Below are 48,158 nucleotides of genomic sequence, written 5' to 3' on the forward strand. Positions count from 1 at the left end.
ATAAGGTAGCAGTAAGATATGGGGATTAAGCGTCAGGCATGGACAGATGATAAAAATAGTCGTGCAACTGAAACAACATCTGGGCTAAACCGTCGGCAGTTTCTACGTCGAATCGGTGTGAGTGCAGGCACAGCGGTATTAGCGAGCCAAGGTATTTCTCAAGCGCTGGCAGCCAGTCACATCGAGTCTGGCAATAACTCGCAACTGACCAAGGATGATCTGCCAACTTCGTTATTGGATAATCGCTCATTAGCACAAACGTCACAGGAATCACTGACGCAGGCAGGTTGTATCACGCCCACGATTGAGACGCGACTTTTTGCTAGCTCTAACGTTGGTGGTAGTGATGAGCGTAATCAGTTGGCATTAGATCGTGTGGCTTGTGCTGGGTTTAAAGTAGAGAATCCTGCTATTACCAATCGTCAGTATTTACGCTTTGCGGGAACGGACTCACAGCGTGCTAGCGATTTTCAAAATCTTGCCACTGGAGCAATAGCCACGCCCAAGCTTCTGTTAGGTGTGCGCGGTGGTTACGGTGCCATGCGTATATTGTCTATGGTGGACTGGGCGACGCTAGGACGGGTTATGAAGGAGCGCGGCACGATACTCGCAGGCTTTAGTGATGTGACAGCTATCCAATGTGCGCTATTGGCAAAAGGGTCAATGAGCTCGCTTGCCGCACCGATGCTCTATAGTGAGTTTGGCAAAACTGCGCCTGATAAAGTCAGCTGTCAGCAGTTTGTTGAAGTGCTGACCAATCCCAATCTAACTATCAGTATACAAGATGCTTCGTTAACCAGTCAGCAGCTACCTGCCATACTGACAAAGGGTGAGCCAAAACTGTTAACTGGTACGATTTGGGGTGGTAACTTAAGTGTCGTATCAGCGATGGCAGGTAGTGAGTATTTACCGCGTATCGATGGCGGTATTGTGTTTTTAGAAGATGTCGGCGAGCAGGCGTATCGTATTGAGCGCATGTTATATGACTTATATCTCGCAGGCGTCTTTAAAAATCAGCAAGCGATTGTATTTGGAGCATTGTCTGGTACGGGCGAGGACAGCTATGACAAACGTTATGATGTCGCCACAGTCATTCGTCAGCTGCATGAATTGACAGGATTGCCGATATATAGTGGTATGCCTTTTGGTCATATCGGCAAAAAATACAGTTTTCCGCTAGGAGTAACTTGCCAGATGAGTCCTGATGTAAATGGTGGCTATCAGTTGGTATTTACCGACTACCCAACCATTAAGGCTGATGCCATCCAAGTGGAAGGCTTGTGGCAGACTGCTTAAACGCTAATCACTGTCCTTTTTAAATAGCCAACCGCGAAAACTTATCTTGATACTCTTTTGGTGTCAGCTCTGTCGCACGTTTAAATAGACGCGTGAATGAAGAGATATCATCATAACCTACTTGATCGGCAAGCGATTTTATTGATACATCGCCTAATTCAAGTAAGCGTTTGGCTTGTTCAATTCTGACGGCCTGAATATATTCAATCGGTCGCATTGCTACGCAGGACTGAAAGCGCCTGTTTAAAGTGCGCGGGGTAATATTTACCATAGCGGCTAAACTACTGACCTGCAAAGAATGTTGAAAGTTCTCTTCGATATATTCTTGGACTTGTTTAATCAAATGGTCGGAATGCGGCTTGTGCAGGGTCACATTGGTATAGCTGTTTTGACTACCTCTTTTGCTATCAATAATTTGGGTTTTTGCCACTTGCGTAGAGATCTCACGTCCGCAGTAGCGCTCAATCAATAATAGCCCTAAATCATAAAAGGCGCTGCCGCCAGCTGCACAAAATATATTGCCCGACTGGTTTGTCGACTCGCTTCTTGAATGGGTCACAAACTGATTCTCTTGTAGGTCCACTAATGGAAAATCTGCCTTAAATTTATTGGCATAGCCCCAGTGTGTGGTGGCTATCTTATGATCTAACAATCCTGCCTTTGCCAAAAAAAATGCTCCGCTACAATTGCTTGCTATATCAGCCTTGGTATTCGCAAGCCGTACTAAATGTGGCAGCAGCTCACTATTTTGCTTTAATACCTTATCAATAGAATCGCCAATAGTGGGCACAAGCAATAAATCGCACTCTGTTACGTCTCGAATATCACAGTGGGCTTGCATGATTAACCGATTGCTACACCTGATATCGCCACCACCTAAGCTTGCAATCTGTACATTAAATCGTGGCTCTACAGACTCATTCGAGAAGCGCTGCCAGCTGACCCCCGTGAATGAAAACAAGTCCAATGCGCCAGATAGTACACTACCGAGCACACCATCGAAGCCAAGAATAATCATTTTAAAAGGTTTGAAATAGGGCATAAGTCACTCGTTTCCTTTGCTGTGCTTACCAAAATAGCCATTATTTGGCTGATTTTAACCGGTTAGACACTCTGTTTATGTCTTGTTTGACCATAATTATGTCATAAATGACAATACGGACAGGTATCAAATTAGACTAATATCAATTGATAACCACATTTAATTAGTTAATGAGAATACTATGGCCGCAGATACCCTCCTAAACGATTTCGAATTACCTTTCCAGTTGTATGATGTACTAGGCACAGAATCACTCACCGAGCACGCAAAGTTCTCAGAACATAGCCGTGAGACATTTGATGCTGTGCTAGAGACGGCAAACAAGATTGCGACAGATTTATTTTTACCGCACAACCATATCGCAGATAAGAACGAGCCGCAGTTCGATGGTAAAAAAGTCAGCATGATAAACGATGTAAAAGTCGCTTTTGATGCGTTCCGTGATTCTGGCTTTATCGCAGGTCGTTATAGCTTCGAAGACGGCGGCATGCAGTTACCTGAGACAGTGATGACAGCTGTGGCAGGCTACTTTATGGCAGCCAATCCATCAACGACTGCCTATCCATTTCTGACCACTGCGGCAATCAACGTCATCTCGCATTTTGCTAGTGATGATATCAAAGCAGCCTTTATGCCGCGTATGCTGACAGGTGAATTCACCGGCACCATGGCATTGACTGAGCCGCATGCAGGTTCGTCGCTTGCCGATATCAAAACCATCGCTGTAAAACAGGATGATGGCTCGTACCGCGTTAAAGGCAGCAAGATTTATATCTCAGCAGGTGATCATGAGTTGTCTGACAATATCGTGCATTTGGTATTGGCCAAAGTGCCAGGTGGTCCAGGCGGCGTCAAAGGTATCTCTTTATTTGCCGTGCCTAAGTATCGCTTGAACGATGACTTGTCTGTTGGCGAGCGCAACGATGTACATCTGACTGGACTGATTCATAAGCTTGGTTATAGAGGTGCAACTTCTACGGCATTGAGCTTCGGTGATGAAGGTGATTGTCATGGTTATTTAATTGGCGAAGAGCATTTTGGCTTGCGTTATATGTTCAAAATGATGAATGAGGCACGTATCGCTGTCGGTTTTGGCGCTTCTATGATTGGTTATCGTGGCTATCAGTATTCGCTAGATTATGCCAAAAACCGTACACAAGGTCGCATTGCGCCAAACAATAAGCCTGAAGACGATGCAACGGCCATTATTCAGCATGGTGATGTAAAGCGAATGCTATTGGCACAAAAAGCTTACTCTGAAGGCGGCATCTCATTGTGCTTATATGGCTCAAACCTAATTGACCGTATCAATACCTGTGAAGACGAAACGCTAAAAAATGAGCTAACCGAACTATTAGATTTGCTAACGCCAGTGCTAAAAGCATGGCCATCTGAGTATGGTCCAAAAGCCAATGATTTGGGTATTCAAGTATTGGGCGGCGCAGGCTATACGCGCGAATATCAAGCTGAGCAGTTTTGGCGTGACAATCGTCTAAATCCTATCCATGAAGGCACAAATGGTGTGCAGGCGCTAGATTTGTCATTCCGCAAGTTATGGCAAAAAGGTGGGTTAGGCATTCAAATCCTAAAACGTGAAATTACACAAGATTTGGAAAGCATCACTACGCCTGAGAGTGCGCAACTTGCAGGCAAGCTGATGCCTTATATGGGTCAGTTGCATGAAGTGCTCGTGCATTTGGGCAAAGTGTTGCAGACAGAAGAAGCGCTGACATTGACTGGTAATGCTCAAGCACTAATGAATATTTTTGCCTCAATTGTACTGAGCTGGATTTGGATTCGCCAAGCCAGTAAAGCTGAGCAGCTACTAAGTACGACGCAAGATGTCGAGCAGCAAAACTTCTACAAAGGCAAGATACAAGCGGCCAAATACTTCATCGATTGGGAACTACCATTAGTTAAACGCGACATCGAATTATTAACCAACACCAACTCGGTTTGCACTGATATGCAAGCGGACTGGTTCTAAGGACAACTCTAAGGAAAGAGACATGACAACGATAAACAAACAATGGCGCCTAAAAGCAAGACCAGTAGGCGAGCCAAGCGCTGAAACTTGGAATTATACCGAGACAGAAATACCGACGATTACCGATGGTCAGCTGCTGATTAAGGTTGAATACATCTCTATCGATCCGGCGATGCGTGGTTGGTTGAACGATGCCAAATCTTATATCGCGCCAGTACAAATTGGTGAAGTTATGCGCGCCGGTACTGTGGGTGAAGTGATTGAAAGTAAGCATGAAAAATTTGCAGTAGGTGACTATGTCGCAGGTCACGACGGCGTACAGTCGTATGCGGTCAGTGATGGCACAGGTCTACATAAAGTTGATCCAAGTCTAGCGCCGCTGTCTTACTACTTAGGCGTACTCGGTATGCCGGGTATGACAGGGTATTTTGGTCTGCTAAAAACGGGTCAGCCAAAAGCAGGCGAGACGGTAGTGGTATCAGGAGCTGCTGGTGCCGTTGGTAGCTTGGTCGGTCAAATTGCTAAAATTAAAGGTTGCCGTGTCGTTGGTATTGCAGGCGGTGCTGAGAAATGCAAGTTCTTGGTCGATGAGCTTGGGTTTGATGCGACGATTGATTACAAAAACGAAGATGTGAAAAAAGCCCTAAAGAAAACCTGTCCAGACGGCGTCGATGTGTACTTTGACAACGTAGGCGGTGATATCTTAAATGACGTGCTTACCCAGATTAATCTACATGCGCGTATCGTTATTTGCGGGGCTATCAGCCAATATAACAACACCACAGCAGTAAAAGGCCCATCGAACTATTTATCATTATTGGTCAATCGTGCTCGCATGGAAGGCATCGTGGTGTTCGATAATATCAAAGAATACCCAATCGCAATGAAAGAGATTGCTGGCTGGATTCAGTCAGGTGATATGAAAGTAAAAGACCATATCGTTGAAGGTATCGAGACGTTCCCTGATACTTTGATGATGCTCTTTAATGGTGAAAATTTTGGCAAACTAGTACTTAAGGTAGAGGGATAGATCATGACACTGAATACAAATGGAATTGCATCAGATGTAGCTGGCAAACGAATTTTGATCACGGGCGGTGCATCAGGCATCGGTGCAGCAAGTGCGTTGTTGCTAGCCAGTCGCGGCGCAAAAGTCGTCATTGGTGATATGGCAGAAGAGATGGGTGAAGCGGTTGCCAAGCAAGGCCAAGATGCTGGCAACAGTATCGTCTTTAAAAAAGTAGACGTGACCAGTGGTGATGAAGTGCGTGCGTTGTTTGACTTTGCAGTAGAAACGCTTGGTGGCCTAGATGTTGTGGTGAATAACGCTGGTATCGACCACAAGCCTTCACCAATGCATGAGCTAAGCGATGATGATTTTGATCGTAATATCGCCGTGAATTTAAAAGGTGTGTGGCACTGTATGCGTGCTGCGGTCAATTGTATGCTGCCTAATGGCGGTGGTCATGTGATCAACGTCGCATCTATTGCTGGTCTGCGTTCAGCACCTATGATTTCAGCCTACAGTGCGGCTAAACATGGCGTTATGGGTCTGACCAAATCTGCTGCCCATGAGTATGCTCGTGCCAATATCCGTTTTAACGCGGTATGCCCAAGCTTCATTGATACGCCAATGGTACGCAATACCATGGCAACGATGGATGAACGTACGCAGCAAGCAACGATTAAGGCTAGTCCACTGCGCCGCCTAGGAAACGTCAGTGAAATCTCTAGTGCGATTGCGTGGCTTGCCAGCGATGAAAGCAGCTTTATGAATGGTCATGCCTTCACCTTAGATGGTGGTATGCTAGCGTAACTGTGATCGTTGAGCGCTCTTTGTTTAGTTCATTAGTGCTCGATAATCGCTGTTAGTTATGACAGCGATTATCTGCGTTTAGCAACATAGTGACAGCGTTCAAGAATGAATGTTTGAGAATATAAAGTTTATAAAAATATAAGGAATAATGATGAAAGATTTATTTGATTTAACCGGTAAGGTTGCTCTAGTAACTGGTGCTAGCCGTGGTATTGGTGAGTCTATTGCTCGTTTATTGGCATCAAGAGGCGCACATGTGATTGTCTCAAGCCGCAAAATCGATGCTTGCCAAGCAGTCGCTGATAGCATCAAAGCTGACGGTCATAAGGCCAGTGCTTTTGCTTGTCATGTAGGAGATATGGAACAAATTGACGCAATTTTTGAGCATATCAAAAGTGAATTTGGTCAAATCGATATCTTGGTCAATAACGCAGCAGCCAACCCTTACTATGGCCATATCTTAGATACAGATTTAGCCGCTTTTGATAAAACGGTTGAAGTTAATATCCGTGGTTACTTCTTTATGTCGACGGCTGCTGGCAAAATGATGAAAGAGCAGGGTGGCGGTGTCATCTTGAATACCGCATCGGTCAATGGCTTAGTAGCAGGCGATAAGCAAGGTATCTACTCAATTACTAAAGCGGCAGTCATCAGCATGACCAAAGCATTTGCTAAAGAATGTGGTCCACTTAATATCCGTGTTAATGCTCTATTGCCAGGTTTGACGGATACTAAGTTTGCCTCTGCATTGACTACTAACGATAAAGTCTTAAAAATGGCGCTACACTCGATTCCGCTAGGACGTGTGGCTGAGCCTGATGAAATGGCTGGTACCGTATTGTATCTAGTATCTGATGCCTCAAGTTATACGACAGGCGCGACTATCGTTGTCGATGGTGGTATGCTGGCTTAATTAGACAATCTATAAGACATAGGTTAGATAAGAAAGTAATTGTTTAAAACTGCATGAGATTCAAGAACCGCATGAGATAAATTTTCATGCGGTTTTTTTGATTTGGTTTTGCACTATCGAATAAACTGCTAATTTTAAATGAGTTCAGCTGTATAGTGGCATAATAAATATGCTAATAGCTACTTGGACGATATAGGAGTTAAGCATGGATTCAGTTATCAAAAATAGAATAAAAACGATTTCTCAAAATACAACATGGCTGTTTGTGCCAGCGACTCGCATTGATAGAGTAGCGAAAGCATTTGCTAGTGGTGCAGATGCGGTTATTGTCGATTTAGAGGATGCTGTTGCGCCAGAAGATAAAGCGTCCGCACGCGAAGCATTACAGCAATATCACGACAGTGCAGGTTATCAGCCGATTTGGCTACGTATTAATAAGGCTGGTAGCGAAGAATTCTTTAAAGACATAGTGCTCTGTCAGAAAACGCCTAATTTGGCTGGCGTGTTATTGGCCAAAGCTGAGCAAGTAGATGATATAGAAAGCGTACATCAGCTTACCAATTTACCTGTGATTGCATTGATTGAGAGTGCGATGGGGTTGTATCAAATCGATAGTATAGCAAAAGCAGTCGGCTTGGCTGCGTTTAGTTATGGGTTTTTAGATCTGTGCAACGATTTGCAAGTACAAGTAGGAACACCTGCTGCTGATATCATTGCCAATCAAATCCGCTATCAACTAATCCTGACGTCAAAATTGCACCAATTATCGCCGCCCATCGATACTATTTATCCTGATTTCAATAATGAAGTTGGGCTGAATGACCGAGTACAGCTATGGTCACAAATGGGCATGTCAGGAATGCTGTGTATTCATCCCAAACAAGTGGCAGTTGTCCAACAAGCATTGCAACCAACAAATGAGACTTTGTTATTTGCACAGCGTGTGGTCGAGGAGTACGAGCGGAGCGGCCAGGCAGTATTTAAAGTAGATGGAGAGATGGTCGATGCTCCAGTGATTGAACGTTGTCGTCAACTGTTGGCAAAGTAGCAGACCAATCCATATTTAGTTAAATATAGGCAGTCGGTTCAATATAATTCAGATACTAGGGCGTGTCCTCAATTCAATCTATAGTTATCTAAATGGGTTAAAAATGGCTAAATCTTGCCAAATGGCGTCAAATAGCTGACTAATATCTCGATATTATCTGCGCTATTTTCCTTGTTTGACTGCGATTTATCTCATTTTTATCACCATTTTTAAAATGAGGACACGCCCTAGAAAGCCAAGTGAAAGTATTACAAGCAGTATACTAAGCGAGACTGACACCGTACCTAATTTATAGAGGGTTGACTATATAATGCTTTATCACAAACCATATCCATTCACATTCGATAAAAGCAAACTATGATTTTCATTAACAACAATATTAGCCTCAACGATAATGAGATAGAGATCAGCGCCATACGAGCGCAAGGCGCAGGTGGGCAGAATGTCAACAAAGTATCTTCTGCCATTCACCTGCGTTTTGATATTAACAACTCAAGTCTGAGTGATGAATACAAGCAGCGATTGCTAAATAGCAAAGATAGCCGAATAACAAAGGAAGGCGTGCTAATTATCAAGGCGCAGCAGTTTCGAACCCAAGAGCGCAATAAAATAGATGCGCTTGAGCGTTTGCAAGGCTTTATCACCAAAGCCACTTACGTCAATAAAACCAGAAAGCCCACCAAACCAAGCAGAAATGCCAAACGTAAACGGGTAGATAAAAAGACCCAGCGCGGTAAGACAAAGGCTTTGCGCGGTAAAGTAGATTTTTAGAGAGTTTGTGATAGTAGGTTTTGTCGTTGAAAGGTTTTACGAGAGGAAAGGTTAGAGAACAAAAACCGTAGTAGGTTATGGCAACTTTTGAATTTAGAATGGTATAGGCGATTAACTATCACCTATACCATTATTCTGTATTAACGACTTATTTAGAATGCACCATTAAGTCCAATGAATAGGCTGGTTGAGTCGTCGTCATTACCTTGTGAATGTGTGACACCAGCGTTGGCATTCAATAGGCCAAAGCTTCTAGATAGGCCAAGTGTCATAGCAACGTTATCATCATCAGTTTCGACCATAGGCGTTTCAAAGCTGATATTTGGTAGAGTATTCAAACGTGCGGTTACCGCTTCGCGATTGTCACTTAGCTGCTTTTGGTAATGAATGTCACCAAATAAGTTGAGGTTGTTCATCAAGCTATGATTAGCCTTAAGACCAAGCTTGCCATATGTCGTAGAGTATTTCTGCTCATCGAACTGCATGGCAATGCCAGACAGCTCTTTTTCTTTGAGTCCGTCAATTTTTACGCGGCTCGCTGTTGCACCGATATAAGGCGTGACGGCAATATTGCTCACTTGCATCGGATAGCCTGCCTGCAAGTTGGCATAAAAGCGTTTGCCATCAGCATTTGACTTAAACTGTTGTTGGTTACTACCAAGTGTGACAGCACGTGTGACATCGACATCCATGTTGCCAAATCCTGCAGCACCATTAATCTGTAAACCGCCAAACTTGTTGCTATGATAGACACCAAAACCAACTTCTCCCAGATCAATATCACTCAAACCTGTGCCAACGTCTGAGTTTTCAAAGTCTTTTTGGGTGATATTGCCATACAAGCCTGTCACTGCATTTGCTGAGTTAGGATGAGCAAAATCTACACCCAGCAATACTTGAGTATTATTATCACCATCAAACCCTGCAATTTCTTGATTAGCCACTTCACCGATGGCCCATAGTGTACGGGCAGGTTTTTGCTCACTGCTTTGAATTTGGTTGACGTGTGACTGTAAGCGCTCATTGGTTGCAAGTCCCGTTGTCGTTGCAATATGTGGCAGTACACCGATTAAGCTAGGCGCTGTGACTACAGCATTTGCATAGTCAGCAATCAGTTGATGGGTAGCGCCTGTTGGATGTATGCCATCAGCGAAAAAGTAGGTTTCGTTGGCATTTGCTTCTACAAGAGTATCAGGTCCACAAGTTAGAGAGCTATTGTTGTCACCGCAAGCTTCATCGGTGACATTAGTGAAACCATACTGAGCAGGCGACGCAATGATCTCCTGAGTTAAGCTAAACATATCTAGCGGTATGATATTAGCCCCAGTACCCGCCACGCCGCTGAGCATAAATTGATTGTATAGACTAGTAGCACCAGTGCTTTGCGCTTGAATAGTTTGATTTGGAATGTTAGCAATAACATCAGCACTTTCACCATCTTCAATAGCTTTTTTGACAGCTGCATCGGCAGCTGCCTGTGCTGCGATAATTCTTGGAGTTAAACCAATATCAGGAATATTGGGTACTAAAATATATTTGGCGCCTTTATCTTTTAGTGCATTAATCGTTTTGGTTTGGCTAGCTACTGCTCCAAGTATGGTAGCTTGGGCATTGTTAGTAGGGTCCGCTGCTGCAAGCAAGTCGTTTGCCCCTGCCCATACCACATATAATCCATTAGAATCTACTATGTTATTGGCGAGATAACTATTTACTTGACTGTTGGTAGATGCAACGTCAACAGTGATTGCACTAGTTGAACTAGTAGGAAAAACTTGTACTGTGTTATCGCCTGCTCTTGCACCACCAATAGCATAGTTATTGCTATTTTGAGGACTACCTAAAGTATTAGCAACGGCAGTGGTACCCAGTTGTTTAGCGAATGATGTTGCCCATGTATTATCAGGATTGGTAGTGAACTGACCTGATTCTGCAAGTCCATAAATATCTTGAGTTATGGGACTAAAATATCCACCATCGGTCAGGCTATCACCGAAAAAGGTGACACTGTCATAAGCATTTGCGTGAGAAATACCAGCGATAGATAGGCTGATAGCAAGCATGCTTTTAGTAAAATTTTTGAGAGTGGTATGGCTAATTTTAGAACGTGAAGTATTACGAGGCATAGCGACTTCCTTGTCATCAATGTAATAGTTTGTCAACCGAGTGTAACCACTTTTTAAAAAGCTAGCAATCGTTTTGATTGCAAAACTGCAAGGATATTGCCTTGTATGAGTAAGTTTTTAGAGTATGCTGCTGCGGTATCAAGTATTAAAAAACCATACTATCTCGCTCACATAATATTTTGTTCCCTTCTATATAATTATGCTGTAAGCAACTGATTTTTATTGAAAAGTATAAGGCTTATCTATCGATATTGCTTGTTTAACCTAAGCAACTGCCCAATCATAAATAGTATCAAAGCAGCACTCCACAATAAGATAATTAGGTCGGATGAGCATATAGATGTCTACTGCCAGCAATAGCAAAGTATAGCTAGCAGTATCAATACTATGGAAACTGAAATTAAGCTTGTTTTTGTGGACGCAATAATAAGGCAAGCCCAAGCGCTACAAAAGCGGCGATACCAGATATCATATAACTGATACTAAAGTCTCCAGTGATTTCTGCAAGATAGCCTGCGGCCACTGGCCCAAGAGCTTGCCCACCTGAAAAAGCAAAAGTCAGTGCCGCAAGTGCACTCGCTGCTGCCGCAGGCCCGAAATAATCGCCTGCAGAAGCTGCCATAATGACAGGCACACTCCAAACCACTAGGCCAAACAGGATAATTGATAAATACAGTCCTAAATGCCAATCAGTGAGTCCGACCAACAGATAAGCGATGGCAAGGAAGAAAAAAGCCAACGCTAGACCAAGGCGTCTACCAATATGGTCAGAAATCCAGCCAAACAACATCCCTGAAAACATGCTAAGCAGTCCAATCCATGCCCAAACACCACCAGCAGTCGCTTCACTCAGTTGATACGAGCCAACCATACTGGTGACGATAAAGGTGACGTAAACCATATAAGTAGCGCCATAAATGGCAAAGATGACACCTAAATGTACGAGTAGCTTAATATTGTTACGTTCTAGCTTCTTCTTATTTTTAACAGGCAAGATAGGTGCGCGCCCAAAAGGGCTTTGGCTGACATCATCTGGATGATTGCGAATCAAAGTGAAAGTAAGCCAAGCTACCGCAATATTAATCACGGCAAAAATCAGCCAACCTGTCTGCCAAGACAGTAGAGTAGAGATAGGTAAGAGTTTGGGTACGACAAAGCCCGATAAAATGATACCAAATCCAGGACCCGCCATGACCAGTCCTAAAGCAAGCCCGCGGTGTGAAGGAAAAAACCAATGCGACATGACGCTCATCATCGGTAAGACCACGCCGCCGCTACCGATACCTGTCAGTACATAGAGTGCGCAAAGTATTGGAAAGCTAGTGGTAAAAGCCATACCAAACATAGAGACAGCAATGAGGAGGAGGCTTGCCGTCGCAGTCGTTCGAGTACCCAACCGAGGTAGAATAAAAGGGCTTAGAAGCACTGCAACCAGATATCCTATCAGGTTGGTGAATCCCAAGATTCCGCTTTGAGTATAATTTAATCCTAAAGAAGATGACATGGATGGCAGTAACATGCCAAATGCGAATCGTCCTAACCCAAGTCCGCAGAACATTGCTATAGAACCTGTCGCAGCAACGATCCAAGCATAATGTAACCTGCCTAGCTTAAGAGGAGCGGTACTACCCTGATTTCCTTGATCTGGATTGTCTTGTTGAGTCATTCCATCAGGCATCACGAATCTCCAACAAGTTGAAAATTCGCAATATATATCGTCACTAAATTTAAATTGTAGGTAATGACTTCCTTGTTTTGAATAGTATCCATTTCACACTCATCCTTTTGTGCTCAATCCCTATCAGTCCTTTATTAAATACACTTATAGCCTAAGTATACTTATGTCCAATAAAATTAGTATAACCGCACCTGAACGTTCGTTCAATCGGTGTCTAAGAAATCCTTGAAATGATTTGTAGGCTATATCGTTGTATTCACACATAAAGAAAATGCCAGCCCATTTATATGGCTGGCATTCTGCTTGTTATTTTCTGACGGTTACTTACTGTCTGCTGTTTTTTGGATACTATCTAATATCAGTTTATTAGCTAGCCAAGTCGCTTACTCAACTCAGGAAAGCGCTTGATCATAAATAGCATTAAGAGTAATGCCACAACTGCGATAGCCGCACCTGTGTATCCTACGCTAGATAGTGAAAGATGCGTCACGGCATAACCACCGAATAGTGCACCCGTACCAATCCCCAAATTAATAATACCTGAAAACATCGACATCAGCATGTCTTGCGCATTGACATCGACCATGATGACTTTGGCTTGCATCGAGATAATCAGTAGCATGAGTGCCGTGCCCCAAAGCAAGGCGATAAAGCTGAGCGCCCATACAGAGGCCACTGCTAGCAATAGTGCAAGCATAGACACGAGCATCAGTATGGTCGATATCAGCATCAATCTGGTATTGAACCGATCACCCCACCGACTGAAAATAACACTGCCTACAATTCCAGCTGCACCGAATAATAACAGTACAAAAGTCGCAGCGTTTTCACTGATATTACCGACTTGGCGCATGAATGGTTCTATATAAGAATAAGCTGTGTAGTGCGCTGTAAAGACCAATAAGATAAGCAGGTATAGACAGACCAATAAAGGGTTTTTAAGGAGTTCTGGAATCTTTCTAAAAGACCCTTCAAACATACTAGGTAGCGTTGGTAAGAGTCTCGCTTGTAGAATAAATACAATTAAGGCGATGACGCCAATACCGCCAAATGTAGCCCGCCAGCCGAACCATTGCCCAATTAAGCGTCCTAGCGGCACACCCAGTACCATTGCTAACGACGTACCCGTCGCCAGTACGCTAAGCGCCATGGCTTTTTTGCCTTCAGGTGCGACGCGTATCGCGATAGCAGCTGTGATCGACCAAAATATCGCATGCGATAAAGCAATCCCAACTCGGCTAATGAGCAGCACATTAAAGCTCCACGCAAATACGGACAGCACATGACTGGCAATGAATACGGCAAAAAGACCCAAGAGTAAACGTTTGCGCTCAAATCGACTGGTTAATAGCATTAGTGGCAATGACATCGCTGCGACAATCCAAGCATAGAGTGTCAACATCCAGCCGGTCTCTGCCGTCGTAATAGAGAAGTCTTGGGCAATGTCGCTCAACAGCGCCACCGGGACAAATTCTGTGGTGTTCATAATAAAGGCACTAACGCCCATCAAAAATACTTGAAAATACTGAGTTCGGCGAGCGTTTGAGCTGGCCTCAAGGTTATGTGTCATAAAATCCAATACAGATGCGAATACTACGTGTGATAGGTCAAAGTGGGGTAGGCTTAATTAGAATACAAGGGTTGCGCGGCAAGATAGCAAACTCACGTTGATCTTAAAAGGTGTTTTTTGATAAGGATTGTTAATTGGACGTTTATTGAGGATACTTGAGTAATATGAAACTGTCGCTAATTATACTTAATGCGTTGGGATACTTGCTAACGACTAAACTACAATTCATTTAAAAAGAAGCGACACCAGTTGTCGTAGAAAGTTTTAAACAGCTTTATTTTTATGTGAGCTTATACTATAGTTATTAGGTCAGGCAAAATGATATGAGATAAAAACCAGTTAACCCTCGGGGCGCAATGCTTCACTTCTTAACTGAGTTTTTAAATGCTATCTTAGCGAAGTCTTTCTAGTAGTGTTATTTACGTTTAATCCTAAACTTCTGCGTCTGTACAAATTATACAAACCATCATTATTAATAAACAAAAAAAACTAAACAGAAAAAATGCTCGTTTGCGTTGCAAAAATATAAGCAATGCAACAGCGAAAAACTGTGGCTAAAAAGTCTATCAGAATTAAAAACTACCACCTTACCAAGTCGATTAATTTACTTAACTTTATAGATAATGACGTCATTTAAACAATGGCGAATAGGCTCGGCTGGCTTGAAATCGGCACTCAGAATATAACAACAACGAAAAACTGCAGCGAAAAAACCAAAATCAAAATAATAAGGATATAACGATGACTAAATTAGCGTATCAGTTTGAACAAAAACGGTTAGACAATATGCAATGGTCGGATGGCTCAAAGCTATCTGGTATAACGGCATTAACAAATGATGAGAAAGGCCGAGTACGAAAACAGCCATTGTTTTACCTCGAAACGGTTTCTATAGACAGTTATGAAGATGATATTTATTTCGTGAACAATACTAATGAGACGCTTAGTTGGGTAGCGCCATTTAAACCCTATCGAAACATAACTGAAGCACGAGCAAAGCTAGGCGATGTCAGTGATGAAAACTTACGTAAAGTGACCCTCTATAGTGATGACATGGATCGTTTATACACGAACGTACTGCCCAATCAGGGGGTGCGGATTGGTAGTACTCATATCATGTATGACAGTGATGCGATGATGCAGTGGTTCATACATGTGCCCTATAAAGGGCCAGATACTCCTTATGCGATTTGGCAATTTAATGTAGTGGAAAAAGGCGGAATTCGCGGAATTTATCCACTGCTGTGGGATGATTTTAGTCAACCCTCGCACATGGTGAGTTGTGATTGTCTGTTTGAGCAAGCTGATATGCCGATAGAGGTCAGTATTTATGAAGAGCGCTGTGCAATGCTTGACAGGCTTATCGGTTCATTTGGGGTGTCCAATGCCATATTCATATTGGCAATCAATGATGTGCTCTATCGTTATGGCGTGGGCTGGAGCGCGCCCTATAGCGAGTCGGATATACAAGCGCAAGACATTGCGATGAAACTAACAGAACAAAAGCCAGAAAATGCGGAAGCGGTGAAAGCCATTGTCCAAGCAGTTTATGACTTTTGGTTTAATGAAGGTTTTGCAAAAAATATTTCAATGCAGGCTTGTGAGGAGATTTTGAGCTTGTATCAAGCGCAGGTTGCTAGCCAAAAACCAGTTTGATTTATAAAACAAATTATCAAGAAGAAACCTAAGTAATAATTAAAAAAGGAGAACCTTATGATGTTTCCTATTGAAAACAATGATACGCTTTTATTGTTTTTTCATGGTCTTGATTCAAGCAATGAGACCAGTAAATATACGTGTATCACGCGTGAGCCAAAATACTGTCAAACGGTTAATTATCGAGACAATTTTGCAGAAATATTTGAGATTTACGATGCATTGATTCGCGATAAAATCGCACAGTACCCGCGAGTGGTGTTGGCAGGGCATTCGCTTGGTGGTTGGTTTGCCAATCATTTTGCCCATAAATATAACTTGCGCGCGCTATTGATTGCGCCTTGTATCTATCCAAATGAGGTATTGGCTGACCGTATCCCAGTAGTGGCTGATATGAAGCTGTCTTTTCCCACGACCAATACCGAGATGGTGAGGGTGATGGTAGAAGTCGATGATGAAAGTCTTGATGTGGCAGTGGCTAGACGAACCTTGGTAAATCTACCTGATAGCTGGGACGTCGATTATTTTGCAGGTGGTCATCACCGTATCGCTCGTAGTAGTGATATCTGGTATCACGTAACTCATCTGTGCGAAGATGCCGTCGTTTGGATGGATGAGGCAACATATCATGGTGAGGACTGATAGCAAGGATAGTCAAAAAACTGTCGCGACTGACGGATAAATAGACCGCTAAAAATAATTGATTGACATTAAAGACGATCGGTCATAATATTTGTGCATGACGATTACTAAGCCAAAAGCCCGTCGAGGGCGTCCACCTAATGTTGAACGAGAGTTTACGGATACCCGTGAAGCTCTTTTGAGATCTGGGATGGAGATGCTGACAGAGCAAGGCTTTGCGACCACTGGTATCGATGCGATACTCAAACGCATCAATGTGCCTAAAGGCTCTTTCTACAATTATTTCAAAAACAAAGAAGCGTTTGGACAGGAAGTGTTGCGGCAGTACGCGTTGTATTTTGCTCGCAAGCTAGACCATTGTTTTTTAAACGAGCAAGTATCTCCCATGCAGCGTATCCGTGACTTCGTTGAAGATGCAAAGTCAGGAATGATTAAGCATGAATTTCGACGCGGCTGTTTGGTAGGTAACTTGGGTCAAGAGATTGTCGTGTTGCCTGAGAGTTTTCGTTGTGAGTTAGAAAACATACTGCTTGATTGGCAAAAGCGTTTAGCGGCTTGCTTACGGCTTGCAGTACAACAAGGGCAAGTACATCCTAATAGTGATTGTGATGAGCTTGCTGCTTTCTTTTGGATCGGTTGGGAAGGTGCGGTTCTGCGTGCTAAGTTAACGCAAGATGTCAGTCCATTAGATACTTTTTTCCGAGGTTTTGTAGCAGGAATACAGAAGTAATTTTTTTATCTATATTTTTAGACGACCGGTCTAAATTATTTTTTACTCATTTATAGACGATTGGTCTAAATAGGAGCTACTATGTTTAAAGCAATATTAATTGAAAAAAATGATGATGTTTATCAGTCTAATCTGACTGAGATACAGGACGCGCAATTGCCAGAAGGGGATGTCACGGTCCGTGTGGCATATAGCACACTCAACTATAAAGATGGATTGGCTATTACGGGTCGTAGCCCTGTGGTACGCACATTTCCCATGGTTCCAGGTATTGATTTAGCAGGAACTGTAGAAACAAGCAGCCATCCCCGCTATACAGCTGGTGACAAGGTGTTGTTAAATGGGTGGAGTGTGGGTGAGAAGTATTGGGGCGGTCTATCACAAAAAGCACGATTAAACGGTGACTGGCTTATCCCGCTCCCTGAGTCGATGACTGAACGTCAGGCGATGTCAATTGGCACAGCAGGATACACAGCGATGCTTTGTCTAATCGCATTGGAGCGTCATGGACTGACACCAGAGCGTGGCGAAGTATTGGTGACGGGTGCTAATGGCGGTGTTGGTAGCTTTGCCATCGCACTTTTAGCAAACCAAGGTTACTCTGTCACAGCCTCTACGGGACGTCTAGAAGAAGCGGAATACTTAAAAAGCCTCGGTGCAACGACGATCATTGACCGAGCTGAATTAAGTAGTCCGGGACGCGCACTTGGTAAAGAGAAATGGGCCGCTGCAATCGATTCTGTTGGTAGTCATACGCTGGCCAATGTCTGTGCCACTACCTGTGAAGATGGTATCGTCGCTACCTGTGGATTGGCTCAAGGCATGGATTTCCCTGCTACTGTCGCGCCATTTATTTTACGCGGTGTCAGTTTGCTTGGTATCAATAGTGTGACACGACCTTATGATGAGCGTGTAGAAGCGTGGCAACGTTTGAGTAAAAGTTTGGATATGACACAATTGGATGCAATCACTAGAGAGATTGGACTAAGCGAAGTCATTCCGACAGCAAGCGAGTTGTTGGATGGTAAGGTTCGTGGTCGAATAGTCGTTGATGTCAATCGTTAAGCGTTAATTTCTAATACTTCAACACTAATGTTTCGATGTTAAGCCTTTTTTTAATACATGAATAAATGATGCATAGAAACGTCTAAGATTGAATGCGCAAAATGAAAAAGAATTATTCACAAACGGTCACAAATATCGGTATTTATTTTTTGTCATCTGATGTGCTATCATCGTTGAACGAACTATCGTGGGTTTAACAGTTTTGTTATTGCCGACCATGACAATAGTCTAATGGCGGCGTGACAAACCTTGCAACTTCCAGCACGATATAAAACAACTCTGGTAAAGCGCATGAGCCTGTACTCCGACAACCTCATTTGTGCCTGATTTTTTGCCTATTTGGGCGTATATCATACTTTTTCGTCGGAGTTACAGGAGTCTAAGGTGTTCAATATCATGAGCCACATTGCTAACCCATCTAAATATACCCGTCGTTATCACCCACGCCATTCTCTAGCGCAATATATTATCAATCAAATAGAGTCGCTTGAGCTGCGCCCGCAAGATATCGTCAAGCAAATGGGCTATCCTCTTAAATATACCATACCTGCCTATGACCGCCTGCGCCATGTACTGTCGAGCAAATTCCTTGGGCTTGATGGTAGCTATATGGACAAACACTTTACCGCTGATGAGTTTTTGGCAAAACTGTTTGCCGTACTTGAGATACCGTATCAGCCATTCGCAGAAGATATTGCTCAAATTAAATATGACTTGGCAAATTACTCTAATACGCTACCCAGATATAGCTTACGAGCGGAAGTAGATTCCACATTTACGAGTGCTGATAACTGGATGTCTCGTGGCGCGGCTTCACGTTTTGCGCAAGTACATCTGCCTAGCGGTTTTGCCAAACTAGACGATGCTACGCGCGAATCAGTGATTCAAGACAGCATCTGCGAGCATTATCAGCAGTATGAGGGCAGTTTGCCATACGACGGTATCATCAAAGGCTATCGACTGACTATTGAACAAAATAACCATGTGGTCGACCATGCAAAGTATGGATTGCCAAAATCTAGCAGTATCTAAAAAGCTTTAAGTGTATAAGCAGCACGAGCTGTTAATTACATTGATTGAATAATCACATTGACCGAAAAAAATATAAAAAAGCCTCACTTTATCGTGGGGCTTTTTGGTTTTTTAATTATGGTTCGTGTGCTAAGTGCTAAGTGCTGAAGCACAAGGGTTGTCATATAAGTAGCATACTAAGCCTCAGGTTTAGAGATAGCGCGCCACAAAATAGTGAATAGTGCATCAAACTCTGCATTTATCGGTGTTTCTGTTTGACGAATGGTATGCATCAGTCCAAGACGACTGATAAACCCCATAAACACATCGAACAGTATGTGCAGTGGGACAGTGTCATTGAGCACCCCACGATTTTGCCCATCTTCTAATACCGCTAAAAACGCGCCAATTAACTCTTTGTTTTCATAGATTGCGATATTACGTATCCGCGAGGCTGAGACAGAAGATAGCACCATCACCGCATCTGGATGCGCATCGACAAAATCAAAGCAGACCCACAGCGTCTTGCGTAGACGATCTTGTACGCTATCAATCCCTTGCAGATGATCCATAATCCGAGCCGCTAATCTGCCGAGCACAATATCCATAATGGTATAAAACAGCGTCTGCTTATCTCCAAAATACTTGTAGAGTGTTTGCAAAGAGACGTTTGCAGACTTTGCAATCTGCGCCATCGTCACCTCGTTAGCGTCAAATCCTGCAAAGACTTTGCGAACGGCCTGTTCAATTTTATCCAAAGTTGCGGGCCGCATATCGGATAGGGGTGCTAGCGATCGAGTTTGCATGAGGCTATCTGACTGACTAAAGGTTTTCATATTTATTGCTTCTTAAAGTATTGGTTATTTGATACGTCCTACCAGTTAAATGATTTACTCGATAATTTAACATGATTAAATTAATAAGTAATATAAATTACCATTTTTATTTAATTGATTGCGAAGTGGTTTTTCGTAGCCTAGTATAAGACTCATATATTAACAAATACAAAGAATTTATAGGATATCTATAACGGTAATACAAATTACCATAATTTACAAAATGGCTTAGATATGGTCAGTTCAATATAATTTCGATACAAGGAAACCGAGTGCAAGTTATACATTAGTATGCTTAGCGAGGATGACGATGTAGCGGACTTATATAGACTTGACTATATAGTTGTTATTCACTCCACCTTGTCAAGGATAGACATCATGAGTATTGAAAAACTTACCCCAAACTGGATGACCGAAGAGCATCAGATGGTGTATGACAGCGCCTTAAAAATGTTTCAATCTTGGGACCCCAAAGACGAGCAGTGGCGCAAAAACGGCATGATCGATCGTGATGCATGGGAAGAGGCGGGCGACATGGGTTTTCTATGTGCAGCGATACCAAGCAAGTATGGTGGCGGCGGCGGCGATTTCGGTCATGAAGCGGCACTTATCTACGCTCAGACAGAGGCCAATCAATCAGGATTTGGCGGTATGGTGCATTCAGGTATTGTCGCGCCTTATATTTTAGACCACGGTACTGAAGAACAAAAACAAGCGTGGCTACCCAAAATGGCAACGGGCGAATATATCGGCGCTATCGCCATGACCGAGCCTGGTACTGGCTCCGACCTACAAAACATCAAAACCTATGCGGTAAAAGATGGTGATGACTACATTATCAATGGTTCTAAGACTTTTATCACCAATGGTCAGCATGCCAATCTGATTTTATTAGCATGCAAAACAGACCGTGAAAAAGGCGCACAAGGCGTCTCACTTATCATCGTAGAAACGGACAAAGTAGAAGGGTTTGAGCGTGGACGCAATCTCGATAAAATTGGTTTGACGTCGCAGGATACCTCAGAGTTGTTCTTTAGCAATGTACGTGTGCCACAAACCAACCTGTTGGGTACGGTAGAAGGTATGGGCTTTATACAAATGATGCAGGAGTTGCCGCGTGAGCGTTTAATCATTGCGCTATCCGGGGTTGGCTCGATGAAGCTTGCTATCAACTTAACGCTAGACTACGTAAAAGGGCGCAAAGCCTTTGGCAAACCTATTTGGAAGTTTCAAAATACCCGCTTTAAGATGGCGGAATGCTATGCCGATTATCTCGCTGCCAGTACCATGTGTGATGCGGCAGTCGATGCGATGCTTGAGGGTAAATTATCAGTACCGCATGCCTCATTAATCAAATACTGGGTTACCGAAAAACAGTGCGAAGTCATCGACGAATGCGTGCAGCTATTTGGTGGCTATGGCTATATGACAGAATACCCTATCGCCCGTTTATATGCCGATGCCCGCGTGCAAAAAATCTATGGCGGCACCAATGAAATTATGAAAGAGCTGGCGTCACGCTTTATATAGATGCTTATATTATAAGACTACAATAACTATTGTTTATTTAAAAAATAAAAAAAGGATTTTTTATGACTGAGACTGCTTATATTTATGATGCTATCCGCACGCCTCGGGGCAAAGGAAAAAAGGACGGCTCCTTGTATCAAGCGTCACCAATTTGGCTGACACGCACCTTATTACAGGAGATGCAACAGCGCCACAACTTGGATACCAGTTTGGTAGATGATGTGGTACTTGGCTGCGTAACACCGGTGGGTGAGCAAGGCTCTGATATTGCCCGTATCGCTGTGATTGATGCTGGTTGGGCACAAAATGTGGCAGGTCTTACCTTGTCGCGCTTTTGTGCCTCTGGTTTAGAATCTATCAATTTAGCGGCGGCCAAAGTCATGTCAGGTATGGAAGACATGGTGGTGGCAGGCGGTGTGGAGTCTATGAGCCGTGTGCCGATGGGATCTGATGGTGGTGCTTGGTACATGGATCCACGGGTCAATGAAGCCACGCATTTCGTACCGCAAGGCGTGGGCGCGGATACCATCGCGACGCTCAAAGGCTTTAGTCGTAGTGATGTCGATGCCTTTGCCACCGAGTCGCATCGCCGCGCGGCACAGGCTTGGGAGAACGGCTATTACGACAAATCGGTTGTCCCTGTTACCGATATCAATGGCATGATGCTGTTAGATAAAGATGAAACTATCCGATCTAATACCAATGTCGAGACCTTAGCGGGTCTTAAACCTTCCTTTATCATGCCGGGAAAAATGGGCTTTGATAGCGTTATCTTGGACAGATATACCACGATAGAAACCGTGAGTCATGTGCATCATGCGGGTAACTCTTCAGGCATCGTTGATGGGGCAGCTATCTGTTTGGTTGGCAGCGCGGCGGCTGGTCAAAAAGCAGGGTTAAAACCACGCGCCAAGATCACAATGGCCTCAGTCATTGGCTCAGAGCCTGCCATTATGCTCACAGGTCCAACGCCAGCTTGCCAAAAAGCCCTTGATAAAGCGGGCATGCAGGCCTCTGATATAGACCTTTGGGAAATTAACGAAGCCTTCGCTGCTGTGCCGATGAATACTGCTGATGATTTTGGCATCTCGCTTGATATCGTCAATGTCAATGGTGGTGCAATCGCTATGGGTCATCCGCTTGGGGCAACTGGCGCGATGCTCATGACGACTGTTCTTGATGAGCTAGAACGACGCGACCTACAGACCGCTATGATTACGCTATGTGTGGGCGGTGGCATGGGTATTGCCACCATTATTGAGCGCGTTTAACTTTTTTCTAAAATAGACTGAAACCAATTAGACTAAAACGCAATATACAAAGAATCATTTAAGGGATAAAAATGATGACAAATAACCAGGCAGCTAACCAAACAGCAGATAGCGTAACAGCCATTAATGAATTAGAAAACTTCTCTGCCCAGCATGATGACGACGGTATCGTCACCGTCACGATTGACCAAAGCAAACGCAAAATGAATGTCATCGGTGATGGCTTTACGGAGACATTCGCCACGATAGTCGATAGTTTCATCAATGATGATTCAGCTACAGGCTTGATACTCACATCGGCTAAAGAAACCTTCGTGGTTGGCGCAGATATTGATCAATTGAACCAGATAAAGACAGCCGAGCAAGCGTTTGCATTGACCGAAGAACTAAAAGGGAGTTTGCGCAAGCTTGAGACCTCAGGCAAGCCTATCGTCGCTGCTATGACAGGAACTGCATTAGGCGGCGGTTTAGAGCTCGCGCTAGCATGTCATTATCGTATTGCGATTGACACACCCAAGACCAAGCTTGGTTTGCCTGAGGTGAAACTGGGCTTATTACCTGGCGGCGGTGGTACTCAGCGCTTACCAAGGTTAGTCGGTATTCAAGCAGCACTGGAGCTGATGACGCAAGGCAAAGAACTTCGCGCTGCTGCTGCAAAAGACATCGGACTTATTGATGCGACTGCTACTGATCAAGCAGATATGCTGAAGCAAGCAAAAGACTGGATTCAAAATAATCCAAGTGCGCAGCAGCCATGGGATAAGAAAGGCTTTAAAATTCCTGGCGGCGATAGCAAGCATCCAAAGGTAGTTCCTATATTCTCTATCGCCCCAGCCATGGCTAATCAGAAATCACATGGTAACTATCCTGCGATCACCCATATTATGTCTTGTGTGTTTGAAGGATGCCTAGTGGATATCGATACAGGGCTTGAGATCGAGTCGCGTTATTTTGCCGCTTGCGTACGGTCCACTGAATCTAGAAACATGATCAACACCTTATGGACGCAGCTGAATAGCATCAAAAAAGGTCAGTCTCGTCCTCAAGGATTTGAACGCACAACCACTAAAAAAGTCGGTATCTTGGGCGCTGGCATGATGGGCGCTGGCATTGCTTATGTCACTGCCAAAGCAGGTATAGATGTCGTGCTATTGGACACAGAGATTGCTAATGCTGAAAAAGGCAAAGCGTACTCTGCTAATATTTTGGATAAAGCCATCAGCCGAAAGCACGCTACCGAAGAGAAAAAACAAGCTCTACTAGAACGTATCACGCCAACAGTCTCTTACGATGATTTAGCAGATTGTGATCTTATTATTGAAGCAGTATTTGAAAACCGAGAAATTAAAGCCAAATGTACCCAGCAAAGTGAAGCAGTGATTTCAAACACGGCCGTCTATGCTTCTAATACCTCAACGTTACCCATTACAGGACTGGCAAAAGCCAGTACGCGACCAAACCAGTTTATCGGTCTTCATTTTTTCTCGCCAGTAGACAAGATGCCACTCGTTGAGATTATCATGGGCGAGCAAACTGATGATGCAACATTGGCCAAAGCTTTCGACTATGTTGTGCAAATAGGTAAAACGCCTATCGTCGTCAATGACAGTCACGGATTTTATACCTCGCGGGTATTTGGCACCTATGTATCAGAGGGTATCGCGATGCTAGGAGAGGGTGTGCATCCGCGTAGCATCGAAGTTGCCGGTATGAAAACAGGTATGCCGATGCCGCCCTTAGCATTGCAAGATGAAGTGTCGTTAAGCCTAGCATTGCATGTCAGCGAACAGCAGCAAGCGGATATGGCAGCCGAAGGTAAGCCAATCGTAGTGCGTCCTTCTTATGACATACTAAAAACATTGGTTAATGAGCATGGGCGCGAAGGTAAGAAAAATGGCAAAGGATTCTATGACTATCCAACAGAGGGTGATAAACATCTATGGCCTGATCTGATAAATTTATATCCGCCAAAGTCAGAGCAACCATCGCAGCAAGATTTGGTGGATCGCTTGATGTTTATTCAAGCCAATGAATCTGCTAAGTGCTATGAGGAAAATGTTGTGCGCTCAGTTGCCGACACCAATATAGGGTCTATCTTTGGTTGGGGGTTCGCCCCGCAGCATGGTGGTACGCTACAATTTATCAATGCAATGGGCGTGAGTGCGTTTGTTGAGCGTAGCCGTGAGCTGGCCGCGAAATATGGTGAGCGTTTTGAGCCTGCTCAAATCTTGTTAGACATGGCAGTCAAAGGCGAGACGTTCTCCGATGACTGATGCGCATTTATCAAATCATGATCAAATGGCGGACTGTCTACGAGGGTTACGAGTGGTCGATCTGACTCGTAATCTACCAGGACCTTTTGCCACGCGCTTGCTTACGGACTTGGGCGCAGACGTCCTTAAAATCGAACCCAAACAAGGTGATCCTGCTCGGGTATTTGGTGAATTATTCGCAGCTCTAAACCACGGTAAGACGACCGAAAAATATGATTTTCATGATCCCAAAGAGATTGAAGCTATAAAAGCACATCTTAAAGAAGCTGATGTGATGCTAGATAGCTTTCGCCCAGGTGTCTTGGCAGAAATGGGGCTAGATGCTAAGACCTTGCATGCCATCAATCCAAAGCTAGTAATAGTGTCAATCACTGGCTATGGCGTAGCAGGCAATTACACAAAAGAAGGTGCTTATTTAGAAGATGCTGATTCAAAAAACAGCTCTCAAGTGAATCATGACTGGGCCAATAAGGCAGGTCATGATATCAATTTTATGGCTATGAGCGGTGTACTAGATCAACTAAGGACAGCGCAGGGTGAGCAGGCCATGCCCAATATTCAGTTTGCGGATTTGGCAGGTGGTAGTGATACAGCAGTGATAGCACTGTTGGCTGCCGTATTTGCCGCGCAGCGTACGGGCAGGGGACGACACATTGCTATTAGCATGACGCACAGTTTGTACAATCATATGGTCATGCCAAAGGTCACAGGCAAACTGATTAATAGCCTTTCAGGAAATGGCTTAAACGACACTCTACTGCCGCAGCATGACTTTTTAGGCGGTGCATTGCCATGCTATCGATTGTACCAAACCGCTGACCAGCGCCATATGGCGGTTGGTTCCTTGGAGCTTAAGTTTTGGCAAGGGCTATGTGAGGTATTGGAGCTACCGTCGCTTAAAGAAATACACTGGCAACTTGGTATCATGCCCAATAGACCTGAGAGTGAAGCCGCGACCAACACAATTGCGAAAAAATTCGCCAGTCAAACGCTTGAGCATTGGCAACGTGTATTTTCAGCAAAAGATGTCTGTGTGACCCCTGTACTGAGTTTGCATGAAGCCAAAGCTCACCCTTTATTTGCACATCAAGATGAGCATCATTCAACGTCAGGATGGCAGCAAGTGAATTAATAATTAGTATGTAATAGCTCTGGAGAAAAGAGAAGAAGATATTGAGCCGCTGCTGGCTAGTATCTTTTCTTAGTCTTTATTATTCTAACTGTCTGTATAAACCAGAGTGATTGAACTTGTATATTTATAACTGTCTATCTAAAATTGCCTGAATAAGAGACAATACGCCCATAAATCCTAAAGTTTTACGGTACTGAAGCATAGTAGCGCGTTCAAAAGCTCTTAGAGATTGAGCAACAGACATTTAATAAATTTAACTTAAGCAAAAAGGCAGTTCTGAATGACCAAACATAACCCGTATAATTTTTTACCTTTGCAGCCAACAGGTAGAAACGAGACCAATACTGCTAATACCTATGCTCCTGAAGATATGATTAAAATATACGAGCAGCAGTTTCTCATTCAAGTGCCAGAAGAAGAGCTGACCGAGTTTTTGCCAGCGTTAAAAGCATTTTATGATATCGACAACCATACCTTAGATGTCAGTGCCATTATTTTTGATGCAATCGCAGACTCTGCTATCATTTATAATCATAAAATCAAAGTCGGCGACTATCGGATATTAGGTGAGTTGATAGAAGAGGCGATTGAATATGATGAAGATAACAAAAGTGATGAAAGCGCTGAGAGTGAAGAGATTCAAGCCTATACATTAGAGTGTCAGCGTACTTTCTTCATTAACGATGTAGAAATACCTTATCATTTCAATCTATTTATTTATGGCGATGGTTATTCTACTTTAACCAAAAAAGAAACCGTATTAGAAAAGATGTATTGGTTTGTCAGAGGTAGATTTGAAGAAGATTTGCTAGATGATGCTGAAGATAACGACAGCTTAGAGTCTATTAATGCGCAACTGGCCAGTTTAGGTATTCGTGAAATGGATCTGACGACTGTAGATGAGATAATCAGCTATGTAGAAGGCAGCATCATTGACGATCCAATGGTAGACGAGCTTAACAAACTGTTGGATGATGCTGAGTAGTGTGGAAGATAAGTTAGTAGAGTAATCAGCAAAAGAACAGATTTGAAAAATTATATAGCTGAAAAACTAGAAAAAAGCCTCACTGCTCGTATGATGAATGGTGAGGCTTTTTAAACTCACAACCTCATAAATAAGTTCTTTCGACATCATCCAAAATTACATGACGCGATACATTTCTAAGTTTTTACCCATCTCTCCTCAAAGGGTCAGTCGATTTCCTATATAATGTGAGCTATTTCGTTATTGTTGATCCATTCAATTTAGGCTTTTTTCTTAGCAAAAAACGCTTCTTATCAGGTAAAACGGTGCTTTATGTTCAACGCTTCCTCGACTCGTTTAAATAAATACATCAGCGAAAGTGGTATTTGCTCTAGGCGAGACGCTGACCGCTTTATTGAACAAGGTAATGTATACATCAATGGCAAACGTGCGTCGGTAGGTGATCAAGTGGTTGCTGGAGATGCGGTAAAAGTCAACGGGCAGCCTATTGAGCCACGAGAGCCTGATGATTTTATTTTTATTGCGTTGAATAAGCCAGTGGGCATTGTGAGCACCACGGAAAGCTCTGAGAAAAATAATATTGTCGATTTTGTGCGACATAGTTTGCGTATTTTTCCAATTGGCCGTTTGGACAAAGATTCTCAAGGTTTGATCTTTTTGACTAATAACGGTGATTTGGTCAATAAGGTACTACGTGCTGGTAATAACCATGAAAAAGAGTATCTAGTTACAGTAAATAAGCCGTTAACGGATAGTGTTATCGAAGGTCTGGCGGGCGGTGTACCGATGCTTGGCAAGATGACCAAAAAATGCCCAGTGACTAAAGTAGCTCCTAATGTCTTTAACATCACGCTCGTTCAAGGTCTAAACCGTCAAATTCGCCGTATGTGTGAGCACTTTGGCTACGAAGTCGTTAAGCTTGAACGTACGCGGATTATGAATGTAAGTCTCAAAGGTCTTCCCGTTGGTGACTGGCGAGACTTAACCCCAAAAGAGCTGTCTGTGTTGCTTAAATCTGTAGAAGATTCCTCTTCGCAAGACAATCACTCAAACAAGAAATCCCGCAATACGCCACGAAAGAAACCTCGTGCGGATGCTTCGTCAAAGTCAAAACCATCTACAAAATCAGCAGGTGCAGCAAAGGGGCGTAACAAATACGCCAAGGACGATGCTAGAAAACCAGCAGGTTCTAAAGGTAGGGATGGACGTCCTACTGGTCGTGGTAAGCCGTCAGGCAGTAATGGTAAATCTGGAGGCAATGGTAAACCTGCTACTAATGGCAGGCGTCCTTCAAAGGGACGAGGCTCTTCGCGGTAATAATTTTTCACAATGTGACGGCTATATTTATTGCTGAAATAGCCGTAAGCTAAATAACTTTAATCTTAACGAGATCATATTATGTTTAAAATAAAAGTAGAGCGCATTGTCAAAAAACCGATTGATCAGGTATTTGAAGCGCTGAGTGACCATGCCAGTTATGGCTCATTTAAAGCGGTGGGGGTTGCTAAGTTGGTGAATGAAGGTGACGAGGAGCGCAATGGCGTCGAAGCTTTACGTAGCATTCAAACGGGACCCGTTAAGTTCTGGGAGCGGATTACGGCGTTTGAGCGTCCTACTCATATGCAATACCAAATCGAAAAATCTAAACCCATCAAAATGCAGCATGATAAAGGTTGACCCCTGCCGTCAATCCCGTAGACTTAAACTTGGGAGATTTTAGTTACGCAGCCTGACGATAATAATCAAACCACACCTGTCTTGGCGTTTTATAGCCCAAACCCTTTTGGATTCTAGTCTGATTGTACTCAAGCTCAATATATTTAATGATATCACTGATGGTTTCGAACCTTGTTTTATAGTCTTCGTGATACACCAACTCATTCTTTAATACGCCCCAGAAACTTTCTATCGGAGCGTTGTCGAAACAATTGCCTTTGCCACTCATAGATCCTGTAAACTGATGCTGTTTAGTGATCTTGTGGTAGGCATGGCTACAGTACTGACTGCCTCTGTCAGAGTGAACTATTAGCTCTTTGCTGGGCCGTTTGTTCTTGATGGCCATGTTCAATGCTTTGCATACTAAATCTGCGGTCATACGCTTGTTAATAGCGTAACCGACAAGCTCTTTGGTGTATAAGTCTTTAACCCCTGCTAAGTATAGCCAACCCTCATCTGTCCAAATATAAGTGATGTCACTGACCCAAGCCTCATTAGGGCGATTGGCATTAAATTTCTGTTCTAGACGGTTTGGGTAGATAAGCTTGTTATGGTTTGAGTTGGTGGTGACTTTAAAGCGCTTGTGACGACGGCATTTAATGCCGCACTCTTCTTTAATGCGTCTAACCATATATTTACTTATGGCATATCCTTGCCCTGTAAGGTAAGCATGCAATCGCTCATAGCCATAGCGCTGCTTAGTCTCATCATGAGCCACGTGAACCAGCAGCTCACACTGGTTGCGGTGGATCTGCTGATTACTAACACCACGATTTATCCAGTTATAATAGCTTGATGGCTTGACATCTAATACGTGACACATACAAGTGATGCTAAATATTTTCTGGTTATCCTTGATAAAGACGTACCTCATCAACTGTGCTTCGCGAAGTACGCCGTGGCCTTTTTTAGAATATCTCTCTCTTCCTGAGCAACTTTGAGATCACGTTTAAGACGTTTATTCTCTTCTAGTATAGCCATAAGCTCAGGATCATATTCTTTAGTACCGATTAGCTTGCCTTTATTAGCTTTGTTTTGCCAGTTAGATAATGTCTGCATAGCGATGCCAAGCTGCTTTGCCGTTACTGAAACATTGCCATCATTATCTGCTATCTTTTTAACGGCCTCTGCTTTGAATGTTGCACTATAGGTTCTGATTTTCTTAGTCATGATAAACTCCTAATTGAGTCGTTAGTTTACCAAGTTTGGTTCTACAGTTTTTTTAGCATAGCTCAGTCACTGCTGTCACTGCTGTCATAGCCCTGCGTCTTGCGTCACTAAAACAGTCTACTGGAATGTTTCTTAACATTTCTCATTGGCGAAGTACGCCGTCGCCTCATTCGAGCATAATTCTCATCTTGCGTTAGGGCGAAGCGGTGCTTCGCTTTATTCCTCCTCATTTAATATCTCTCGTTCCTCTTCAGCAACTTTAAGCTGTCTTTTGAGGCGCTTGTTCTCTTCCATCACGGCCATAAGCTGTGGATCGTACTGCTCAGTTCCTTCAAGATTATCTTAATTGGCTTTGTTATGTCAGTTCGATAGCGTTTGCATGGCGATGCCAAGTTGCTTTGCAGTCGCTGAGATGTTGCCGTTATTGTCTTCTATCTTTTTGATGGCTCCTGCTTTGAATTCCGTACTGTAGGTTGTAATTTTCTTGGTCATCCTAGACTCAGATTAATACGCTTAGTTTACCAAGTTTACGTGCAAGGTTTATTTAGCATAGCTCACTACTGTTTATGTGTCATCTTTTGAGTTTGAACAACGGTATTATGAGTTTTTAACTTAGTAAGGTATCATCGACTGACTTGATTACTCAACTTCCGATATACTTGAGGCAGTTCACTACAATTAAAATTGTTGAACTTCGTTATTAACAAGATTTTTTAAGCAAACATCGAGTAGAAAGACAATGCATCTAATGCATTGTCCTAGATAATTTTTTACTTTTAGTTATGGTTTTTGATTTCAGTAAACAATGATTTTTCTCAAACCAGAAACCAAAGTCCACCCATAATAACCAGTCCTGAAACTGCTAACACAATCAAGCAATATCCCATAATGGCACGTGCATCAAGTCCTGCAATACCTAATAACGGTAATGCCCAGAATGGCTGTATCATATTTGTCCAGGCATCTCCCCATGCAATTGCCATAGCCGTCACACTAGGATTAACCCCAAGCGCTGTACCAGCGGGTATCATGACAGGCCCCTGAACGGCGAATTGACCACCACCTGAAGGCACAAAAACATTTACGATACCAGCACTTAAAAATGCAAACACGGGAAAGCTGTCTGCTGAGGCATTATTGATAAAAAATTCAGTCACCTCAGTACTAATTGAAATACCATTGAGGTTTGCTCCTGTCATTATACCCATAATACCACCATAGAATGGATACAGTAATACGATGCCAGTAATACTGCTGATACCTGAATTGACAGCCAAATAGTAGCGCTCAAGAGTGCCATGGGCTAATAATCCCATAAATAAAAACAGGCCAATGACTATGTTAAATCCTAAGCTAAAGCCATTACTGGTAAATTCATTCACATAATACATGAGTGCAAGCGCTAGTAAGACAAAAGCAATAAGACGGCTGTCATCTAACTTTTGGGCTGGTGTATCATGTTTAGGCGCTTGGTAAACCTCATTTTTTAGGATACTGGGATCAACTAACGTCGGATTTTTGGGGTGCATAAAGCTATTAAGGATGGGTATAACTACGATTAAGGTAATTAGAATAGCTAAGTTGTAGGGAGCGAATATAGTTTGTGATAGAGGAATAGCATCGGTCAAGATGTCTCCTGAAAGTTGTTTTAACGTATCGCCACCGCTGCTTAGTGCCAAAGGGATTGATCCAGATAGCCCTGAGTGCCAAACTAGAAATCCAGAGTAAGCAGAAGCAACCAATAGGGGATAATCCACTTTAGTTACTTTTTTGGCAAGAGATCTAGCAAAAACAGCACTAATTACCAAACCAAAACCCCAGTTGATCAAAGCGCCTGCCATTGCTACTAACGTTACTATGATAATAGCAGCTTTTGGCGAATGTACTTTATCTGCCATAGCATCCAAAAATCGCTGAATAAAAGGAGCGTTGGCAAGGGCATAGCCAGTGATTAGAATTAATGCCATTTGCATGGCAAAACCATGCAATGACCATAGGCCATTGCCCCAGTGGCCTGCCATAGATAAAATATCTTGTCCAGTTAAGATAAGACCAGCTGCAAATGCGATAAGAGTGAGAATAATGGAAAAAACAAAAGACGATGGTAAATAACGATTGACCAGTTTTACACTGGCATTGGTTAGCATAGTCAACATAGCAAACATCCTTGTATTATTTTCAGTGACTTTTGTATAAAGACTTGGATCAATGTGGATATGAGTCTAGTGTCTTTATAGCGTAGGGCACCTTATTTTGATTTTTTAAGTGAATAACAGTCCATAAGTTGTTAATTCGAGTGACAATCTTTGCAGTTCGTCCTTATTTATTCGTTATGCTTCTTCTTATGATGTGATTTTAAGACTGTAGCCTTATTTATCTTGACTGGTTTTGATGTCTCAAACTATATCTCTATAATTCTGGCCATCCATATCAAAGTCCTTTTGATAGAATTATCTTTACTCGCTTTCCATAAAATAGTTGTAATATTTCTCCCTTAACGTTTTTTTGCTAATTTTACCTGTGCCTGTATAAGGCATTTCATCAATTAAAACAGTCGCAGAGGGAATCGACCATTTATGCAGTTTATGGGTCAGGTACATTTCTATATCTATATGTGCGATCTGCGTTTCGGGCTTTGCGACTAAAATTAAAAGCGGGCGTTCTCCCCATTTTGAATGATTAGCGGCAATTACTGCCGCTTCAGCAACGTTTGGATGGCTCAGCATGGCATTTTCAATTTCGACGCTACTTACCCATTCGCCACCAGTCTTAATCATGTCTTTTGCCCGATCAGTAATATTCATATAGCCATGCATATCGATCGTTGCTATATCCCCTGTATCAAACCATGTCTCTTTGTCTTCAGCTATATTATTAGTCAATTGTTTACTATCATTGTTGCTCTCAATATTGCTGTAGCTTTGTGCGACATTATGTCCTCTGATTTCTAGCACACCCTCAGAGATCCCGTTGTGGGGCAGTAACTTATTATGTTGGTCCCTTAATCGCATTTGCATACCGAAAATAGGCCTACCGCATTTGAGTACTTGCGTTTTTGGTATATTCTTTAGATCTTTTACTCTATTGCAAGCGCCCAAAGAGCTGGTTTCAGTCATACCCCATGCGTTCTCAAGAGCAATACCATGATGACTTAAGCTCTCGATTAAGGAGTAGGAAGCTGCAGAACCGCCTGAGATGGCTCGTTTTAAAGTAGTTTCGGTGATATTGTTTTCTTGCAGATGGTTTTTCAGCGCTGTCCAAATAGTGGGTACCGCCATTGAGACATCTACTGACTGAGTCTGAATCAGGTTATAAATCTTTTGAATTTGGCCAGCAAAGGAGTTGGGCCATACAATTTTTGCTCCACATAGCACTGCATTAAACGGTATACCCCACGCACTGATGTGATACAAAGGTACAATCGGCATGATACAGCTGCTTTCATCAAGACCTACCACATTAGGCATACTCAGAGTTAGTGCGTGTAACACCGTACTACGATGTGAATAAAGCACACCCTTAGGAACACCTGTCGTACCTGACGTATAGCAAAGACCACTTGCGCTTTGTTCAGCGATATCAGGCCAATCATAAGTGATTGACTCTTTAGCAATAAGCTCTTCATAGAATATAAAATCAAGTGATGACTCTAATGTTTTGTCTATCTCACCTAGTACAATGAAATATTTCACGAAAGGTTTAAGATGTTCATGGAGGGATTCGATAATGTGCAGACAGTCTTGCTCAACAACAATAACTTCATCTTGAGCAGATGTGATAATTTGTATTAATTGCTCATGGGGTAATTTTGGATTGATAGTATGATAAATGCGTTCTGAACAAGGAATGGCATAGTGGAGTTCAAAATGCTGGTAAGTATTCCAAGCAATCGTTCCGACCTTAGCACCTTTACTAACTTGAAGTCGGTCTAAGCTATTAGCAAACTGGGCAACTCGATCAAAAGCATCTTTATAGGTATACTCATGTGTAGTCACACCATCTGATTTTAGAGTTACGATTTTCTGCTCAGAATAGAGTGCTAAAGCATGCTGCATGATAGAAGTGATATTTAGATTACAATGCATCATCATTCCATTAATCATCTTTCTTTCCTTAGTTAAGATGGTCGATGTTAATGATGATGCAACTATAATGCCAAATATTTTAATTATATAAATCAATAGCTTAAATATAAAAAGATATTTTCATTTTGAAAAATTATTTCACTTTTGAAACGTTACTATCCATAACTTTCATTTTACGCCATAGCGTTGTACGGCTAATACCTAGATTTTTGGCAGCCAATTCTAGATTGCCATCAACGTCCTGAAGTGTTTGTTCTATCAGTAGTGATTCTTGATTTATCTTGGCTTTCTTTAACAGAGAGGTGTCATTTGTTTTTTGGGTAGATGAAAAAAGCTCTGGCAAATGCAGAGATAAGAAATTCGGCTGAGTATGACTTTTATCAAAATAAAACAGAACCTGTATTCTCTCTATAATATTTTCTAATTCACGAATATTTCCAGGCCAGCTGTATTTCTTTAACAAGTGTGGAAGGGCGTCTGGTAGGTCTTTGATCGACTTTCTATACTTCTTTAGAAAACTATCAGCCAATGTCAATATGTCTTCTGGTCGGTTTCTCAAAGGTGGTATGGATAAACGAAGAATATTGAGACGATAATATAAATCCGCCCTAAAATTGTCATTGGCAACCAAGTTTTCTAAGTCGGCATGTGTGGCGGCGATAACGCGAATATTGAGATGATGACTAGCAGTTGAACCTAGCCGGCTAATTTGTCTTTCTTGTAACACTCTTAAAAACCGTGTCTGTAAATGCAGAGGCATGTCACCAATTTCATCTAAAAATAAAGTTCCATTATGTGCAGACTCTATTAACCCAATCCGGCCATTTTTTTTGGCGCCAGTAAATGCACCTTCGGCATAACCAAATAGTTCACTTTCTAATAAGCTTTCTGGGAAAGAGGCACAGTTGATAGCTACAAAAGGTGCTTTACTACGACTACTATGATTGTGAATACTCTGTGCTAAGACTTCCTTACCTGTTCCACTCTCACCTGTAATTAACACAGTACTGTCAGTTTTGGCATAGGCTTTCGCTAAGGATAAAGTGGTCTTAAAAATGGCGTTTAGAGTAGAGAGTTGGTTGAAACGGTAGCGGGTATTGAAGTTTCTAGAAGATACTTTTCTAAATTCGCTGCTAGAATATTCTAATGCGTTGAGTTCTTGAGCACTTAAAATATAGCCATTAATATAATCGTTGTTCATCTCTAAAATATGAACCGCCAACTGGTAGTTTTCGATATCAAGTAGTTGGCGTGGATTATGAGCAGCGGTATCTAGATTTAAGTTACCAAAGATATCTGCAGGTGATTTATTCAGTACGTCAGCGGGAGACTTTTTAAGCAGTTCGGCCATGGATGTATTGATAAAAGATATTTTTTTATTTTTGGTGATAAAACAAACACCCTCATTTAGATGGTTAAATATCTCCGTAAGACGGATAATGGTAGATTGTTCTCTCCTTATTTTTTCTAAACTTCTCAAGGCATTCGCGAACAGATCTTTAAGCGATACCACAGTCATCGCTAATTGTCCGACCAGACCTTCATTAATGGCCAGCTCTACTGATATAGGTGAACCAATGACAGCATCAAACTTTTCTTTTTTGATTAGCTGAACGGTTCTTTTGGCATCGAAATAAGAATCGTAAGTGAACTGTTCGATATCTAGCAAAAAAACTTCTGAATAATCTTCTAGACTGACTGTAGTGGTAGATTTTCCGAGTAAAGCAATACGTTTGTATTGCTTCAAACTAGAGATGGCTTGGATAACATCAAACATACCTGTTCTAATGACCTGAATTTCAATACTTAGTATCTTTTGTAAATAACTAGCCGTTGCTCCTGTACACAAGATTATTTGACAACCATTGATGGTCAGTTGCTGCGCTACTACTTCAACATCAGAAATATGACATTCAACAAAACCAATATCTTGTGAATCAATCTCTAATATGGCTTGTTCGACCAAAGAACGAATCCCATTAATATTTGGGGTATGGATATAGGTAAATAAAATATTAATAGGTTTGTTATTAGACATCCGTTGCACCCTTAAAAATATACGTTATATAGGAGCACAGCTGTGCCCACCATCTACTTTAATCTCTACACCAGTAATTCCTTTACCTGCTCTTGATGCAAGTAATAATAGCGCACCATCTAATTCTTCAAAATCAACAAATTTGCGACTTGGAATACGTTTTAACAATTGTTGCCCCAAATCACTCATTAGGTATTCTTTATTAATATCAGTCACCATATATCCAGGAGCCACCGCGTTTACATTGATACCAAACCGAGCCAGCTCAACGGCCATCACTTCTGTTAGATGGCGTAAACCCGCTTTAGACGCACAGTATGGACTAACACCTAAGTTGACTGACTCAGACAAGACAGACGTAATATTAATAATAGCCCCTTTATTATGTGAAGCAATCATGTGCTGCGCGATTTCTTGCGAGCACTGCCAAGGAGCTTTTAGATTGGTGTTAACAATCTTGTCCCAATCGTTGTCATCATAATTCAAAAAGCTTTTGGTATCACTGACGCCTGCATTATTAATAAGAACATCTACCCTGACACCATTGTCCTCTAAACTACTTATCATTTGGTTAAAAGCTTGACGGTCATTTACATCTAATACAAAGCTATGAACGTTGATACCAAAGTCTTGTTCAAGATTTGCTTTTAGATGCTGCAATTTATCAGCACTTCTGGCACAGATAATAACATTTGCGCCTTTTTGGGCAAATAAAGTAGTGATATGTTTGCCCAAGCCGCCAGACGCACCTGTAATAAGAACATTCTTGTTATTAACATCAAATAAGCTCATTGTCATCGTCTCCTTAATCTTTCTTGCCTAGTAGTTTTCTTGCGACACTCATTCTATGAACTTCATTTGCGCCATCATAGATTCTAAAGCCACGAGCATCTTTAAAAATTTTGCAGACGATAGATTCATCTGTCATGGCCTGTCCGCCCAAGATCTGAACACTTCGGTCAATCACTCGCCAGATACCTTCAGAGCTAATAACTTTTACCAGACTTGATTCATAGTTACCTCGTTGTCCTGCATCTAGTACTTGAGCACAATAATGAATGGCCAATCTAGTACTTAATAAATCTATTTCATTATCCGCCAACATAAACCCCACGCCTTGATGGTCGCCCAGTCTTTTACCAAAGGACTGACGCTCTCTGGCATATTGTGTAGCAATGTCATGAGCTCGTTGAGCTTGCCCAAGCCAACGCATACAATGGGTTAGACGAGCAGGTGCTAATCGAACCTGAGCATATTTAAAGCCTTGTCCTACTTCACCTAGTACATTCTCTTTTGGGATTCGTAGGTTGTCGAACATTAACACACCATGACCACCTGCAAAACAAGAATCCATAGTATTCATATTTCTTTCTAATATAAATCCTGGCACATCGGTATCTGTCAAAAACATGGAAGCACTACCATCTTCCATCTTTGCCATAATGATGGCAAATGCCGCACCATCAGCGCCTGTAATGAGCCATTTTCGGCCATTGATGACGTACTCGTCACCTTCTAACACAGCAGTGGTTTGCAACATGGAAGGGTCTGAACCTGCACCTGGACTAGGCTCCGTCATAGCAAAACAAGAACGCGTCTCACCACTCACCATTTTTCGTAGCCAACGTTCTTTTTGTTCTGCATTAGCGACTAAATCTAACAAATGAATATTACCTTCATCTGGGGCATGAATATTCATAGCGATAGGGCCTAATGCAGAATAGCCTGCTTGTTCAAATGCAATGGCTTTTTGCATGTGTGACCAACCCAGTCCCCCCATCTCAACACTGGCATGCGGTGTGAGCAGTTTTGCCGCTTTAGCACGGCTAACAATATCGTCACGCAGCTCAGTACTTGGACCGTGGCTGTCCTGACGAAGGTCCTGCTCAAAAGGAATGATTTCTTTGGCGATGAAATCTTTTACCTGTTGTTGTAACGCTAATAAATCGTCTGATAATGTAATCATATGTTTATTCCTTAAACCCATTGTTATTGACATACATGTTATAAACATCGTCCATGGCACTATTGAATAACCCATTTTTAAGCGAATTATAAATAGTAAAATTTTGGAGCTTTATACGTTTGTGCAAAATTTGATTGTTTTTAACCTTTATATCTAAAATGTTTAAACACCCATAATCTTGCTCTTGGGTATAAATGTCTGCTAAGTGATGGTTATACATCCAGTTAATTATCACTCGGTTGACTGCATCGTGAGAAGATATCAAGATGTTTTGACGGCTTGGTTTAGACAATATCGTCTGCTCGAACCAATCAATCACTCGATGGCTAAACTCTTTCCAGCTTTCGCCTTGAATAAAATTTTCAAGCTGATTGGTCTGCAGTAGATACGCCTCTTTCAACGCTGTTTCAGATTGATCGTTAGGTAAGTCTTTGAGCCTTCCTGACTTAATCTCTCTAATAGCATCTACTGCCAATACCTTTTTTGAAGGTTGATATTGGGTTAATATTTCCGCCGTTTGTATAGAGCGGGGCATAGTAGATGAGTAAACGCTTTCAAAAGATATGTCTTTTAAACACTCAGCGAGTAAGCTAATTTGCTCAATACCTTGTGGCGATAACTGAGCATATTTTGGGTTTATGGGCTTATTATTTTCATCAAAATAAGCCACATGACCATGCCGTACTAGAAAAATACGTAGCCAAGAATCAGTCATGATTTGCTACCTTAGGATCAGTTATCTTTAATACCTCATTGTTTAATGATTCTAAAACCGTAGAAAGGTTAGAGATTTTCTTACCTTCTCGAATGTTCTGGCTCAACAATGCTAAGGCTTGTTCATTATCTTCAATTGGCATATCGGATACTGGTTCTAATATCTTATGAATATTTGAGGCATGATTTTCTTGTTCTAAGAGATAGCTTTTCAATAATTCAAAGCTTTTCATAACCATCAATAAGCTGTATTTATTGTCAGAGGTAGGCAAGAGCTCATTTTTAATAACAGTTTGACTGGTTTCTATTAAGTCAATGAACGTTTGCTGTTTCATACTTTATCTCCCAAGATATCTAGAATGTTTTTCTCAAGCTTAGGTACCATAAACTCGGTTAAAGCCAGTTCTAAAGAAGGTATTTCCATATCATCATTGCGATTTGACTGCTGCATAGCAATGATCGCCCAACGCACATGAGATAGTATGTGCCAAAACTTTAATTCGATCTTTGGCACATCAGCACCACAAACATCAGTATATGCTTGAGAGAAATCTTCATAAGAGCCAATGCCACCAGCAATATTCTTATTTTGACCAAAACGCCAGCACTTAGCCGTGAACCAACCAATGTCTTCACGGCGATCTCCCCATTGGGTAAACTCCCAATCAAGAATGCCTGAAATATGATTGTTTTCAATCATGATGTTGCCCGTACGAAAATCTCCATGTACCAGCACCAACTCATCAATACTAGGTAAATTATCAGCCATCCAACTAATGGCATACTCTAAAATAGGGTTAGTTGCTTGCAGCAAATCTAACTGCGCTCGAAAAGAGTGAATTTTGTCTGCAAGATATTGATCTTTATTAGGTTTAGGTAAAAATTCCGTTAATTCATCACCAAGAGGTACTTGATGAATAGAAGCCAATGACCTACCGATATCTTGCGTGATGTTTTTTCGGATATTGGCATCGGCCAGCCGAACCAGTTTATGGCCTTCAGCCACTCCGTTGATTTTCTGCATAATGAAAAAATCACTATTCAAAAAATTTGGGTTTTTTTTAAAATAGATTGGTTTAGGAACCTTAATTCCTAATTGGTATAAACGTGAGAGTAGTCGATATTCTTGCTCGCGGTCAGAGCTGACCGAAACAGCAGCTTCTGAGTTTTTTCGTAGGACTAATGCAAAATCGTTATCTTGAATCAACCAATTTTCTTGGATAGCACCACCGCTCATTTTTACCACTTTCAAGTGTGCCGTTACTTTCAAATTAAGCTGATCTACGAGGAGTTCTTTTAATTGATTAACTCTATAAATATCCATGACTATCCCTGTGTTAAATCGACTATCTTTTAATTAGCAAATTATATGCCAGTATTTTTTTATATATAAATCAAACACTTAATTATTTAGTACCTTTTCATAAATGAAATATATTTTCATTTATGAATTTCGATAGTTTTATTTCAGGTTGGTAATACGCTTGTCTAGCTCATATAAATCGATTTTCAAAGTATGAAGCCGAATACTTCCAACAGTTATTTAGTACTAGAAAAAAATGGTGCCATTATTTCAATAAGCAGACCCTATTATTCGAATCATATAGCTGATCATTAAACAAAAACTGAGCAGTACTATAAGAGAGCACTATGTATTAGGCTAAAAGCTTGGATGCTGCTAATATGCATATAACTCGACCTACATTTGGTCTTAAATTGAACCGTCATATAAGCATGCGTTAAAGCCAACAACCATTGGAGTTGTACGGATATCAATCAATGATCTTGGTAATAGGTAGATAGTATTAATGAATTGGGAACAGTGGATAGCAGAAAATAGAAAACAAATTGAGCACGTTGTGGGGTATGAAGAAAACTTTGTTAGAAGTATTTTAGCTAAAATTCCCGAAATAAGCCCCGAGGATGTCACTGCACAATTTCATTTTACTGATTCAAATGGAGGTAACAGATATATTGACTTTATGATTGTGAATGAGGTAAAGGGCTATCGATTACCTATTGAGTTAGATGGCTACTGGAAAGTAACTAATTATCACGATTTCAACGATATGTTGGAAAGGCAAAATGATCTAGTACAGATATACGGTGTTCTGCTGAGATATACCAATAATAAAATGAATCAACAGCCTGATAAAATAGTTAGAGAAATTAGAAAAACATTAGAGTTACAAGGTAAGAACCAATTGAGCCAAGAAATGCTAGAAAAGCAAGAACAACAGCGTGTTGCTGAATATCAACAAGAGCTCAACCAGCTAAAAGATGAGCTGATACAGCAGCAAGAAACACATATGCAGTCTTCATCTACGATTACTAAAAGTGAAATTGCAAGCATTCAAGCAACGATTGCTGCTCTACAATCTAAGATAGAACAAAATAACACTCCAGCGAAAGTAGAAGTAGCAAGAGACAATATTGCTGTCAAGCACTCTAAAGAGCTTGTAAAAACTAAAGTTACAGCCAATCAAATGTTAGTAGCAGGTTCTGCTGGGTTAGTTATTGTCGCTCTAGGAGCTAATGCATTCTTTAGCAAAAACAAACAAACTAGTTTTGAGACGACTGAGAGTAGTTCACTGTTGCTGTTGACCACTACAAAGCAGAAGCGGTTAAGAGATTCAGACAACATAGCTTCAATTGATATGAAGCACTAAAATTTCAGTGCTCAATATTAGTCAATATGGAATATAGAAATGCTAGAACCATTACAGACCCAAGATGCATCGACTTGGCTAATTCATGCAGTTTATTATAATAATCTATGGCATCAATGCGATGATTATTTACGTACAAACCCACTTCCTGAACTCAGTAAAGTTGAAAATAATTATTATAAAAGCAGACGTACTTTACTGTTGAACCAAAAACAGAATTGCCAGCTTACAGCATTAAGACTGACTTATAGCGAGAGTCAACTAAATGAATATCTAGAGCATGATTTGATACTAATGCTTGACCCTGATGAAAAAGGCATAAATGGAGATGGTGTTTTTTATTCACTTTATGCTCGTCAGCATCCAGATAGAAAATGTCATATTCCCTACAGTGTTTTGCTAGAAAATCTAACCAAAAAAGAGCAACTTTTTTTTAACCTTTAACCTTTAACCTTTTGTTTAATTTGAGAGTCATATGGATTTAGGTAATATATTACAGAGTATACTTGGGCTGGTTTTTAATAAATTTGAAATTACGGCAATGGCATTAGAACATAACCCTTATATATTCTTTGCTATTTTAATAGCATTTTTATTTTTTATTGCAACTGGTGCTTTAGCGCTGAAAAAGACTAACAATGGCGCAAGTAGTATCCTAAAGTTTGCGCCTAGTATCTTAACCAGTTTAGGGCTATTAGGTACATTTTTTGCTCTTACCGAATCTTTAGTAGGGTTACAGCTAAATGATTTAGGTAATATCAATAATGAAAATTTGTCTGACTTCATTAAAAGCTTAGGTTCAGTTTTTAGTTTTTCTATATTAGGTATAAGCTCTGCAATATTTTTTATGATTGTTAACTTCTCCATATTGGCTCGTAGAAACAATCAAATTTTAAATCAAAAAGTTAATTCTAAAGTTGAAATGCAAAGTCGCCAAACTAAGTTAGATACACTTAATATGTCAACTTTAAATGAACTGAAAAGCCATAGTCAGTATCTGAACAATTTGGCTAATATTTCATCCAAAACCAATATCCAAAGTGATTATTTACAAGAAATAAGTGGTCTGACTAAGCAGCAAGGTGATGTGCAAAAAACCCAAGCAGAAGCGCAGCAGCAACTATTTATGACTCTTAGTAATACTTTGACTCGTATGTCTAGTGCGATTACAAATATCGAAACTGGCTACGATATGGACAAGCTGGGCGATGTTATTTCTGAAAAAATTGGAGAAGTACTCACAGAACCCTTAGCTAAAATGACTCAGGCATTAGAAAAAAATAATAGTGATGTCATTCATAAGTTATTGGCTGATTTAAAAGAAGATATATTAATACCTATCAAAAATGAAATTGCCGCTACCAATGAGACGACCAGTAAAGTTATTGAGGCAGTTGATAAAAGTCAAGTCACTAACACTCAGTTGATTGTAAAACTGGGGGATGTGACTCAGCAGATGGGTAATTTTGTCACAAATACAAATTTACTAGTCAGCGCAATGGCGTCTACAGTAGATCAGATGGAAACGTTACAGCAAAATCAAGATAAAACATTAAAAGAATTCAATACTGATCTACAAGACAATCTTGCTGGTATTCAGCCTGCCATTGAAAAGGGTATGAAAGCTGCTGAAGACGGCATGACAAGCTCAATTACATTAGCAACCACTGCTATGAAAGGTGCAATACAAAGCAGTGTCGAAGAAATATCATCGACAGTCGCTAAAATGGGTGAGTTGCAGGTTACTCAGGACAAAACGCTAACAGACTTTAATGTGGGTTTAAAAGAGAACCTTGCAAGTATTCAGCCTGCTATCGAAGACGGTATGGAGACTGCTAAAAATGGAATGGTAAGTTCGATTACCTTGGCAACAACCGCCATGAATACGGCGATGAGTGGTGTTATTACTCAAATATCTGAAGACGTTGTTGAAAATTTAGGTGGTGTATTAGTCAAATTCGATAGCAATATGAATGGTCATTTAACTCGTATGAACGATGAGCTTTCAGATACAGGGTCACGAGCAGCTGTCTTGATTGATTCTAGTGCCAGTGCATTAAGAGATACTTTAGGTGATATTGATAAGACATTAGATGACTCCTCAAAAAAACTAAAAGACGAATTAGAAGCCTTCAGAACAGAGTATCAATTTAGCCTAGATACCTTCTTCACACAACAGAATGAAGCCCTTGAGCAAACCCTTGGCGTCCAGAATAAGAGATTACAGGAAACGACAGATCAACTCGGTAAGCAGTTTGAAGGTATGGATGAGGCACAACGAAAACTTAATGAAGAATCATTAAAAACTATAGATAGATCACGCGAAGTGTATGGGCCACTCCTGAATCAAATGGCAACCATCGCAACCACTTTGAATAAAGGTCAAAGTACGTTAGTCAAAGACCTACGAGCTATGCAAGATCACACTGATGACATTAATGACGCACTTAAAGAATTAGGGCAGACGATGCCAAAAGAATTTACCAAAGCCTTTGAGACGCTAAATGATGCTTATATTAATAAATTTAACACTAGTAATGCAGTTTTAGAAAAAATGATGAAAGAGATGATTACTGCCTCCGCGGTATTGTTGACTGCCAGTAATAGCATAAATCAAGATGACGAATAAAGGAGCACACACATGCTAATGTATGACGATGAACCTTTAGAGAGTTATGAAGAGGATGCCACCACTTGGATTGCTTTGGCTGATATGATGACAGGATTGATGGCAATATTTTTGGCATTGAGTATTGCTATCTTGTCTATGCAGCAAGATAAAAAAGATGCCATTATTTTGGCAGTGTCGGACAATTTAAAAAAAGCACTAGAAGAGAAGGGTATCCCTGCCAATATTGATAAAAAAACAGGAAGGCTTATTGTTTCAGAAAAAACCAATTTTGGTTATGGAGAGGCTACGCTTAAGGACGAGGGTAAACAAAGCCTCGATATTATTATGCCAGTCTATGCCAAAGCTATATTTGGATTGACTCTGGAGCAACAAAGTAGGATTGATCGTATTGTCATTGAAGGTCACACCGATAGAGTTGGTAGCTATACCTCAAATATGACCTTAAGTAGTCAGCGTGCAAACGCTATCTTGGCACACGTCGACAGCATGCCAGAATTTGCTTATAAACAACAATTTTTACAGAAGCTGACGGCCGTTGGACGTGGCGAAAATGATGCCAGCACCCCAGATGAAGTCGCCAATCCAGATGATAGAAACGTGGTCATACGGTTTGAGTTCAAAGAAGGCGATGACCAAGAGACTTCTTTAAAAGCTCCAGAAGATACAGTTGAGAAACTGAATCAAATGACCTCAGCACCACAAATATGAGTAACTATTCGCTATGAAAAAAAGTATGTCTGTTAATTTTATTGCCGACTTTTCTCACATTAATGCTGACACCATGAAATCATTAATTCATCAGAGCTTGTTTGATAACATGCCCTGGCAAACATTGGATCTGAGTGTTTTGCAAGAAGTGGATATCGATGCTGATCTTAAAAAACGTGCCGAGCAAAAATTTGATACTTTAAAAATAAACCAGACCAGTGCCTTTAGTGTTATTGATGTACTGGCATTAGTGATCATCGAAAATGAAGAATGGAAAAATAAAGCCATTGCTAAAACTGTCACTAATAATTGGTGGCTATCTGCTCTAGAGATGGAGGATCAACAGGCACTATATGCCAGCTTAGTATTGGTACTGCAATATCAGCGAAACCCTGAGTTGTATGAGAAATTTGCTAATATATATGCCTTAAAAGCACTAATAGGAATGTTATTAGCAGATGATAGTTATAAGTGGCAAGACAATATGCTTAAGCTTTCAGTGAAAGCCTTATTGTCTCAGCAACCTAGCCATTTTGCTACAGTAGCATTAGAAAACCATATTACAGTTCATCAACTGTTATCCAAGCATAAACTGCCAGTGAGTACGGATTTTGAAAGTAAAGCAAATGAAGAGTGGCTTGCTCTATATCTAAAACTGACAGAAAAACAACTATCTTCCTATAGCCGCGCCATTAACCCTTATCTCAAGCGTCGGTCCGATATACATTCTGCCGTCAGTCGTGCTGAATCGATTTTTAGTAATCGTTACTTCAAAACAGATTTATCGACACTCGAAAAGCAAACGCACAAATTTACGGATATTCATATATGGCTAAAAGAGTGGAATAAAAATCCTGCATTCAAGCAATTATTAGGTAAAGAATATCAACAGATTCTGCGTTGCTGGCTGGGGGCAGGAAACTATTACCAATTAGAAAAAGCGGTGAGGTACATCGCGCAAGTCAACGATGAAGATATTGAAAGTAATCGTAGTATCTCTATCAACCGCTATATATTTTGGACAAACTACCAGCAGCATATTATCGATTATTGGTTATTGATTCCTAGTAATCAACAAGCTAAGTACCAACCTATATTTGCCACTGCTAACATTAAATTGGTGAGTAAGGAGTCCACCTTAAATTACTCTAGTTCAATGATTGCAGAAAATGTAGCTTCGGTACCAACAGTCTTACTTAAGTTTGATGATTATTACTTTATTCAGCCTTTAGTTAACACAGGAGGGAAAGCTGACTTAGTGATGACGAGCAGTGTGGCGCTCCTAGATAGCGCATTACAACCTAATGAAATAGAAAGCCATGTTTTTAATAACATTGAACTCAATCTTATCCATGATCATATGTTTTTGTGGCAACGAGATATGGCAATGTGCCTGAAAGAGAGTTTTAAAATCATTATGGGTAATCCTAATAGGTTTGTGTACACGCCTACTTTTGGTGATAGCTTTATCAATCCAAGTAAGAATATAGACCATAAAGGACGATTAGAAAATATAGAGCGTTGGTATAAATACTCTCGTCACAAAGATGAGTTGGATAAATATGCTATTAGCTACCAAAAGCGTCATGTACGGCATGGATGATTGAACCACTCTAGGATTGTAGTGGTCAACTAATCTAGGACACCTGATAAGAGATTTTTATCAAAGTAGCGTTTCTCTTTTTCAGCTGGTGTTAGATAATTATTGAAAGTATGCGGTCTCACGGTTTGATAATAGCCCCCAATATAGTCAGTAATGGCGGTTGATGCCTCATCGATATTCTCATAACCACCTTTTGGTATCCATTCTGTTTTAAGGCTTCTAAAGAATCGTTCTGTTGGGGCATTATCCCAACAGTTTCCGCGACGGCTCATACTTTGCGTTATGCCATTACAACTGGCCACGGATTCAGCGAATGTCTTACTGGTGTGGGTACCTTGATCAGAGTGAAACAACACGCCACTTGGCTTTAAGCGAGTCTGATACGCCATCTGCAACGCCTTAGCGGTCAGTGCGCTATCAGGGGAATCTGATACAGAAAAGCCAACAATACGACGGGCATACAAGTCTAAAGTAACGGCTAGGTAGCACCAGCCGCCTTTGATGCGAATATAGGTCACATCACCTGTCCAAACTTGATTGGGTGCTGTTGGGCTAAAGTTATGGTTCAATAGGTTTCCATGGATTTTATGCGTGTTATCAGCGTGCTTATATTTATGCATTTTTATTTGACGACTTTGAAGTCCCATCTGCGCCATGAGTTTACCTGCTATATAACGAGTCAGCTTGATGCCATGTTCATTCATCATGATGGCGGCAATGCTACGAGCACCTGCTGAGTGCTTTGAATCGTTGAATATTTGACGTATTAAGGCTCTAGTTTTGACGGCTTCAAGGCTAATTGGCTTGGGCTTTAGTCCATAGTAGTAACTACTCTTCATCACGCCAAACAGCTTGCACAGAAGGCTTTTATTGACCTGCTTGTCTTGCTCTGCAAGTTGACTGATTAACGATAGCCGTTCAGGCTGTCCAAGGCCAGCAGAGCAGAAGCCTTTTTTAGTATGTCTCGCTCCATAGTCAGCCGTTTAACCTGTTTACGCAGTTCTTGGAGCTCTCGCTGCTCATCTGTTAAGGCGTTGCCGACTTTAGGTGCTTCGCCATTTATTTCTTGACGGTACTGAGTGTAGTGGTCAACTAATTTAGGACAGCTAATAAGAGGTTTTGATTAAAGTAACGTCTCTCTTTTTCTGCTGGTGGCAAATAATCATTAAAACTATGTGGTCTCACGGTTTGATAGTAGTTCCAGATATAATCAATAATGGCACTTTTAGCCTCAGCGATGTCCTCATAACCACCTTTTGGTACTTCGCTATCGCTATGCCTTGCGTCACTAAAACAGTCTCCCAGACTGTTGAGCTATGCTGAAAAAACCGTACACCTAAACTTGGTAAACTAAGCGTATTAATCGGAGTTTATCATGACCAAGAAAATAAGAAGCTACAGTGACGAATTTAAAGCCGAGGCCGTCAAGAAGATAGCAGACAATAATGGCAATATCTCAGCGACCGCAAAGCACCTTGGCAT

40 protein-coding genes and 1 pseudogene are annotated in these 48,158 nt (G+C 41.4%); 25 read left to right on the top strand and 16 right to left on the bottom strand.

The genetic code is table 11. The annotated features are described in order from the left end of the window. Positions 1-18 precede the first annotated feature (18 nt). Positions 19-1,296, top strand: a complete 1,278-nt coding sequence (locus tag CXF62_RS08905; protein WP_102093988.1) for an LD-carboxypeptidase — start codon at positions 19-21, stop codon at positions 1,294-1,296. 19 nt (positions 1,297-1,315) lie between these two features. On the opposite strand, the gene CXF62_RS08910 is transcribed toward CXF62_RS08905, so the two are convergent. Next, positions 1,316-2,338 carry a GlxA family transcriptional regulator gene (locus tag CXF62_RS08910; protein ID WP_101205632.1) on the bottom strand — a complete coding sequence of 341 codons (1,023 nt, stop codon included), beginning with the start codon at positions 2,336-2,338 and terminating at the stop codon, positions 1,316-1,318. Positions 2,339-2,519: 181 nt separating this feature from the next. On the opposite strand from CXF62_RS08910, the gene CXF62_RS08915 reads away from it, so the two are divergent. The 6 genes from CXF62_RS08915 to arfB all read left to right on the top strand — a co-directional run bounded on the left by CXF62_RS08915 (position 2,520) and on the right by arfB (position 8,873). Beyond that, entirely contained in the window at positions 2,520-4,325 is a 1,806-nt protein-coding gene (locus CXF62_RS08915) for an acyl-CoA dehydrogenase family protein (RefSeq protein ID WP_102093990.1), read from the top strand. A gap of 22 nt (positions 4,326-4,347) precedes the next feature. Beyond that, positions 4,348-5,355 carry an NADP-dependent oxidoreductase gene (locus CXF62_RS08920; RefSeq protein WP_102093991.1) on the top strand — a complete coding sequence of 336 codons (1,008 nt, stop codon included), beginning with the start codon at positions 4,348-4,350 and terminating at the stop codon, positions 5,353-5,355. Positions 5,356-5,358: 3 nt separating this feature from the next. Beyond that, on the top strand, positions 5,359-6,141 hold the full coding sequence (locus CXF62_RS08925) for an SDR family NAD(P)-dependent oxidoreductase (RefSeq protein WP_057760664.1): 783 nt from the start codon (positions 5,359-5,361) through the stop codon (positions 6,139-6,141). A 148-nt stretch (positions 6,142-6,289) separates the two neighbouring features. Continuing rightward, positions 6,290-7,054 carry an SDR family oxidoreductase gene (locus tag CXF62_RS08930; RefSeq protein ID WP_197707707.1) on the top strand — a complete coding sequence of 255 codons (765 nt, stop codon included), beginning with the start codon at positions 6,290-6,292 and terminating at the stop codon, positions 7,052-7,054. Between the two features lie 205 nt (positions 7,055-7,259). Next, on the top strand, positions 7,260-8,102 hold the full coding sequence (locus tag CXF62_RS08935; protein WP_102093993.1) for an HpcH/HpaI aldolase/citrate lyase family protein: 843 nt from the start codon (positions 7,260-7,262) through the stop codon (positions 8,100-8,102). Positions 8,103-8,459: 357 nt separating this feature from the next. Then, positions 8,460-8,873, top strand: a complete 414-nt coding sequence (gene arfB, locus CXF62_RS08940) for an alternative ribosome rescue aminoacyl-tRNA hydrolase ArfB (protein WP_102093994.1) — start codon at positions 8,460-8,462, stop codon at positions 8,871-8,873. A 152-nt stretch (positions 8,874-9,025) separates the two neighbouring features. Here arfB and CXF62_RS08945 read toward each other — a convergent pair whose 3' ends face one another. From CXF62_RS08945 to CXF62_RS08955, 3 genes are all read right to left on the bottom strand, one after another. Beyond that, entirely contained in the window at positions 9,026-10,996 is a 1,971-nt protein-coding gene (locus tag CXF62_RS08945) for an autotransporter domain-containing protein (protein ID WP_102093996.1), read from the bottom strand. A 400-nt stretch (positions 10,997-11,396) separates the two neighbouring features. Continuing rightward, positions 11,397-12,674: a YbfB/YjiJ family MFS transporter gene (locus CXF62_RS08950; protein ID WP_102093998.1), complete on the bottom strand. Its 1,278-nt coding sequence runs from the start codon at positions 12,672-12,674 to the stop codon at positions 11,397-11,399. A 370-nt stretch (positions 12,675-13,044) separates the two neighbouring features. Continuing rightward, a complete protein-coding gene (locus CXF62_RS08955) occupies positions 13,045-14,244 on the bottom strand; it encodes a sugar transporter (RefSeq protein ID WP_102094000.1) in 1,200 nt (399 codons plus the stop codon). A gap of 741 nt (positions 14,245-14,985) precedes the next feature. Between CXF62_RS08955 and CXF62_RS08960 the strand changes: the two genes are divergently transcribed. The 5 genes from CXF62_RS08960 (at position 14,986) to CXF62_RS08980 (ending at position 19,369) form a co-directional block, all read left to right on the top strand. After that, positions 14,986-15,900: a hypothetical protein gene (locus CXF62_RS08960; RefSeq protein WP_102094001.1), complete on the top strand. Its 915-nt coding sequence runs from the start codon at positions 14,986-14,988 to the stop codon at positions 15,898-15,900. Between the two features lie 57 nt (positions 15,901-15,957). Continuing rightward, the gene (locus tag CXF62_RS08965; RefSeq protein ID WP_102094003.1) at positions 15,958-16,542 is read left to right on the top strand and encodes an alpha/beta hydrolase; all 585 of its coding nucleotides are present in this window, start codon (positions 15,958-15,960) and stop codon (positions 16,540-16,542) included. 97 nt (positions 16,543-16,639) lie between these two features. Further along, entirely contained in the window at positions 16,640-17,272 is a 633-nt protein-coding gene (locus CXF62_RS08970) for an acrylate utilization transcriptional regulator AcuR (protein ID WP_102094004.1), read from the top strand. A gap of 81 nt (positions 17,273-17,353) precedes the next feature. Beyond that, positions 17,354-18,337, top strand: coding sequence for an acrylyl-CoA reductase (NADPH) (locus CXF62_RS08975; protein WP_102094006.1), 984 nt, complete (start codon positions 17,354-17,356; stop codon positions 18,335-18,337). Positions 18,338-18,733: 396 nt separating this feature from the next. Then, the gene (locus CXF62_RS08980; protein ID WP_102094007.1) at positions 18,734-19,369 is read left to right on the top strand and encodes a hypothetical protein; all 636 of its coding nucleotides are present in this window, start codon (positions 18,734-18,736) and stop codon (positions 19,367-19,369) included. A 176-nt stretch (positions 19,370-19,545) separates the two neighbouring features. Here the strand turns inward: CXF62_RS08980 and CXF62_RS08985 are convergent, their stop codons facing one another. Further along, on the bottom strand, positions 19,546-20,184 hold the full coding sequence (locus CXF62_RS08985) for a TetR/AcrR family transcriptional regulator (RefSeq protein ID WP_102094009.1): 639 nt from the start codon (positions 20,182-20,184) through the stop codon (positions 19,546-19,548). A 378-nt stretch (positions 20,185-20,562) separates the two neighbouring features. Here CXF62_RS08985 and CXF62_RS08990 point away from each other — a divergent pair, with 378 nt between their 5' ends. From CXF62_RS08990 to CXF62_RS09020, 7 genes are all read left to right on the top strand, one after another. After that, on the top strand, positions 20,563-21,714 hold the full coding sequence (locus CXF62_RS08990; RefSeq protein ID WP_102094010.1) for an acyl-CoA dehydrogenase family protein: 1,152 nt from the start codon (positions 20,563-20,565) through the stop codon (positions 21,712-21,714). Between the two features lie 62 nt (positions 21,715-21,776). Then, the gene (locus CXF62_RS08995; RefSeq protein WP_102094012.1) at positions 21,777-22,985 is read left to right on the top strand and encodes an acetyl-CoA C-acetyltransferase; all 1,209 of its coding nucleotides are present in this window, start codon (positions 21,777-21,779) and stop codon (positions 22,983-22,985) included. A gap of 71 nt (positions 22,986-23,056) precedes the next feature. After that, positions 23,057-25,258 carry a 3-hydroxyacyl-CoA dehydrogenase NAD-binding domain-containing protein gene (locus CXF62_RS09000; RefSeq protein ID WP_228153207.1) on the top strand — a complete coding sequence of 734 codons (2,202 nt, stop codon included), beginning with the start codon at positions 23,057-23,059 and terminating at the stop codon, positions 25,256-25,258. Continuing rightward, positions 25,251-26,390, top strand: coding sequence for a CaiB/BaiF CoA transferase family protein (locus tag CXF62_RS09005; RefSeq protein ID WP_102094014.1), 1,140 nt, complete (start codon positions 25,251-25,253; stop codon positions 26,388-26,390). The genes CXF62_RS09000 and CXF62_RS09005 overlap by 8 nt, the downstream gene beginning before the upstream one ends. Before the next feature lie 280 nt (positions 26,391-26,670). Continuing rightward, entirely contained in the window at positions 26,671-27,375 is a 705-nt protein-coding gene (locus CXF62_RS09010) for a hypothetical protein (RefSeq protein WP_102094016.1), read from the top strand. Positions 27,376-27,687: 312 nt separating this feature from the next. Further along, a complete protein-coding gene (gene rluF / locus CXF62_RS09015) occupies positions 27,688-28,692 on the top strand; it encodes a 23S rRNA pseudouridine(2604) synthase RluF (protein ID WP_101205290.1) in 1,005 nt (334 codons plus the stop codon). A gap of 81 nt (positions 28,693-28,773) precedes the next feature. Beyond that, complete coding sequence (locus CXF62_RS09020) at positions 28,774-29,052, top strand: SRPBCC family protein (protein WP_228153208.1); 279 nt, start codon at positions 28,774-28,776, stop codon at positions 29,050-29,052. A gap of 43 nt (positions 29,053-29,095) precedes the next feature. Here CXF62_RS09020 and CXF62_RS09025 read toward each other — a convergent pair. From CXF62_RS09025 to CXF62_RS09065, 10 genes and pseudogenes are all read right to left on the bottom strand, one after another. Beyond that, positions 29,096-30,261, bottom strand: a protein-coding gene (locus CXF62_RS09025) for an IS3 family transposase (protein WP_102094018.1) whose coding sequence is annotated in 2 segments (ribosomal slippage) — positions 29,096-30,003 and positions 30,003-30,261 — 1,167 coding nt in all. Because the reading frame shifts where the segments join, the coding sequence is not laid out codon by codon here. 225 nt (positions 30,262-30,486) lie between these two features. Next, positions 30,487-30,753 (bottom strand): annotated as a pseudogene (locus tag CXF62_RS14720) (transposase); the annotation flags it as partial. 323 nt (positions 30,754-31,076) lie between these two features. Continuing rightward, a complete protein-coding gene (locus CXF62_RS09030) occupies positions 31,077-32,417 on the bottom strand; it encodes a short-chain fatty acid transporter (RefSeq protein WP_102094019.1) in 1,341 nt (446 codons plus the stop codon). 300 nt (positions 32,418-32,717) lie between these two features. Beyond that, positions 32,718-34,364: an AMP-binding protein gene (locus tag CXF62_RS09035; protein WP_102094021.1), complete on the bottom strand. Its 1,647-nt coding sequence runs from the start codon at positions 34,362-34,364 to the stop codon at positions 32,718-32,720. A 115-nt stretch (positions 34,365-34,479) separates the two neighbouring features. Further along, the gene (locus tag CXF62_RS09040; RefSeq protein ID WP_102094022.1) at positions 34,480-36,384 is read right to left on the bottom strand and encodes a sigma 54-interacting transcriptional regulator; all 1,905 of its coding nucleotides are present in this window, start codon (positions 36,382-36,384) and stop codon (positions 34,480-34,482) included. Positions 36,385-36,408: 24 nt separating this feature from the next. Then, complete coding sequence (locus tag CXF62_RS09045) at positions 36,409-37,176, bottom strand: SDR family NAD(P)-dependent oxidoreductase (protein ID WP_102094024.1); 768 nt, start codon at positions 37,174-37,176, stop codon at positions 36,409-36,411. 13 nt (positions 37,177-37,189) lie between these two features. Further along, on the bottom strand, positions 37,190-38,350 hold the full coding sequence (locus CXF62_RS09050) for an acyl-CoA dehydrogenase family protein (protein WP_102094025.1): 1,161 nt from the start codon (positions 38,348-38,350) through the stop codon (positions 37,190-37,192). A 4-nt stretch (positions 38,351-38,354) separates the two neighbouring features. Further along, the gene (locus CXF62_RS09055) at positions 38,355-39,065 is read right to left on the bottom strand and encodes a histidine phosphatase family protein (protein ID WP_102094027.1); all 711 of its coding nucleotides are present in this window, start codon (positions 39,063-39,065) and stop codon (positions 38,355-38,357) included. Next, the gene (locus CXF62_RS09060; protein ID WP_102094028.1) at positions 39,058-39,399 is read right to left on the bottom strand and encodes a hypothetical protein; all 342 of its coding nucleotides are present in this window, start codon (positions 39,397-39,399) and stop codon (positions 39,058-39,060) included. Before CXF62_RS09060 ends, CXF62_RS09055 begins: the two co-directional genes overlap by 8 nt. After that, positions 39,396-40,388, bottom strand: a complete 993-nt coding sequence (locus tag CXF62_RS09065) for a phosphotransferase family protein (RefSeq protein WP_102094030.1) — start codon at positions 40,386-40,388, stop codon at positions 39,396-39,398. The genes CXF62_RS09060 and CXF62_RS09065 overlap by 4 nt, the downstream gene beginning before the upstream one ends. 484 nt (positions 40,389-40,872) lie before the next feature. On the opposite strand from CXF62_RS09065, the gene CXF62_RS09070 reads away from it, so the two are divergent. Genes CXF62_RS09070 through CXF62_RS09090 form a run of 5 tightly spaced genes read left to right on the top strand, consistent with a single transcriptional unit; the run spans position 40,873 to position 46,676 of the window. Beyond that, positions 40,873-41,733, top strand: coding sequence for a hypothetical protein (locus CXF62_RS09070; protein WP_102094031.1), 861 nt, complete (start codon positions 40,873-40,875; stop codon positions 41,731-41,733). A gap of 39 nt (positions 41,734-41,772) precedes the next feature. Next, the gene (locus CXF62_RS09075; RefSeq protein ID WP_102094033.1) at positions 41,773-42,177 is read left to right on the top strand and encodes a hypothetical protein; all 405 of its coding nucleotides are present in this window, start codon (positions 41,773-41,775) and stop codon (positions 42,175-42,177) included. Positions 42,178-42,208: 31 nt separating this feature from the next. Beyond that, a complete protein-coding gene (locus tag CXF62_RS09080) occupies positions 42,209-44,362 on the top strand; it encodes a hypothetical protein (protein ID WP_102094035.1) in 2,154 nt (717 codons plus the stop codon). A 12-nt stretch (positions 44,363-44,374) separates the two neighbouring features. Next, positions 44,375-45,073, top strand: a complete 699-nt coding sequence (locus CXF62_RS09085) for an OmpA/MotB family protein (RefSeq protein ID WP_095570343.1) — start codon at positions 44,375-44,377, stop codon at positions 45,071-45,073. A 13-nt stretch (positions 45,074-45,086) separates the two neighbouring features. Next, positions 45,087-46,676, top strand: coding sequence for a hypothetical protein (locus CXF62_RS09090; RefSeq protein ID WP_095570344.1), 1,590 nt, complete (start codon positions 45,087-45,089; stop codon positions 46,674-46,676). A 29-nt stretch (positions 46,677-46,705) separates the two neighbouring features. Here the strand turns inward: CXF62_RS09090 and CXF62_RS09095 are convergent, their stop codons facing one another. Continuing rightward, positions 46,706-47,581 (bottom strand): IS3 family transposase, encoded by an 876-nt coding sequence (locus CXF62_RS09095; protein ID WP_228153209.1) that lies wholly within the window; start codon positions 47,579-47,581, stop codon positions 46,706-46,708. 470 nt (positions 47,582-48,051) lie between these two features. Here CXF62_RS09095 and CXF62_RS14610 point away from each other — a divergent pair. Further along, positions 48,052-48,158, top strand: a 107-nt coding sequence (locus tag CXF62_RS14610; protein ID WP_145990546.1) for a transposase, incomplete at its 3' end; no start/stop codon positions are given.

Source organism: Psychrobacter sp. MES7-P7E (assembly GCF_002863645.1).
Taxonomy (GTDB): Bacteria; Pseudomonadota; Gammaproteobacteria; order Pseudomonadales; family Moraxellaceae; genus Psychrobacter.

What these genes read in the sequence shown, in the direction of transcription:
- CXF62_RS09085 (WP_095570343.1), top strand. Translation starts at nt 44,375, where the DNA reads ATGCTAATGTATGACGATGAACCTTTAGAGAGTTATGAAGAGGATGCC.
- CXF62_RS09020 (WP_228153208.1), top strand. Translation starts at nt 28,774, where the DNA reads ATGTTTAAAATAAAAGTAGAGCGCATTGTCAAAAAACCGATTGATCAG.
- CXF62_RS08995 (WP_102094012.1), top strand. Translation starts at nt 21,777, where the DNA reads ATGACTGAGACTGCTTATATTTATGATGCTATCCGCACGCCTCGGGGC.
- CXF62_RS08915 (WP_102093990.1), top strand. Translation starts at nt 2,520, where the DNA reads ATGGCCGCAGATACCCTCCTAAACGATTTCGAATTACCTTTCCAGTTG.
- CXF62_RS09050 (WP_102094025.1), bottom strand. Translation starts at nt 38,350, where the DNA reads ATGATTACATTATCAGACGATTTATTAGCGTTACAACAACAGGTAAAA.
- CXF62_RS08955 (WP_102094000.1), bottom strand. Translation starts at nt 14,244, where the DNA reads ATGACACATAACCTTGAGGCCAGCTCAAACGCTCGCCGAACTCAGTAT.
- CXF62_RS08925 (WP_057760664.1), top strand. Translation starts at nt 5,359, where the DNA reads ATGACACTGAATACAAATGGAATTGCATCAGATGTAGCTGGCAAACGA.
- CXF62_RS08990 (WP_102094010.1), top strand. Translation starts at nt 20,563, where the DNA reads ATGAGTATTGAAAAACTTACCCCAAACTGGATGACCGAAGAGCATCAG.
- CXF62_RS09075 (WP_102094033.1), top strand. Translation starts at nt 41,773, where the DNA reads ATGCTAGAACCATTACAGACCCAAGATGCATCGACTTGGCTAATTCAT.
- CXF62_RS08960 (WP_102094001.1), top strand. Translation starts at nt 14,986, where the DNA reads ATGACTAAATTAGCGTATCAGTTTGAACAAAAACGGTTAGACAATATG.
- CXF62_RS08905 (WP_102093988.1), top strand. Translation starts at nt 19, where the DNA reads ATGGGGATTAAGCGTCAGGCATGGACAGATGATAAAAATAGTCGTGCA.
- CXF62_RS08930 (WP_197707707.1), top strand. Translation starts at nt 6,290, where the DNA reads ATGATGAAAGATTTATTTGATTTAACCGGTAAGGTTGCTCTAGTAACT.
- CXF62_RS08950 (WP_102093998.1), bottom strand. Translation starts at nt 12,674, where the DNA reads ATGCCTGATGGAATGACTCAACAAGACAATCCAGATCAAGGAAATCAG.
- CXF62_RS09055 (WP_102094027.1), bottom strand. Translation starts at nt 39,065, where the DNA reads ATGACTGATTCTTGGCTACGTATTTTTCTAGTACGGCATGGTCATGTG.
- CXF62_RS08945 (WP_102093996.1), bottom strand. Translation starts at nt 10,996, where the DNA reads ATGCCTCGTAATACTTCACGTTCTAAAATTAGCCATACCACTCTCAAA.
- CXF62_RS09090 (WP_095570344.1), top strand. Translation starts at nt 45,087, where the DNA reads ATGAAAAAAAGTATGTCTGTTAATTTTATTGCCGACTTTTCTCACATT.
- arfB (WP_102093994.1), top strand. Translation starts at nt 8,460, where the DNA reads ATGATTTTCATTAACAACAATATTAGCCTCAACGATAATGAGATAGAG.
- CXF62_RS08985 (WP_102094009.1), bottom strand. Translation starts at nt 20,184, where the DNA reads ATGAAAACCTTTAGTCAGTCAGATAGCCTCATGCAAACTCGATCGCTA.
- CXF62_RS08935 (WP_102093993.1), top strand. Translation starts at nt 7,260, where the DNA reads ATGGATTCAGTTATCAAAAATAGAATAAAAACGATTTCTCAAAATACA.
- CXF62_RS08965 (WP_102094003.1), top strand. Translation starts at nt 15,958, where the DNA reads ATGATGTTTCCTATTGAAAACAATGATACGCTTTTATTGTTTTTTCAT.
- CXF62_RS09005 (WP_102094014.1), top strand. Translation starts at nt 25,251, where the DNA reads ATGACTGATGCGCATTTATCAAATCATGATCAAATGGCGGACTGTCTA.
- rluF (WP_101205290.1), top strand. Translation starts at nt 27,688, where the DNA reads ATGTTCAACGCTTCCTCGACTCGTTTAAATAAATACATCAGCGAAAGT.
- CXF62_RS09030 (WP_102094019.1), bottom strand. Translation starts at nt 32,417, where the DNA reads ATGTTGACTATGCTAACCAATGCCAGTGTAAAACTGGTCAATCGTTAT.
- CXF62_RS08920 (WP_102093991.1), top strand. Translation starts at nt 4,348, where the DNA reads ATGACAACGATAAACAAACAATGGCGCCTAAAAGCAAGACCAGTAGGC.
- CXF62_RS08980 (WP_102094007.1), top strand. Translation starts at nt 18,734, where the DNA reads ATGAGCCACATTGCTAACCCATCTAAATATACCCGTCGTTATCACCCA.
- CXF62_RS09080 (WP_102094035.1), top strand. Translation starts at nt 42,209, where the DNA reads ATGGATTTAGGTAATATATTACAGAGTATACTTGGGCTGGTTTTTAAT.
- CXF62_RS09000 (WP_228153207.1), top strand. Translation starts at nt 23,057, where the DNA reads ATGATGACAAATAACCAGGCAGCTAACCAAACAGCAGATAGCGTAACA.
- CXF62_RS09065 (WP_102094030.1), bottom strand. Translation starts at nt 40,388, where the DNA reads ATGGATATTTATAGAGTTAATCAATTAAAAGAACTCCTCGTAGATCAG.
- CXF62_RS09070 (WP_102094031.1), top strand. Translation starts at nt 40,873, where the DNA reads ATGAATTGGGAACAGTGGATAGCAGAAAATAGAAAACAAATTGAGCAC.
- CXF62_RS09060 (WP_102094028.1), bottom strand. Translation starts at nt 39,399, where the DNA reads ATGAAACAGCAAACGTTCATTGACTTAATAGAAACCAGTCAAACTGTT.
- CXF62_RS09040 (WP_102094022.1), bottom strand. Translation starts at nt 36,384, where the DNA reads ATGTCTAATAACAAACCTATTAATATTTTATTTACCTATATCCATACC.
- CXF62_RS08970 (WP_102094004.1), top strand. Translation starts at nt 16,640, where the DNA reads ATGACGATTACTAAGCCAAAAGCCCGTCGAGGGCGTCCACCTAATGTT.
- CXF62_RS08975 (WP_102094006.1), top strand. Translation starts at nt 17,354, where the DNA reads ATGTTTAAAGCAATATTAATTGAAAAAAATGATGATGTTTATCAGTCT.
- CXF62_RS09045 (WP_102094024.1), bottom strand. Translation starts at nt 37,176, where the DNA reads ATGAGCTTATTTGATGTTAATAACAAGAATGTTCTTATTACAGGTGCG.
- CXF62_RS09035 (WP_102094021.1), bottom strand. Translation starts at nt 34,364, where the DNA reads ATGATTAATGGAATGATGATGCATTGTAATCTAAATATCACTTCTATC.
- CXF62_RS08910 (WP_101205632.1), bottom strand. Translation starts at nt 2,338, where the DNA reads ATGCCCTATTTCAAACCTTTTAAAATGATTATTCTTGGCTTCGATGGT.
- CXF62_RS09010 (WP_102094016.1), top strand. Translation starts at nt 26,671, where the DNA reads ATGACCAAACATAACCCGTATAATTTTTTACCTTTGCAGCCAACAGGT.